Genomic DNA, 44312 nt, shown 5'->3' with positions numbered 1-44312 from the left:
AAAACTCTAAAACTCTAAAACTCTAAAACTCTAAAACTCTAAAACTCTAAAACTCTAAAACTCTAAAACTCTAAAACCCGTATCCCGAACCTCGAAACCCTTCCTCCAATCAAACCCCTGAAATAATTTCCGATTCTGAAACTTTATAAGTATTTTTACTGAACTTTTTAATTCAAATAAAAATGATCCAGTATTTAGATAATATCCAACACAAAGATTCAAAAAACTTTTTCCTGATTGCCGGTCCGTGCATCATTGAAGGGGAAGATATGGCGTTAAGAATTGCGGAAAAAGTAATTCAGATCACAGATAAATATAATATTCCTTATATTTTCAAAGGAAGCTTTAAAAAGGCCAACAGAAGCCGTGTAGATTCTTTTACAACTATTGGCGAGGAAAAATCTCTTGAAATTCTTAGAAAAGTAGGCGAGACCTTTAATATTCCTACCACAACGGATATCCACGAAAATGATCATGCGGCGCTGGCTGCACAATACGTGGATGTGTTACAGATTCCTGCATTTTTAGTACGCCAGACCGACCTTTTGGTAGCTGCGGCTGAAACCGGAAAATGTGTAACGTTGAAAAAAGGACAATTTCTTTCTCCGGAATCAATGAAATTTGCGGTTCAGAAAATTACAGATTCCAATAACCAGAAGGTAGCGATCATTGAAAGAGGAAATTCTTTCGGATATACGGATCTGATCGTAGATTACAGAGGTATTCCTACGATGAGAGCATATGCGCCGGTGATTTTGGATGTTACCCATTCATTACAGCAGCCTAACCAGAGTTCCGGGGTGACTGGTGGAAGACCAGACCTTATAGAAACAGTGGCAAAAGCAGGAATTGCGGTAGGAGCAGATGGACTTTTCATCGAAACGCATCCAACGCCGGAAACCGCTTTGTCAGACGGAGCCAACATGTTAAGATTGGATTTATTGGAAGATTTGTTACAAAAATTAACAAGAATCAGAGAATCAATTTTGTAATTGTTAAAAAATCCCTATTTTTAGAAATTCTTAAAACATTTCTTTTGAAAAAACTAGTTTTACCGTTGAGCCTTATGGTTCCTATGCTTATTTTCTCTCAAAATAGAAAAAGAGATACAGCAGATAAAGTAACCGATATTGAGGAAGTCGTTTTCCAGAAAAAAGTAGTCGGAAGAACGAACGACATTACCAATGTCAAGATTTCAGCAAAAGATGCTAAAAATGTAGCCTCTATAAGTGGAGGAATTGAAGGACTTCTTAAAACACTTCCTTCTGTAAACTCCAACACCGAGCTGTCTTCCCAATATATGGTGCGTGGTGGAAACTATGACGAAAACCTTATCTACATCAATGATATTGAGATCTACAGACCTTTCCTGATCAGAAACTCACAGCAGGAAGGGATGAGTATCATCAATCCTGATATGGTTTCTTCAGTGAACTTTTCAGCCGGAGGTTTTGAACCCAAATATGGCGACAAAATGTCTTCAGCCCTGAATATTTACTACCGTGAACCAGAAAAATTTGAACTTTCCGGAGAAGCGAGTTTAATCGGGGGAAGATTGACAACTGGTCTGGCTTCAAAAAATAAAAAACTGACCGCCTTATTTTCAGGGAGATACAGAAATACCAATCTTGTTCTGAATACCCTGAATGAGGATACGGATTTTAACCCTACGTATTGGGATTTCCAGTCATACATCAACTACCATTTCAGCGATAAATTCTCTATGTCCTTCATTGGGTATTATTCCAAGAACGACTATGAAATGGTTCCCAAGGCGAAGACTGTCACTTTCGGAAGCCTTCAGCAGCCTATTACCGTAAATATAGGATATAACGGCCAGGAGCAGGATATGTATAAAAATATGATGGGGACTTTATCAATGAATTATAAGCCGTCCGATAAATGGAAGCTTACATTGGATAGTTTCTCTTATCAGAACAGAGAAAAAGAGTATTATTCTATTGCTTCGGGCTATGAAATCCAGACTTTTGATCCTGTAACTCAATCACCCAATCCGTCTTTTGATGGGGGCGGACAGATAGAACATGCCAGAAACGATCTGTTTGTAAGGACGTATGGAACACAGTTCAGAGCCAAGTTTTCACCTAATATCAATACCGATATAGAAGTCGGTTTCAAATACGAAAAAGAGAACCTCAATGACAATACCAATGAATGGAAGTTGGTAGATGCTGCAGGATACAGTATTCCGTTACCTGTTGATGATCCGAGAACCGGAACTTCAGGAGATTTAAAGCTGTTCTATCATATTGCAGGTAGGAATAAAATAGAACCTTCAAGGCTTTCTGCCTATGCTCAGTATTCTCAGAAATTTTACTGGGGAGCGAGCAAAGTTTTTGTGAATGCCGGAGCCAGAGTTTCCAACTGGAGCTTTAACAAAGAAACTATCTTTTCTCCAAGAGTTCAGTTTGCGATCAAACCCGACTGGGATACGGATATGCTCTTCAAACTTTCCGGAGGGGTCTATTACCAGGCACCTTTCTACAAAGAGATCAAGGATTTGGACGGAAACTTTAATACGAATATAAAATCTCAGCGTTCCATGCAGGTCATTCTTGCCAACGACTATGAATTTTATATGTATGACAGACCGTTTAAGCTGACTACAGAAGCGTATTACAAGAAAATGGATGATCTGATTCCTTACTATATGGATAATGTGAGAATCCGCTATTCCGGTAAAAATAATGCATCAGGTTACGCGTACGGAATTGACACCAGATTATTCGGGGAATTTGTTCCTGGAGTAGATTCTTGGTTGTCTGCGAGTTATGCCAGAGTGTACGAAAATATTGATGGAAAAGGAAATATTCCAAGACCTACGGATCAGAGGTTCAAATTTGCGATGTTCTATCAGGATTATATGCCGAAATTCCCGTCAATGCGTGTGAATCTTACGTTGGTATATGCGATGGGACTTCCGAACGGAGCGCCAGTTTTCACGGATCCTTATCAGTACCAAAGAACGCTGCCTTCTTATAAAAGGGTAGATTTAGGGCTTTCAAAAGTATTTATCGATTCTAAAAACAAGAAAAACCGTTCTGGTTTCTGGGGTAATTTTGATGAATTGACTTTAGGGGTTCAGGTTTTCAATGCATTTAACATCAATAATACAGTAGCTAACCAATGGATCACAGATTACAATACAAGCTCAATGTATGCGGTGCCTGTACGTCTTACGGGACGTTTCTTCAATGTGAAACTGGAATTTAAATTATAGAAATTAGAAGCCAGATATTAGAAGTTAGCGATTAGTGGTATTTGAAATTAAGTAATTAGGAGCGTTAAAAGTTAAACAATGCGCTTAAAAATATCGGAGATATTTCTTAATTCCTCTTTAAAACTTAATAAACTCAATGTCTTAATGTTTAAAATAATACATTTAAAATAAAAAATCATCCATAAAAATCATCTGGATAAAAAATAAAGAAAAGCTTCTGAATCTTTCAGGAGCTTTTTCGTTGGGCAGAATTTTATAACAAGTATACACAATTTTATAACAGGGGTTTCACGGATATTTTTACCTTTGTCTTATCAATGAAAAAGATTCTCGCCATATTATTCTCTGTTTTCTACTTCGGGTTTTCTTCCGGAGCAGCGTTCAGCGTACATTTTTGTATGGAAGAACTTGTTTCCGTAAGCCAGAAAACCACGGATATCTGTGGTAAATGTGGGGTCAAAGAAAAAAAAGGATGTTGTAAGACTGAAATTAAGGTAGTAAAAGTAGATGATTCCCAAAAATCTGATCTGCTGATGATCGACTTTTTAAGTCAGATCGCTCCAACCCTTACACAGCAGGATTTTTTCTTTACCGACAGATCTTTTTCCGCTACGAAATTTACCCAAATAAGAATCAACGGACCACCCGAATACAGGCCGGTTCCCATTTATCTCAATCATTGTAATTTTAGAATTTAAGATCCGTCTGTTGTCTGGTATTGTTCAGATGATCATTCCTTCGCTGACAACACGGCTCAACGCATCATGCGTCTCAATTATTCTTTATTAAAAATTAATTCTAAAATTTAAAACAATGAAAAAGTATATCATTACAGCAGCCCTATCTTTATTTTCAGTTATTTCACTTTCCGCACAGTCTAAAAAAGACGCTCAGGTTTCAAAACTGTACCAGAACTATATTGCTATTAAAGCAGCTTTAGCTTCAGATGATGCAGATAAAACCTCAAAAGCAGCTGCAGAATTCATCAAAACAGCTTCAACGGTTGATTATAAATTGGTTTCGGAAGGGAATCTGAATATTCTGAGAAAAGATGCCACTGTTATTTCCGATGCAAGAAATATTTCTGCCCAAAGAGAAACATTTTCCAACCTTTCTGAAAATATGATTGGCTTAACAAAAGAGTTTAAACTTTCTGAAAAACCAGTTTATATACAGTACTGCCCAATGGCTGATTCAAGCTGGTTAAGCAACGAAAAACAGATCGCTAATCCTTACTACGGAAAATCTATGCTTTCTTGCGGAAGTGTAAAGTCAGAGATCAACTAATTATCGTATTTAGTTTTAAAATAACAAGTTGCATAGCCTAGGTTATATTTGACTTTAATCTTTGCAGCTTTTAAAAAGTTCGAAATATTATGAAAAAATTCATCTTGTTTCTGGTGCTTTTGTTCTCTGTTTTTACATTCGCTCAAACAACGAAAACCTATTATACATGTCCGATGCATGCCGAAGTAGTATCTTCAAAACCTGGAGACTGCCCGAAATGCAAAATGACACTGGTAAAGAAAACTGTTGTGATGAAACCAAAAGTTACGGCACAACCGGAACAGAAAGCAATACAGAAGCCAACAGAAACTAAAAATAAAGTTCAGGTTGAGAAAAAGACTAAAGCTAAGGTAAAGGTTAATACAACCCCCAAAGTTAAAACCTTGGTAAAATCTAATCCTCAGCCTAAAACCCAATCTCAATCTCAGTCTCATTCTATCTACAATTGTCCGATGCATCCTGAAGTCACTTCAGACAAGCCCGGGAAATGCCCGAAATGCGGAATGGAACTGGTAGAAAAAGAGAGCCATCAGCACGTTGCTACAGAAGAACCAAAAACGGAATCATCGGTATTCAAAAGAAATTCTGAAAATGGAAAAGTAACGTTTGGTGGAAAGACGGTGAGATATGACCTGTATGTAAAAGATACGATCGTCAATTTCACCGGGAAAAACCGAAGAGCGATTGCCATCAATGGAAAATTACAGTCTCCGACTCTATATTTCACGGAAGGAGATACAGCGGAAATCTATCTTCACAATATGCTGAAGGAAAATACAGGACTTCACTGGCATGGTGTAATCCTTCCCAATGAGCAGGATGGCGTTCCATACCTTACCACAAAGCCCGTAACACCAGGTGAAACACATTTATATAAATTTAGAGTATCACAAAACGGAACGTACTGGTATCATTCACATGAAGCATTACAGGAACAGATCGGAATGAATGGAATTCTGGTGTTCAATAAAAGAGAAGGTGAGCCTAAAATAGCTTATACAAAAGAAATTCCGGTGTTACTCGGAGACTGGAGTGATGAAGATCCGATTCAGATTGCAAGAAGGCTTCATATGGCCAATACAGATTGGTATGCGATTAAAAAGAATGCGGTACAAAGCTACTGGGAGGCCATTAAATCCGGAAATTTCGGGACAAAAGCTCTGAATGAGTGGAAAAGAATGGAGGCGATGGATGTAAGTGACGTTTACTACGATAAATTCCTGATCAACGGACTTCCAAGCTCTGATTATGCTAATCTGAAAGCCGGTGATAAAGTCAGGTTGAGAGTCGCCAACGGTGGATCATCCACTTATTTCTGGCTGAATTATGGAGGCGGAAAAATAAAAGTGATTGGAAATGACGGAAATGATGTGGTCCCGGTGGAAGTGGACCGTCTGATTATAGGGGTTTCTGAGACCTATGATATTGAAGTTACGATTCCCGAAAACAAAAGCTTTGAATTCCGTTCCACATCGGAAGACAGGGTAGGACATGCTTCACTTTGGCTGGGTTCCGGTGAAAAAGTAGAAGCACCAAATTTACCGAGATTATTGCTTTTTGAAGGAATGAAAATGATGAATGGTATGATGGAAATGAGCGGTAACATGAAGCCGATGAATATGACGATGGGCAATCAGATGATGGATATGAATGAAGTGATGTATCCTGAACTTTCCGAAAGCCAGCGAAAAATGACGATGAAGCACATGAATGAAATGATGGGGATTAAGACCAAGGAAGAAGACCATTCAAAGGTAGTTTCGGGACATGAAAATCATTCCGGGATGGATATGAAGGAAGAGAAAACGATCAAAAGGCTATCCTATAATATTTTAAAATCTCCTGAAAAGACGATTCTTTCGGATGAAAATGTAAGAGAACTGAAATTTACGCTGGAAGGAAATATGAATCAATACCTGTGGACGCTGGATAATAAAACGGTTACAGAAACAGATAAGATCCTAGTGAAAAAAGGGGAGATCCTGAGAATTACGATGTATAATAATTCAATGATGCGCCACCCGATGCACCTTCACGGCCATGATTTCAGACTGATCAATTCAAAAGGAGAATATTCCCCTTTGAAAAACGTAGTCGATATTATGCCGATGGAAACCAATACCATTGAATTTGCCGCCAACCAGGATGGCGACTGGTTTTTCCACTGTCATATTTTATATCATATGATGGCCGGAATGGGAAGGATATTCAGCTATGAAAATTCAAAACCGAATCCACAGCTGCCGAACAGAAAACTGGCCTGGAAAAATTTCCTGAAGGATAATAAAATGATCAGCTCTATGGGAATGCTGGATATTGCAAGCAATAAAGTGCATGCCGAAAGTATGACGATGTTCGGACCAAGATGGGCAAATCTGAATCAGTTTCACTCTAACTGGGATTTTGATCACTTTGAAGGAAATGTAAAAGTAGGAAGATTCTTAGGGAAATTCCAATGGGCACTTCCTTATGCAGGTTTTAGAATTCAGAAAAACCACGAGATTATGGAGCGACAGATGACAGAAGATATGGGCATGAAGTTCCGGGGCAAAAAGACATGGTTCGGACAGGAGAAAGCTTCAAAAAATCAATATGCCTTCATGGTCGGTGTGCAGTATCTTTTACCGATGTTGGTCACTGCGGATGCAAGTGTAGACCAGAACGGGAAAGTATTGCTGGAATTGAGCAGAGAAGATATTCCGATTTCCAGAAGAATAAGAGGAAATTTTACCCTCAACTCTGACGGAGAATTTTCAACAGGATTGAGATATATTCTACAAAAATGGGTGTCAGTATCCGGGAACTATGATAATGAAATGGGCTGGGGAGCCGGACTTACTTTAACCTACTAAAGAGAGGGCTGCCAGATAAATGGCAGCCTTTTTTATTCTGCTTATTTCAAACACAAGCAGCATAAATATCTTTGTCGGAATCGTGTTATTTGTGAAATCATTAGTGCTATTTGTGTTTAAAACTAAAAATAAAAAGCCGGTTCATGATTAAATGAACCGGCTCTCTTTATTTCACCACTGAATATAATCAGTAATTTTATCATTTTACTTCGCAGCTTTCGGTGCGGCTTCTTTTGCTTTTTCAGCTGGTTTATAGGTAACATTTTTGATATCAACCGTCATTTCCTTTAAACGCTTGGCTACCGCTTCCGGCATCTCTTTCTGGTATCTTCCTCCGATAACTTCTGAAAGAAATTTCTCCGTTTCAGCATACATTGCCATATTATTAACCGGTTTTCTGAATCCGTGTCCTTCATCATCTGCCAGAATATAATTTACTTTTTTCCCTTTTTCACGAAGAGCAATCACAATTTGGTCTGCTTCAGCTTGTTTTACTCTTGGATCATTTGCTCCCTGAATAATTAATAAAGGTTTTACAATTTTATCAACGCTAAATAACGGGCTTGCTTCCTTAATCAGCTTTTTACCTTCTTCCGTTTTCGGATCACCCACCATTCCATACAGGAAGGCACGTCCGGATTCCCAATAAGCGGGAACAGAATCCAATAGCGTAAAAATATTACTAGGTCCAACGATGTCCACTCCTCCGGCATACAGATCAGGGGTAAAAGCCAAACCTGCCAATGTTGCATAGCCACCGTAGCTTCCTCCCATAATGACTACTTTATTTTTGTCAGCAATTCCGTTGTCAATAAGGTATTTTACGCCCCAGGTCACATCATCCTGCATGAGTTTTCCCCATTGTAAATCGCCACCGTTTTTGAATTTTTTACCATAACCTCCGCTTGCTCTGAAGTTGGGCTGTAGTACGGCATAACCTCTATTAGCTAAAAATTGAACTGTTGAATTATAGCCCCAGTAATCTCTTGGCCCCTTTGGTCCGCCATGTACCAAAACAACGACAGGCAGATTTTTTCCCGTTGATCCTGTTGGCACCGTCAGATAAGCAGGAATTTCCAGGCCGTCACTGCTTTTGTAAGTGACAGGGGTCATGGAAGCTAAGTACTTTTCAACTTTTTTTAATTCGATTCTTGGGGTATACTGGAAAATCAGCTCTTTGGTTTTTGCATCGAAGAAATAAGCTTCGGAAGCATATTTGTCGCCCCAAACGGAGATTAGAAACTTCGAATAATCTTTTGTAGAGCTTGCAAAGTCAACTTCTCTTCCCGGGAATTTACTTTGTAGAAATTGATAATTAGCTTCCCATGTTTTGTCTTTCCAGTAGTTTTCAGTTTTATCTCCGGTATAGGATGTTGAAATGATTTTTCTTGTATTTCGGTCCATAAATAACCCTCCGAAATCAACTTTTCCTTTCGGATCGCTTTCGACTTTCGTTGTTTGTTTGGTTTTCGGATCCATCAGAAATAAAGTAGATTTGTCGAGATCACCCTTATCCGTTACCAGATAGAATTTTGAATTATCTTCATTCCAGTTGGCAATATAAGCGCCTTCCGTTACTAATGTCTCATAGATGGGGGTCAGTTTATCACCTTCTTTGTACAGGAATTGAGTGGTTCCTTTTTCGTCTGTTTTGGACAGAACTCTCAATTTTTCATCCCAGTCGAATTCATATCCTGTGATGCGGTCTTTATTTTCGTAAATCTTTTTCAGTTCACCGGTAGAAATTTTCAGTGAATACAGATCATGCCATGCTTTATCACGGTTGTTCAGCCCGATCATCATCAAATCAGGATCTTTTTTACTGACCATCTGAATCTGAGCGGTTACCTCATTAAGCGGCGTTAAATTTCTTGATTCAGGAACGCCTTTGGCTACGGTTGCGGTAGGATCTACTGCGAAAATATTCATATTTTCATCCCCGTTTTTGTCTTTTACGTATAAGATGTATTTTCCGTTTTCTGACCAGAAATATCCTGCCATAGGACGTTTGCTATCAGTTAATGGGCGGGCTTTATCAAAAGGTTCGTCCGCTTTTTTCACCCAGATATTCATGATCCCTTCGTATTGTTTCATAAAAGAGATCCATTTTCCATCCGGACTCAACTGTCCGCCTGAAATTTCAGGATTACCATAAAATAATTCTCTGTCCAGCAATGGAACTTCCTGCGCGTATGTTGTATGAGATCCTATCATTATGAGTAGTAAATAAAAGATTTTTTTCATTTTTTATTTAAATATATGAAAAAAACACTTATTGGTGAAATTTTAAATAAAAGTATGCTTTTGATTTAAGTTGTTGAAAATTATTAACTTAAATAAAAATTTTGTTTGTTTTTTTTAACAAAAGCAACATTGTTGCATTTATTTTATTTATTCAATTATTTTAAAATAGTGCGTATATAATCCCTTATTTAATAGAATTTGAAGAGTATAATTCTAAAAATAAAAATAAAGGTGTTTAAATGAAGTTCATCTTGATATCCTTGAAAACCTAATGATTCTTAATCGGTCAAAAATTCTGTTGATTTAATTTGTAATCAATTACATTTCAAGTTGAATGATCTTTTCTGCCAGCTTTTGATGGGTACTTTCCGGAATTAGTCGCATGAAAAAATTGCGTAATGTATTGCCTTTTTCCCACTGCGAAATCTTTCCTATTTTCCAGCTGGTATTGACAATATAATCTACTTTTTTCCTTCTGATCTTCTGAAAATCCTCGAAAACCCTGTTGAAATTCCTGCTGTTTTCCAATAATCTTCCGATGATATATGCGTCTTCAATAGCCTGACAAGCTCCCTGACCCATATTGGGAGTGGTCGCGTGAGCAGCATCTCCGATCAGACATAGGTTGTCGGAATACCAAGTTGGAATAGGAGAGAGGTCAATTATGTCATTAAGAATAATATTTTCTTTTAAGGTCGCATCAAGAATATTTAAAATAAGGGGATGAAATTCGCTGAAAATTTCAGAAAGAGTCGAATACCGGTTATGTTTTTGTTCATTGGCGACTGCATACCAATACACTTTTTTCTCTGAAATTTTCACAAAACCGAAGCGCCTTCCTTTTCCCCACATTTCAATGGCCTCCTGATTAAATTGTTCAGGTAAATCAAATTCTGCCAATCCACGCCAGCATTTCTGGCCTGCGTTTCTGATATTTCCGGTTTCTAGAATCTGGTTTCGGATCCTGGATCTGATGCCGTCGGCTCCAAAGACAATCTCGCTTTCTGCCTGAATCCCGTTTTCAAAATTTAAAACATAGTTCTCTTTCTTTTCGATTTTGCTTAAAGAATGATTGAGTTGAATATGTTTGTAACCCATGTTTTCTGCCAGGATTTTCTGCAGTTCAGCCCTGTGGATCGCTACATTACAGGAATTGTATTTCTTTTCAAGCACAAGAATACCGGTTTTTGTGATAGGTTTCAACGATTCATCCGTTATGGAAATTCCGTGAATTCTATTGCCTGCATTCTCAATTTTTTCTTTTAATCCTAATCTGTCAAAGATCTGCATGGCATTAACGGCCATCATAATTCCGGCTCCCACAGGTTTTATTTCCGGAGCTGACTCGTATATGGTAAAGTCAAGTTGTTGCTGTTTCAGAATATTTCCCAGAGCCAGTCCGCCGATTCCGGCTCCTATAATTGAAATGCTGTTCATGAGCAAAGGTTTTAATCTTGCTAAAAAGTTAAAATATAATTTTCAGATACTTTTTTAAATCCATACTTATTGAAAAAATGATGAGCTCCGGTATTATCAAGCCCACTTTCCAGCATTATAAAGCTGATTTTCCAGTTTTTAGATTCTTCTACAGCCTTTTTCAGAAGTGTACTTCCAAGCGATTGTCCTCGCAGAGAATGATCCAGAAGCATATCTTCCAGCACCGCATAGTTCTTAAACCCGCTGATTACATTAAAAACCAACATTCCGATGATTTTTCCTTCCTCATTTTCAGCAATCAGGATATTTAATTTTGAATTTTGATCAGCGTCAAAGCCGGAGTTGAATTGTGCCGTTAATATGGCTTTAAGGTCAGGATTCCAGTGGTTTGAATCTAAAGCCCGCCCGGAAATAATCTCGCCGTGGGAAATATAAGAGTCTGTCTTATGTTTGATGAAAAAATCAACCAATTCTTCGGTGCGGGTAGGTTCAGTAAGCCATTTTGTGGTGTAGTTCATTATTTTATTTCAATTTTTTTCAATTCGTCAAGAAGTTGATTCTGCTTTTTGATAAAGTTTTCCAGGCTATCCGTTTTCATGGGATGTGCATTCTGGTATTTTCCGATTTCAGGAAGTGTCTTTCTGATCTTAAAAGCGGTGTACAGATTATTGATGTCATCACCATTTTTATTCACTTTCGCGATCAATTCTTTTACTTTACTTATTTTCTGGTTGTAAGCTTCGTCGTTTACTTTAATCTCTTTTTCCAGTTGCTGCTTTAGAAGGGAATCCTTAATAGTACCGGCCTGCAGATAGGCATCGGAATAATAAGATTCAGATTTATGAAGTGTTTCTCCATAGATTTCCAAGACCTTTCCGTTTTCTTCATATAAATGGGTCAGTCTGTCGTCCAGAGCTTTCAGATTTTTATCATTTTTGATCAGTTCGAAATAAATTTTATCGATCATATTATCTTTACGATAACTTTTTAAAGAACCTGAAACAGAAGATTCTGCGTTATCGACGGCATTTTCCACAGCCGGAACATTTCCGGGTTTGTTTTCTTTACAGGAAAGCATGAATAAAGCCAAAGCGGAAGCGAAAAGTATTTTTTTCATATTTTTTTTTTGATTGGGTGTTCCTTATTAGTTGAAGATAGTCTAAAAATTGTTACAGCTTAATCTTAAAATTTGTATTTTCCTAATTTTCAGTCTTGTCTTTGAAAAATATTAACCTTTGCTGATTTAAATTTTAAATATAATATTACTGATTTTTTTTACCGTAAAGGTAGACAAGGAAATTAATAACGCTTTAGTTTTAAGATAAACAAAGGCGTTTCACTCATAAAAGTAATACAAGGTAAATTTATAGTATTTGATTTGCATCCTTGTCTATTGATCCTTACATTCTTAATAGACGATATAAAAAAACGGAGCCTGAAAACAGACTCCGCATACATTGTTTTTACGCTAAAAATTATTTACCTAGGTAAGATTTTAGGATCTTGCTTCTGGTATTATGTTTTAGTCTCTTAATTGCTTTTTCTTTAATCTGACGTACTCTCTCTCTTGTAAGATCGAAAGTTTCACCGATTTCTTCTAAAGTCATAGGATGTTTTCCGTTCAGTCCGAAGTATAATCTTACCAGATCAGCCTCTCTTGGAGTCAAAGTGTTCAATGCTCTCTCGATTTCAATCTGAAGAGATTCAAGCATCAAATCTTTGTCCGGGCTTGGAGATTCTCCTGAACGCAATACATCATAAAGATTAGAATCTTCACCTTCTACTAAAGGTGCATCCATAGACAGGTGTCTTCCGGAGTTTTTCATAGATTCTTTAATATCTTCCTCGCTCATGTCAAGAACTTCAGCCAATTCTTCCGGAGAAGGTGGTCTTTCATTTTCCTGTTCAAGGTGAGCGTATGCCTTATTAATTTTGTTGATGGAGCCGATTTTATTCAACGGAAGCCTTACAATTCTTGACTGCTCAGCTAATGCCTGTAAAATTGACTGACGAATCCACCATACCGCATAAGAGATAAATTTGAAACCTCTAGTTTCATCGTACCTTTTTGCTGCTTTCATCAATCCTAAGTTACCTTCATTAATCAAATCGGGTAAAGAAAGACCTTGATTTTGGTATTGCTTAGATACGGAAACTACGAAACGAAGGTTGGCCTTGATTAATTTCTCCAGTGCTGCTCTGTCGCCCGCACGTATTCTTTGTGCCAATTCTACTTCTTCGTCCGCAGTGATCAGTTCCACTTTACCAATTTCCTGCAAATACTTGTCTAATGAAGCAGTTTCCCTGTTGGTAACCTGCTTAGTGATTTTTAATTGTCTCATCTATTTTTATCCTCAAAAAAGAGTTACTATATATTATACGTATGAAGTGGTAAAAAGGTTACACCAGTTTTAATTATTTTTTAAATTTAGGGGTGGAAGGGTAGAATTAAGATGGGAGATGTCAGACATCAGATTTCAGACGGGGGTATGTAGGGATAAAGATGGGAAGGGAGTTTTTTTTAATCTTTATCTTAGCCTTAGCCTAAATCTCAGACTTAATAAAAAAAGCGAAACCGAAGTTCCGCTTATATTGTGAAGAATAAATAATTAAAAATTAAAAATTCTTTTTTATGGTTAGTACGATTAATAGTAATCAGCAACTAACAACCCTTAAAATAATTCGTTCAATACTTTTGCCAGTCTGAGACCTCCGTAAAGAAGCTGTCTTTCAAGCGTATCATTGAATTTGTACTGATAATCGTACGATAATTTTGAATCATTTGGAGTCTGTGCATAAATCTTGTTGGCGATTTTATGAGAATCATATAACCAGTCTTCCAGCGTTCCAGTCTGGATTTGTGCTACTTCTTCCTTAGATTTGATATCTAAAAGGTTAGCATATTCCGTGTAGCTGTATTTCTGTGAATCTACCAGCTTTCCGTCCCATACAGAATGAAGATTGGTTTTATCTCCGAAATAGGTGACATTGATTTTGTTTCCTCCAAGATCTTCCGCTCTACCTACGTGAAGAGGCTGTGCAAGGTCTCCCATAATATGAATAAGGAAGATTAGAGCAATTTTTCTGTCTTTTGCAGAGGTTTTTTCGTCTTTGATCTGGCTGGACAAAGTGTTCACCTGCGTGTAAAGACTTGGACCTGCCTGCATTTTAAGGTTCTGGTCAAACGTTTTAAAATCAGCCATTGGATCAACGTTTACATAATGCCATGATGAAGCCTGCTTCCATGCTCCGGTGGTGTCAGACTTGATAAAATCCGGCCAGTTGGCCCAGTACGCAAGGCGTTCTTTACCCATTATTTTTTTGATCTCTCTTCTTGCTTTGCCCGACAGATGGTTTTCTGCGATCTCTGCGATCACACGGTGCCCCGTTAATCCCCATGCATACGAATAAAGTGAAGATGAAATGAATGCTAAAATCAGAATTTTAGAATAAATACTTTTCATTATAAATAACATTTTACAAGCTGCAAAGATACGTCCCGGTTTCGGAACCTGAATCAATTATGATCAATTTCTTGCCTGTGAGATGTTAATAAAAATTAATCTAAATAAAAAAAGTATGGTATAAAATTCTCTAAATACTGAAAATCAAGCCTGTTTTATACTATAAATACCTATACGTCAATTATAACCTTTATTTTTTTAATATTGGCCCTTAAACCCTGTAAAGCGCAGTATTACCGTATTTTTACGGAATTTGTCATAGATAATTCCTTTTAATGCAGATAAATTAGTATTTTTAAAATAAAATTATTAGCAAATTATTTTTTCAAACTTATGAGATATATTATCTTTACAAGTCATAATCACAGGAAACACTATGTATGAGAATAATATTGTAGACATGTATTACAATAAACTGCAGACCGACTTCAAAGCTGAAGCTGTAGCGGTGAATCTTTTGAAATATCAGCGGGCGGTAAGTAATATATTTATAGAGCGGATCGGGATCAACGACCGTGCGTATCTCAAAGATATCAAAAGTATTTCGAGCAGTTATTTGGGATTTGATGAAGAAGTCTTCACCATTGAAACGTATAGAGAAGGCATTTATGACTATCTCCCGGAAGGGCTTTTCCATCCGCCGTCTTTGGGAGCTTCCCGAAAAAATGTAGATACCGTAGTCCGCGAGATCCGGAAGCAGAAGAGAGTAGAAGAGGATGCCCGGAAATTTTTCCGGCCTTTTGAGCTTGAGATTTTTTTTACAGAGATCAGTTCCCTGCTTAAGGAATCGGAGTTTGATATTTCAAGCAGCACAGACACGCTTTTGGATACGGTGAGTGAACTTTGGCCGCTTATTAAAATGCTTGATGAGCAGAGCGCCTATATTTTCATCTATATATTGCCGTTTTTTCACCAGATCAGAGGCGACAAGAGGTGGTTTGAAAGATGCATGACTGCTTTTCTGCAGGTACCGGTAGAAGTTACTTTTACACCTAATATTATTGATAAGATAGAAAGGAATGACGATTCTATGTTATTGGGGAATTCAAAGTTGGGAGTTACCTATATTCCAAGCGGAAGACATATGGACGGACAGCGGAACTGGGTGGTAAATATTGGCCCGATTCCTTATGAGGATATGAAAAAGTATATTCCCGGAAGCCCGTTCAGAAATGTACTGCAGGCTTTATATGATTATTTTCTTCCCGTAACGGTAGATGTGGAGGAGAATTTTATCACAGAGAAACTGGAATATTCATTCAGTCTGGAAGATGATGAAAGAAATGCCAGCCGTCTCGGATACTCTACATTCCTCTAAAATAATTTATTATATTTACAACGACCTACCAAGTATAAATTTGAAAAAAAACTAATGGAAATTTCTTCAGTAAAAGGTATTTTTTTAAGGTATATTTTAATGCCTTTAATCGCAGTAATCATGATGTTTATTCTGGGGATAATCAGAAGAAACAAGCCTGCTATCAAAATTAAGGTAATTATTATATACGTCCTCCTTTGCAGCTTATGCCTTGCATTGCCGGGGATTTTCGGTTTTGCAGGAAGTCTTTTTAATCCGTACTGGTACCTTATTGCCCAGATTTTCTATCTTATTTTTGGGATCATTCATGTCAATTTACTGCACAGATATTTCAGAAAGCATATTGATTCCGTAGGGATGAGTATCCTGTTTGAGTCGATACTTTCATTGACGTGTATTGCTTTCGGAGGGTTTTTATTTACATTAATATTCAATTGGATCAGCAAAGGAACGGGATATGCCGTAATGGCTGCCACAAGTATGGTCATCTTTGTCGTTCCGATGGTATTTTATTACTGCTATGTTCAGTTTATCAGCATTCCTTTTGATATTTATAAAACGTGGAGATATTCTCCGGATCAGAAACTTCCGGATTTTGAAGGGGCTGATTTTGACCGATTAATGGTACTGAATGTTGAATTGAGCAAAAACCTTGAAGATACCAACCGATTCAGGATCAAAGCTAAAACGCTGCCGACCGGAGTAACTTTCGGAGACTGGTTTTATAGAGTAGTGGACGATTATAACCATAAGAATCCCAACTCTATCATTAACCTTTCGGATATAGAAAAAGAACCTTATTACTGGATTTTTTACACCAAAAAATCGTTTTTCAGTTTTAGAAAATATATTGATTTCGACCAGGATATCTCTACGAACGGCATTTCAGAAAATGAAGTGGTAATCTGCAAAAGAGTGATCCAGCATGAGGAAGAAGGAGTATTGAAAAAATCATAATCACAGAAAATTTAAAAAGTATTACATATGATACAGCCTATTAAACATTTTGCGATCAATTGGGTAGATGGGATGAAAGTTTCCCAGAGACACCTTAATGATCAGGATAATTTTTTAATTGATACGATCAGAGATTCCAGTTCGCTTGGGATCAACATATATAATTACGGACTTCTGCCTATTTCAAACGAATTTACAGACAAAACCATCTTTGACGTCCATAATACCGCTACCAATGATGTACAGCTTGTGATCAAAAGATGCAGCGCTATTACCATGGCCGGTTATCGTATTGATTTAACGGATAGGAGAGTCAGTGTAAAATCTCTGGCCAGATCTATGAGTGAAGAGCAGGCAGATGGGGATTATTACATCCTGATCTCTGTGAATCCTTTTGATAAAGTGCCTTTCGGAGATATTGACCCGGAGGAAATTCCGCCCCGTCATCCAAGCGCACAGCCGAATCACCACATCGAGTTGCTTCCTGTCACTTCCCTGAACAGCAGCTATTCCGGAGGCAATTATCTGATCATCGGAAAAGTAGACCTGAAAGCCAATATCGCACAGGTAGATTCTAATTTTATTCCGCCGTGTACTTCTATTCAAAGTCATCCTGTTTTGCTGGATTATTATGGTAGCTATGCAAAATCCATAGGAAACCTGCAGCAGTACGCGTTTAAGATCATTCAAAAAGCTTCTCATAAAAACCAGAATACGGCTTTGGCACAGAATGTAAAGTTCCTGTGTACCACCATGGTAAATACTTTTGGAGATATGTATTTCCAGTTCAGAAATATTATTCCTTGGCAACCGCCTGTATTTTTGATAGAGAATTTTGCAAAATTAGCCCTTCATCTGTATAATTCTACCCAGCTTCTGGTACCTGCGGAACTGGAAGAAATGCTGAACTACAGCTTAGAATGGAGTGAAATTGCACCTCATACTTTATTGAATCAGCTTTCTATCGTAGCAGAAACCAATTATGATCACCACAATTGTGGAGAACCGTTATTGTACATCCAGCAAATGCTTCGCAGCTTAGAAATTATTTTCTCTAAACTGAGCGAGCTTGATTACATCGGTCAGAGAAAAGAAAACATCATTGTTAACGAACAGGAAGTTTCTTCAAACACCAATCCGAAGAGAGGTTGGAGCGTTTTAGATTAATGGAAACATTTAAAAATATAAATCCCGGAGATCAATTTTCGGGATTTTTTATGCGTAAAAACTAAATTAAAGCGGGAAATTATCAATCAATTTGAAAAATAAATAGAACATGGACCTACATACTATCAGACAGGATACCGTCGGCTGTGCAGATAAAATATTTTTAAACAGTGCCGGAGGGTCTTTGATGCCGGAAATTGTGGTTAAGACAATGATCGATCACATTTATCTAGAACAAGAATACGGAGCGTATGAAGCAGCTGACAGGAATGCAAAAAAGATCAATAAGTTTTATAAAGAAGCAGCTAAATTAATTAATGCTAAGCCGGAAAACATGGCTTTTACAGTAAGCTCTACCGATGCCTATGCTAAAGCTTTGTCCAGTATTCAATTTGTAAATGAAGATGTTATTATTACAACGAATGATGACTATATTTCCAATCAAATTGCTTTTTTTTCGCTGCAGAAAAAGCTGGGTATTAAGATTGTAAGAGTTAAAAATCATCCTGATCATGAACTGGATTTAGAAGATTTGGAAGATCTGGTTAAAAAGCATCATCCAAAACTTGTTGCAGTCACCCATATTCCAACAAATTCCGGGCTTATCCAGAATGTGGAAGGCGCCGGAGAAATCTGCCGCCGCTATGATGTGTTGTATCTTGTTGATGCCTGTCAGTCGGTAGGACAATTGGCGGTAGATGTTGATAAAATAGGCTGCGATTTTCTCACGGCTACAGGACGTAAATTTATGCGAGGACCCAGAGGAACCGGATTTCTATACGTTTCGGATAAGGTCTTAGAAAGAGAGCTTGCTCCGGTTTTTTTGGATATGAATGGCGCAGAATGGACAGAATTCGATGATTATAAACTCCTGAAAACCGCAAAAAGATTTGAGCATTGGGAAACTTCTATCAGTTCGATTTTAGGATTTACAGAAGCTGCAAAATACGCGAATAGAATTGGCCTTCAGAATATTGAAATTTATAATAGAAAATTAGCAGAAAAGCTAAGGATCGGCCTGCAGAACAATGGTTTAAGGACATTAGACGAAGGAAGGAATTTAGGAAGTAACGTTACTTTCTGTGCCTCTGACGGAAGCATCGACAGGATTTATAAAGTACTGAAAGAGAATAATGTCTATTTTTCCGTAAGCAATAAAAGCAATGCTCTGATTGATTTTACGTTAAAAAATATCAATAGCGCTATTCGTCTGTCGCCGCATTATTTTAATACTTCTGAGGAAATTGAGGAAGTTATTAAAATGCTTGAACTTTAGGATCTGGTGGCTTCGGGAGCCTCTGCCACCCAGTAATTGTTGAGATAGTAGAAATAGAATAATCGTTCATTTCATAGCTTAACCGGAGCATTGGTGGCAGAGGCTCCCGAAGCCACCAATGAACCTTATTTCTTCACTAATATCTTCTCCGTAGCTTTCCTGCTCAGAATTTCCTTATTATCCCCAATTTCTATGGTCATTGATTTATCAAAGTCTTCAATTTTAATAACCTTGATCTTCGTATTCAGGAGGAGTTTTCTTTCAGTTAAATAGCTCAGAAACCCGTCGTCGGAGAGTGTAACGGAAGCGAAAACTACAGTTTCTCCGGGTTTGCATGCGCTCAGTTTAAGAAGATCCTGCGAAATAATATTTCCGTCTTTGTCGGGAATAGGTTCTCCGTGCGGATCAAATTTAGGATAATCCAGGATTTCGTCCATTTTGTCAAAAAAGATCTGTGAATGGACGTGTTCCAGCTGTTCTGCAATCTCGTGGACATTTTCCCAGCCGAAATTCATTTTTTTCACTAGAAACATTTCGGTTAGCCTGTGTTTACGGACGACCAGTGCGGCTTCACGCTTTCCGCTTTCTGTAACTACCAGCGGCTTGTATGTTTCATAAATGACCCATTTTTTGTCGGCAAACTTCTTCATCATGTTATTCACACTCGGCATTTTTACGTTTAAAAATTTGCTGAGCTCATTGATCGTTACTTTCCCTTCATTGTCAACTAAATGAAACAAAGCCTTCAGATAATTTTCTTCTGTTAATGTTGTTCTCAAAATGTTAGATGATTTTCACTACAAATCTAACAAAATATTATGTAAAATCTGCTCTTGTTATTTTAACTTTTTTTAATTTTACTCTATGAAATTTTCTTTTAAAAACGACTATTCTGAGGGGTGTCACCCGAATATTCTACAAGCACTTGTACAAACTAATTTGAATCAGCAGGCCGGATATGGCGAAGATGAATATTCTGCTCAAGCCAAAAAACTGATTAAAGATAAAATTAAGAATCAGGATTCTGATGTTTATTTGGTTTCCGGAGGGACACAGGCGAACCTGATTGTGATTTCATCCATTCTGAGACCTTATCAATGTGTGATCTCCGCCGCGCCGGGCCATATTTTAAATAATGAAACCGGAGCTATTGAAGCAACAGGCCATAAAGTGTTAAGCATTGAAACTGAAGACGGTAAACTGAGACCTGCTGACATTATTCCGGTTCTGGAAAGTCACAGCAATGTTCCGCATCAGGTCATGCCGAAGTTGGTGTATATATCAAATTCTACGGAGTTGGGAACCATTTATTTAGCTCATGAACTGGAAGAGCTTTCAGTATTTTGCCGTCAGAATGGGCTTTATCTGTTTATGGATGGTGCCAGATTAGGACATGGACTTACCTCGGAAATCAGTGATCTGACCCTGGAAAGAGTAGCGGAACTGACGGATATATTTTATCTGGGCGGTACAAAAAACGGAGCAGTGATAGGAGAAGCTATCGTAATTAATAATAAAGATCTACAGCCGGATTTCGCCTTCAATATCAAGCAGAAAGGAGCTTTACTGGCTAAAGGACGTCTTTTGGGAATCCAGTTTATGGAGTTGATGAAAGACGATCTGTATTTTGATCTGGCGAAACATGCCAATATTCAGGCGATGAAGATCAAAAATGCAATGAAGGAAAGGGGCGTACAGTTTCTGTCTGATACCTACACCAACCAGATTTTCCCAATTATCAGCAATGAACTGATTGAAATTCTATCAGAACATTTTGAATTTTACGTCTGGAAAAAGATAGATGAACAATCTTCTGCGATCCGCCTTATTACCTCGTGGAATACGGGTGATGAAGCGGTAGAACGTTTTATAGAACTGATTCAAAAAGAACTTTAGTAAAAGATAATAAAAAGGTGGCTTCGAGTTTTTCTCAGCCACCTTTTTATCTTGCTTGACATTGATTATTGGTCTTCAGTCAGTATATTTTTAATTCCCGCAATGATCTCGCTTTCAAACTTTTTCACTTTCTGTTTTTTCATCATCATATAAATGCCGATCGGAAAACAGAAAATCAGGTAAAGGACCGCTGAGTCCAGGCAGGTTTCCGTGCTTACTTTTCCTATTTCAGGATTGGTAGTGATTTTCACGTTGCCGGTTAAGGTAAATCCGCTGGTTCTCACCTGAAGTGCTCCAAAACCGGTCTGAATTTTATATTGAGGAAAGGTTTTCTTTAAGCGCTCTATAAATTCACTTTTTGAAAATGGCTGAATTGAAAATGCTGCATAATACTACTTTATTGTTGTTTCTAATGAGCCACTTTTATAGCAAATACCATGCAGAATATTTCAAATAATGGAGAATAAATGATTTTTATATTATTTTAAAGCTTTCGTAACCACTTTGCAGTCTGCAGGCTCCAGTTTTTGTCCGTCTTTGTAGCTGATATTTTTTTCATCGGCATATTTAGACTGCCCGTCTTCTTCCTTGTGATCACCGATTCCTTCGGTTAAAGTATTGTCTTTCTGAATAAAGAAGATATCTCTCTTGCTTTTTGTCCCTTCAGCCTGAAATTCATACGTCAGTTTCAATGTGTCTCCGGATTTAAAGCCGGTTACATCTCCTTTTGAACTGTCTTTTTCATTGTTTTTGTAGGCTAGTTTGCCGGTAATGGTTCCCAGATTATCATCGATGGATGCAAAGACACTGTCTTTTCCTGTAACGGCCATATAACAGAATGATTTCGGTCCCAGTGTATCTACGACAGGTTCAATCACCGCGGCTGTGTCCGTTTTAGCTGCCGGAGCCGGAGTTTCCGTTTTTTTATTACAGTTAATAAGTAAAACCAATACTGAAGCCAGTAAGATTAATTTTTTCATACCCAATGTTGTTATATTAAATTCAAATTTCAATCTACTAAATTAGTAATAGTATTTAAATATGAAAGGAAATTAGATACAAATAGAAATGATTCGTCATAAAAATAATCTGTAATTTCTTCAAAATAAAAAGGAATGATCATTTTAATTAAAAGCTTTCTTTAAGTCTAAAACCAATTTGGGCACGAAAAATGATGATTATTAATCTTTTAATTTCATAGTTATGACACGATTATTTAAGATGGCCGTTTTGGGCTTTTTGACTTTTGCTTTACAGCTTTTCACAGCGCAAACTCCTCAGAATTATATTTACACTTCATCGGGAGACCTGAAAAACATTGAAAAAATGATTACCAGGAAAGATATAGGCGGAGTACAGATCGTGTATAACTGGAGAGCATTAGAAACCGCGAAAGATGTATATGATTTTTCACGAATTGAAAATGATCTGAACTATTTATCAGGTCTGAACAGAAAATTATTCATCCAGCTTCAGGACCGTTTCTTTGAGCCGGAAGCCAGATATGTCCCGGATTATATTTTAAACGAAAAAGAATATAACGGAGGTTTGGTTCCTCAATATGATAATCCAGGTGAAAATAAGCCTGTAGGAAATGGATGGGTAACGCAACAATGGAATCCTGCGGTTCAAGAGAGATATCAGAAATTGATAGGAGCACTGGCGAAAAATTTTGACGGAAAAATACAGGGAATCAATTTGCCTGAAACCTCCATAGATATTGATATGAAAAGGGATAAAACAGGCTTCAGCTGTGATAGATATTTTCAGGCTGAACTGGATAATTTACAGTACGCCAGAAACGCTTTTAAAACTTCTTATGTTTTGCAATATGTGAATTTTTTTCCGTGTGAATGGGAGAACGATCATAAATATATGTCGAGGTTATTTGAATTTGCCCATAAAAATAACATCGCGTTGGGCGGACCGGACATTGTTCCCAACAAAAATGCTCAGATGAAAAATTCTTATCCGTTTTTCAATCAATATAAAGGAAAACTGCCTTTAGTAGCTATGGCGGTGCAGGAACCGACTCTAACATATAAAAACCCAAAAACGAAGAAACCTTTTACCAAGGAAGAATTTGTGGACTATGCTGAACATTATTTGGGTGTGAATATTATTTTTTGGAGTGTGGAATCGCCCTGGCTCAAAAACGATTAGTTGGATTGGCCTCTCACAGATCGTATGGATATAAATATGTTTTTAAGCTCCCACAGATTAAACAGATTAAACAGATGTTTGTGCTTAATAAACTTAATAGCACTAAAAGAATCTGCATAATCAGCTTGATCTGCGAGAGAAAAAATTTAAACCATTAAGATTCTGTGTTAAGTTTTTAAGAATATTAAGTTTTAGCTTCGCTTTAAGATGTACAGCTTAAAAAATCATTTGATTTTTTCTTAACTAACCTTACAACTTTCATTGATCTTAATGTTAAAAGAAAGCGTGAAATAAAAATCTGCATAATCAGCTTGATCTGCGGGAGGAAAAATTTAAACCATTAAGATTCTGTGTTAAGTTTTTAAGAATATTAAGTTTTAGCTTCGCTTTAAGATGTACAACTTAAAAAATCATTTGATTTTTTCTTAACTCACCTTACATCCTTCATTGATCTTAATGTTTAAAAGAAAGCGTGAAATGAGAATCTATATAATCAGCGAGATTTGCGAGATCTTAAAATCAATATTTTAAAATGAAAGTTTTGAGGAATACGTTGAACTCGAAACCGATACCTCGCAACCCAAAAACTAAACTTTCAACATCCCTCTAAATCCCCTCGCCGCATAATAAGAATCTGCACCATTGTGATACATGAAAACCGTATTATACCTGCGGTCACAGAAGATAGCGCCTCCAAGTTCTCTGATGTTTGCAGGCGTTTTCACCCAGCTGGATGTTTTTAAATCAAATTTTCCCAGTTCTTGAAGTTGGCGGTATTGTTCTTCTGTCAGAAGTTCAATTCCCATTTCTGTGGCTTTATCAATGACATTGCTTTCGGGTTTGTTGGCTTTACGGGCTTCCCAGGATTGATAATCGTAGCAGAGGCTTCTGCGTTTCGGGCTTTCCGGGGAACAGTCGAAGAAGATGTATTCGTCTGTTTTTTTGTCGTAATCTACCACGTCAGGTTCGCCTTCTGTTTCTTCCATTTCGTTCAATGACCAGAGCTTTTCAGGAGCAGCTTCCAGCTTTGACTGTATCTTTTCCCAGTTCAGGCCTTTATGACGGTTCATATTTTTATCAAAACGGGTCTTTAAAACTTTTAAAAGTTCTCCGCTCTGTTCGGTTGTTAGTTTCTTTTTGCTCATATTAATTTGTTTAAGTGGTTGTTATTTAATTTTTTATACGGTCTTAATTAGATGCAGATGTTTTTCGGTCTGCCGGTCTGAAATACCACGAAATACCGACTAAAATCAGCAACAGTAGGGCCGGAAAAGTTCGTCCCAAAGTATCACCCACAATGATGTGAGAGACAAAGGCGCCCGACATGACGAAGAAAAATCCCGCGTATGCCCATTCTTTCAATAACGGACGTTTCGGGATCAATACTGCGATTACGCCCAGAATTTTCCAAACTCCGATGATCGTCATCAGGTAGGCTGGGTAGCCAAGAGTGGTGAAATTGGCGAGCTCATCTTTGTTTTTCATGAGCTGGACAATGGCAGTAGATACCATTCCCAATGCCATCCAGATTGTGAAAATCCAGTAAATGATTCTGTTTCTTTTTTGTGATTTGTTCTGTGTTTCCATAATAGTTTTTATTAAGTTAATCTTTCAGACCTTTTCCGGTAAGGATTTGAGGAATATATTTTTGAATTCTTTCTTCTCTTGTTTTGGATTGTTTTGCCGACGAAAAATGCAGCAAGTACGCTCTCTGTCTCCCGGGAGTAAGGGCTTCGAAAGCTTCTTTTAATTCAGAATTTTCATCCAGTTTACTTTGGAATTCTTCAGTCATTTCAAATTCCTTAGTCTTCTTCATCGGAACTTTTATCCCTGATTTTTCAGCTTCTACAGCTTCGTAAACGTAAGTTGGGATCACCTTTTCAAGATCAGTGATTTCTTTAAGTGTTGTAAAACGGATCTGCCGTGCTGCCTGAACATTTTCGGACTGTTGGATCAAAACATGATGGGTGTCATTGAGTAAAGCACCTTTAAAAAAGAGTAGGGCGCAGTATTCTTTAAATCCATGGATCAGAACGACATTTCTGCCGTGATAGGTATAGCATGGATTGCCCCATTTTAGTTCTTCTTCCAGCCCTGTTTCGAGAAGGATAGCTCTTAGCTTTTCAAATTCTTTCTGCCATTGATCGGCTTTATCGAAGAAAAAATCAACTTTTGGATTCATGGTGGTGTTGGGTTTGAGGGTTTGTGTGTTTGAGAGTATTAGAGTGGGAGGGTTTGAGGGGTTTTGAGTTTGAATATATTAGATTTTGGGGGATGATTTAAAACTGCGACCTTCTAACATCTAACATCTAACATCTAATTTCTATTTTCTAAAAATTTCTTCCAATCTGTTATGCGCCATATTAAGCCCTTGTGCAAAAGGCAATTTCAACATTTGGTCTCTGAAATCAACAGATTTGTAGATGGTTTGGATGGTAAGTTTACTGGTATGATCAGTCAGTTTTTCAAATTCCAAAAAATCAAGCTGAATAGGGAAAGGTGTATTTTCCATCTGGAAAGTTCTTGTGATTTTCTGCTCCGGAACAAATTCGTGGATGGTTCCATTGGCACGGAAAACGACATCACCCTGAGGATTGGATGTTTCAAACTGATAGCCGCCATGTGGTTTGTTTTCAAGCTTCAGAACTTTGGTGTTCATCCATTGTTCAACAATTTCAGCTTCGGTGTAGGCTTTGAAAAGCAATTCTACCGGAAGATCAAATTCCCTTGTGATAAATATTTCCTGTTTGCCGTCTTCGGCGTGGATTTTTGTTTTGAGTTCCATATTTTGAGTTTGAGGGTTTGAGGGTTTGAGAGTATTAGAGTGGGAGAGTTTCGGGGATAGCGTGTATAATATTACTCATTGCCCATTACTCATTACTTATCTTTTTCTGATAGGCTTTCATTACATTTTCCAGCTTGTTGAACCTGTCGTCCCACATTTGGCGGAAGGGTTCTATAAAATCGGCTATTTCTTTCATTTTATTGGGATTTAGGTGATAGATAATTTCACGGCCGTTCTGTTCAGATCTTAGGAGCTCACATTCTGTAAGGATCTGAAGGTGTTTGGAAACGGTAGGTCTGGCGGTATCGAAGTTGGAAGCGATGGCTCCGGCCGTCATGGATTGTGCGGCCACCAGCATCAGGATAGATCTTCTGGTAGGGTCTGCTATAGCCTGGAATACATCTCTTCTTAAATTCATTGTGTAGTTATTTGACTACAAATTTAAATGAAGTTATTTGACTACGCAAGTTTTTTTTGATAAATTGTTGATTTTAAATAGAAAAGCTCCTGAATAGTTGATTCGAGAGCTTATTGATGAAACCTATATCTTTATCTCTCGCAGATTAAACAGATTGAACAGATGTTTGCTTATACTTTTAATAATTTGATGTATTTCAATTAAAATATAATCTGTGTAATTTGTGTGATCTGCGGGAAACTATAAATATACGTCCTGATGAAGCGAAAGTTTAGCTGGCCGCCTTCGGCGGCCGAGCCTTCTCTTTAAATTTAAATATCTTTTCTTTCGTTAAGAATGCTCTGTTAAAATTCAGTGTTGTTATTTTATCTTTTTCATTGCAAATATTTCATTCTTTTTTTTGCCTTTGAGGGTGCCTGAGATTTCGGCAATTAGAGAATTCTTACTAATTTTTTTATAGGTAATGATTTGTGGGAAATCATTCTGTAGGTTTTCAAAGATAAGAGAGGTAGGATTTGAATCGGATGTTGAGACAAAATCAACGGGAACTTCATCATGCTGACCCTTTACGGATACCATATAATGTAGCTTTTTATCCTTTTCTACCAGCCTTACAAATTCAAACATAATGGTGTCTTTTTTATTCAGGAAGTAGCTTTTTCCCTGGAATTCGGTGTCGCTTTTTCTAGTCCAGGTTTCATAGAGGCTTCCTTTGGGCGTTTTGGTTTCCCAGGTACCGATGAGCCATTCCAGTTTTTGAAGTTCATTTGGTTGGATGGTCCAGGCAGAGAGAATAGCCAGTACGATGGCGGAGAGAATCAGTTTTGTTTTCATTGTCTTATATTTTGTTATGAAGACAAAGTTCAACATATGATTAAGGTTAAAATTGTAAAAATGCGACAAGGTTAATCTGTTCCGAAAAAAAGGAAAGACATTTTCAGATTTTCGCCATAAAATTCTTTCGGAGTCAATCCGGTAAATTCTTTGAAATCTTTTATAAAATGGGCCTGGTCATAGTATTCGGATTCATGTGCTAAGGCGGTAAGGGTTGTAAATTCCTTATTAAGCAAGAGTTTTAGTGTGGTTTGCAGTCTTATTGTTTTTGAAAGTTGCTTAGGACTTAAACCTATGGCAGAGGAAAACTTTCGTTCCAGCTGCCGACGGTTGATGTTGGTCTGCTTAGAAAGTTCACCGATTGAAATCTGACCATTAGCGGTAATAATGGTATCTATCGTAGATCGTACAATTTTGTCAATGGCATTGGCATCCAGTTTTCTGAGTAAAAATTCTTCAACAATCTGTATTTTTTCTTCAGTTGTTTTGGATGTCAGCATATTTTTCTCCAGCTCACTTCCATTTTCTCCGAAGAGTTGATCGAGCGGAACCGCTTTATCATCCATTTCTTTAATCGGAATCGTAGCAAATGGAATAAATCCTTCATACTGAAAACGGACAGAGAACATTCCTGTAGTCCCTGTGGATTCTATAACCAATGGTTTAGTCAGCTGGCCAAAAACACAGCTTCTGGGCTGAACTACCGCCTGGCCATCATCCATATACTGTTTGTAAAGATCGCCATAATGAAAGATCATTTCCATACAACCGTCTGGAACAATGGTTTGCTGTTGAGGAACTTCTTCCTCAGGGCCTTCCAAAGTCCAATAGCACTTGATAAGAGCGGAGAGTTCAGGACGTGGTTGGAAGGTTTGATAGTTCATTGTTAAATCATTTATTTTTCATCAATTAGCTTTAAAACTACTAAATAAAATTGGAGGTAAGGATATTTTATAACAGATCTCCAAATTGTGATTTACATTATTAAACAAAACGCAGAGAATATAAAATCTCTGCGCTTTGTTTGAATGAATGAATTATACTTTTTTCCGAATTGAAATCAGCGTCTGCAAAACAACCGATGTAATGATCAAGGAAATTCCTATATAGAATGCCGAACCAACTTCTTTGCTTTCCCCGAAAAATAGAAATGCCATAATGATCGCATAAACCGGTTCCAGATTGAACGTTAAATTCACGGTGAAGGCCGGAATTTTCTTTAAAACCTCTGCAAAGGTCACATATAATCCCACCGTGCAAAAAAGTGCTAAAACACCCAAATAAGCGGTGTTTTTTAAGTCAGGAACTATGCTATCTGCCGGGAAAATGAAGAGGTATATGGGCAAAATTGCTCCGAGGCCTAAAGTTCCGCCAATCATCTGATAAAAGTTGATGACTTTGGTGTCAAAATGCCTCACCAGCCGGTTATTATAAATGGTATAGAGCGCACCAAAAGCAGAAGAAATTACCCCTAAAATAATTCCAAGCTGATAAGAAGTATCAAAATGAAAGATCAGACTGATACCGAACAAAGTAAATATACTGAGAAGCAGCTCTGAGATTTTGAATTTCTCCTTATCAATTAAAGGTTTGAATACCGCGGTGAAAAAACTGGTCAGACAATAACAAACCACGCCGATTGAAATATTGGAGTATTTAATACTGGCATAGAAAAAAAGCCAGTGAAGCGTGATGAGCAGCCCAGCTTTCATTATACGGACTTTTTCCCGTGAAGAAATGCTATAGGGGATTCTCAGCAGTTTTAAAATAACAAATAAAATGATGGACGAAAAGAAAAGCCTGTACCAGACCAGTAATCCTTCATTAAGGGATATTAATTTTCCGAAAATGCCTGTAAAGCCGGCCAGTATCACGGCCAGATGCAATAATAAATATGATTTTTTCATTGAGAATGAACTGTAAAGATTTGTAATATTATTTTTTATCAGAATTTGAAGTACTGATATTTAAGCCGATAAAAATTTAACGGCATGAACAGACTTCAAATGAATTTGAAAATATTAAAATCCTGGAGGAGGCAAACAGCTCGCGTGGTTCATATTTATTGTATTGAGATCAAATATAGGTAAAAAGAGACTGAAACAAAATGATTAAGGCGTTAAAAATTATGTAATTTAGTAGAGAAAGGAATTTTACTTAGATGATATGGAATTACGAAGGGAAATTGAACCTGATTTTACTACTGCTGAAAAGCTTTACCCTGAGGTACTGCGGCTTATTTTAGAATATACAGATTACTGTGATGAGCATGGAGATGAAGATCATTCAGCCTATCAAAAACTTGAGAATACGCTGCATGAAATGACAGGGAAGGAGATGTCCGGATTTAATCTTTGGGAGTGGTGGGAAGAGGATGGAGCGGAGAATCTGGCCTTTGATATTGCTTTACCGGAACCTATTATCGTAGAAGACATCACAAAAACTGAACTTTCTGAGATCGTAAGGCGGTTGAAAACATTTGAAAACCCTTACACAGAGGGCTTTATAGCACAATTTTACAACTATGTATGCTTTGGAAATGGTTATTTTCATCAGTTTTTGAAGCTGAATTTCAAAAAGTATCATATAAAGCTGTTCCAGAGAAATAAGGATAAAAATGGGAATTATTTTGAGTACAGTCAGGAAGAAACAACGGAAAAGTTGCGGAATAACGGAAAATATTAATTTGATTTTAAACCTGTTATAATATCAATTTAACATAATGTATACGAAAATAGTAGAAAAACTAAATGCTTTAGGCGGAAATACAGATCATATCAGTGCAGACAAAACCTTTGCCGAAAACTGGCAAAGCATCCAATTCAGCGGTTATCTGTATGATAAAGAATGGGATGTGTACGGGATTGATGCATTTTACGAAAAGAATAAAGAGACGTACGTCGATCATAATGAAAAATTCTACGAAGATTTGATTGAGCATTATTTTTCAGAACATGAGCAAACGTATGGACAGGATTTTTATAAAGACTGGCTGTTTACGCCATTTAAAAAAGATTCAAAAGATGATGGTGAGCTTGACGGCTTTGTAGAAGAAGATGAGCTCAGGAAAACTGTACAGGGAACAGAAATGGATTTTATCTGTATTATTTATTCGTACGGATATCCTGATCATTATTTTGTATGCTTAACAGATCCGAATCCTATAAACCCAACGGTTTACAGTACAGATCATGAAGTTTATTTTCAGAAAATTGAGAATGAAGGAAGCCTGGAAGACTTTCTGGACAGGTATATGACAAAGGAAGCTTTTGTAGGCGTTGTCAAAGAGTATCTGGAAGAGAAATTCGGAAAGTAGTTGATATGGCTGTCTTTTTAAGGTAAGATTCTGTAGTTATATTTTGCCTATAATTTATATTATGTTAAATTTAATATTTTACCTGATTTATGATTATAAAATAAATAGCTTAAAAAGAAATTGAAAAAAAAGCTCTCAAAATGATATCTGCATGTGTAAACTAAATAAAATATTAGATAGGAATTCCCTACCTAATATTTATAATCTGCAAACATGTCTATCTTGTTGTTTGTTATATTTTTTTAACTATACTAACTTTAGATATGTTTTATCTATTTTTTGGAAGTATAGCCATGCGAATAGAATTTCCTGTAACGGAAGTTTCTACTTTAAAATGGTTTGATACTGGCTGAAAGTCATTCACCCGCCGAGTCTGAACGGTCATTTTGGAAGCCGTTTTGATGTTAGTTACCAAAGTGTGATTATTACCGACTCCTGCCCGGTATTTTATGATTGCTGGAGCCCCGATGGATTCTGGGAAGGTGACAATATTGTTTTGGCTTACAAGATGGGTTCCATCCAAATCTAGTGCTAGTACAGCACGTGAAGAAGAGCCTATACTTCCATAATACCAGAATCCCGTTTCCACATCGTAAATCAATTCCAAACTCGTACCCGGAAAAATATTATATTGTTCCTCTGCGTACATATTGACGCCAAAACTAACAGTTATAGGCATTGTTGTATTTGTCATATTGTAGATACTGAGCTTCCTTGGATATAGCTTTCGTATCAGTTTAATATCCTTTTCAGATATACCCTGAGGTCTTTGAATCAAACTACAGTTACTTTTGGACATATAAAGCGGTTTACTTTCCTGCTCTAGCCTGTCTTTTAACTCTATATTATTTCGAGGATAAGATCCATACATCATAATAGATGTAAAATCGAAGGGAAATGGATCTTCATAAGAAGGAACTTCGACAGATAATGCATTTATAAGTTGCGGAATATTATTTGGAAAATGCACACGGATATCATCGTAAGTACTTTTGGGAAATCGTATAAAATTGTTACGAATGCTTCGCTGGTGTTCATGTATCAAACCTAAAACATGTCCAAGTTCATGTTTGATACTTATCAGATCGCAGGTAGGGCTAAGTCTCATAGTCGTCGTGCCAGAATTATTCGTGATAGGAATACCCTGATCTGTCACACTACAGCCCTTATCAACACGCTTCATAATAAGACCAGAATAGCTTAGCATATCCTGATAAATAGCTTCACTGTATCCAATTTTGGGCAAGATACTGGACTTTGGATCGTCTACGTTAATGAATACTACAGCACCTGTTTTATTTTCCCAGTCTTCCATTGCAGTCCGAATCATTGTTCGTTCGGATGTGGTATAATCAGAGGGAAACCGATAGGGAATCAGCCCTCCTCCCCAAGGTATTATTGTAGAATTTTTCTGAGATGTAAAAAGCTCCTCCTGCCCAGAACAATCCAAAACCCCTTTCCGAAGATTTAATGCACTTGCTTTTACATTTTCCTCCTGTGAGGGAGAATATAGTTGCATACTTTCGTCTTGACAAGCCCCTAGCAGAAAAATGATACTGGAAATTGCAGCTAGCTTTTTTAATTGTTTTATCATAATTTTAGTTCAAAATGTTTTTTAATGTGGGTGTTGACCTTTTATCTGAATATTCGTAGTTACCAAATGAACATTTGTCCCATTTTTGGTTTGAAGCCTAAAAAATATCTTTACAGTTTCTGAATTTTTAAAATTTGTGATACAGAACCATTTTCTTTAATTTTCAGGTAATAGAAACCTGCTGCCAGGCCGGTAATATCTATCTGCATTTGTTTTCCTTGAGAATGCAGTTGTTTTATGAGTTTTCCACTCATGTCTACCAGATCAATCTCTGCGATGCCCCTATTCGATTTGTTTTGTATGGTGATGGTATTATTGGCAGGAACGGGACTTGCCGTCCAATTATTTTTTAAATTAGGGGTTTCATCTGTATCTAAATTGTTGGGTGTAGGATCATATATTTCGTAAATTTTATCAATCTTGTTGTTCACACTATTTGAGTTACTCGTGCTGACATAAATTTTTCCATTAGGTGCCGCTAACACATCCCTTATTCTTCCAAAACTTACCTGAGGTATATCCACTTCTGAAATGATAGTGTTTTGATTAGCATCGAATGTCAGCACATATATGGCCTGATTTTTCAATGAAGCCAGGAGTAATTTATTTTGCCATTGTGGGAAGAGCGAATGAGTATAAAAATCAATACCGCATACGGCAATCGTTGGGGTCCAGGATTTAGCAGGTTCATAAACATTGTTGGCGTTGCAGAAAGTAATCTCCGCCGGTAAATTACAATAGCCTTCGACATTGGGCCAGCCATAGTTCCTGCCAGCTTCTATGATGTTAATCTCGTCATCGTTACTGGGACCGTGTTCACTGCTAACGAGTTTAGTCCCCATCATAGTTAGCCCTTGTGGATTACGGTGACCATAGCTCCATACCGCAGAGCCAGGGATAGGATTGTCGCTGGGGATCGTACCATCCAGGTTGTAGCGGAGAATTTTACCGTTCAGTGATGATGTATTTTGAGGAAGACTTTGATCTGCTGCATCACCTGTAGTCATATACAGCATATTATTGTTAATGAGCAAACGGCTGCCATTATGGATGACGGCGGCATCTATAAAATCTACTATTAATCTTTTATAGGTAAGTGCATCTGTAGTCGCGTTATATTCGTACACCACTAATTTTTCCCGGTAGTCGTTCCCGTTGGCCAAATAATTGTAAGAGCAAAATACTTCAGGGGTGTTAGGAAAATCAGGATGCAGAGCCAAACCAAGCATTCCCCCTTCACCGTTATTGATGGACACGTTTTGTTCAAAGATAAGCTGCTTTATTGCACCGGTAACCGGGTTGAGTCTCGAAATTGAACCATGCCTTTGTGTAAACCAAATAGTACCATCTGGTGCACTAACCATTTCCCAGGGAATGTATAATCCACTTTTAACTTCTCTTACAGAATAATCGTTTGCTTGTGCAAAAAGTTGAACATTAATAAATACAGCAATAGCGAGAGTATAAATTTTTATCATCATTTTAAATATTTATCATTCAAATTTAGAAAAAAAAGTATACAAATTGGATTCTTTTTATTTATTTAAATGCTGATTAACAGAGTGTTATGTGATTTATTCTACCGATTTTTTGAAAGCATGAATTTTAAATTATAAAAAAATTATTCTCTTGTATTTAATTCATTTGTTTTCAGTTTTATTTTAATTTAAATTTTTTACTCATTTTCGATTATCCTGAAAAATGATCTGGATTGGTATTTTTCGGCGCTGTTTTCGGAATACATCACGCTATAACCATCGGAAGTTTAAAGATTAAAGTTTAACAATTGTGGCTACTACTCTATTTTACATTTGTTTTCTCAATATAAAGTATATCTATACTGTTATCTTCAAAACAATGGATAGTGATAGGCATGTTAACGTACATTTCATGATAAGGAAGACTGGGTTTTATGACAGTCGTTATAGACCACGAATCTATGAATCTGTATTCTGTCTGGATGTTGTATTTAAATCCTTTATTGGTCCAGTTTTTAGAGATGGACAAAATAACGGTATCAACAACCAGTTTATCTTCCCGCTTTAGATTTTTAAAAGAATTTTTATAAAAAGGAATCACAAACCGAATAAGCAGAAATGTACAAAAAAAGATCATAGCAATGCAAAAATAAGTACCTCCGTCAGTGGTACCGCTTATTATATCCTGAATGGCGGCGTAACCCATGAGTATGAAAGCCGGAAGAAGAATAGGGATGAAAATCAATCCCATAATCACTCTTGTTTTTAGGACAAACTTTAGTTTTTTCTTTTCTTCGGCGGTAAGGGGCTCTTTTCTGATGTGTGTAAGCATGATGGATACGGTTACTTTTGTTTTTTGAGATGAATGATTTTATTAACTCTCATGGGATGATAAAGGTATTCTACCACAGTTCCTTCAACTGGCTGGTTGTGTTCTTTTAAATAATCCAGGACATTGCCATTAGGATCTGCCTGATTTAATTTAGCGATACCTATCAGTTTGCCGTTAGCATCATAACTTTCTACTACTTTGGCCATAAAATAAGTCTCCTGTCGAATCCCATACCTCATACCATCATAAATAATTTCCGCGAATAATTCATCTTCCTGCCTGATCAAAATGACGTCATAATCTGGAGAGCCTTCAGGATCACCTTTATAATAATACATATCTGAGACCATCTGTTTGCCATTGATATAAAAAGCAGTTCCTTTTTTTCTGCCGGTCTCATCAAAGGAATGAACTTTACCATTCAGAACTCCGCTTTTAAGTTCCGCAGATTCTATCAGGCGCCCGTTTTCTGCATAAAATTTAGCCACACCATCAAACTTTCTCTCCGTTTTAGAATTGGATAAGGCTTCAAAATAAAGCTTTCCGGATTTGTAATAATCTTTAAATAAATACTTTTTCCCAACGGGCTTAGGCACCGGTGTATAGTAGACCATTTCCTTTTTGGATACAGGCTGCCAGTTTTCGTCGAAATAAATAACCCCTGTCTGATCAGGAAAACTTCCCAGATAAAACAGTTTGAACAGGATTAAAAAAGGAATTGTAGGCATCGTGAATTCAGGTTATTGATTGTATTCCAGCACATCCGCAATCAGAAAAGAATTTCCGGAAGGAATTACTTTGATATCTCTTTTATAATTAATCTTAGCTTCCGTATCTGTAATAACGGTTTCAAATAGATAAGCATTGCCGGTCTTCTTTATGAAAACACATTGCGTCACTTCGATGAACCCATAATACGCATTGGAAACCAGATAGCCTTTACCTACGCCTGCATATTGAACGTTAAAATCTTTAGCCCATTTCTTTTCGAAAGCTTTCCGCGTCATACCGCCATCCATACCTGTTTCTGCTGCATCATCTTTATAAGCCATATATTGAGTGGTATAGATTTGTTTATGTTTTCCCTCTGCCTCTTCATTGGTATTTTCTGCCATGCCGTTGGCTTTATTTAAAGTATTGGCAACGGTGCGAGTGATCCAGATTTTAGCTTTTTCAGTTTCTTTAGCTTCTTTAGTTGTATTTTGCTGAGCAGCAGGCTTATTATCTGTTATCTTTTTTTGTGCATGAGCATGATTAAGTGCGCTTAATGATAGAACGATAGCTGTGATGATAATTTTGTTCATCTTTTTAGGTTGATTTATTGTGATGCAATGTAGTGATTATGGAGGAATTTATACTTGATCAGTAATCAATACAGTACCACCTTTTTCCGTCACTTTGTATGGTGATTCTGTCACCCGGGCCTTTGGTTCCGGCAGCGCTGTTTCCAAGTACATAGACCTGTGTAGAGGATAATACTGAACCATCATCATCCTTTGCATAAATAACAGGTTGGCTTAAGGTTAAACCATATTCTTTAAAAGCGGTGAAATCACTATTCCATTCGCCATGACCGTTGGTTCCGCCGTTCAGAGAGGTGATCTTGTAGATACGTCCTTTGCAGCTAGCCGGATCTGGTATCGTAAAAGTGACATGACTCGCTTCGTCTTTTGATATCCCGGTAAAAATGACAGAATAATCTCTGTCGGTAAGAGTATAGTTAGTGTCTGTAGTGACTACAGGCATTGATAATGATCCGTTTACCTGTAAAACACTGTTCGGAATTGTAGTGCCAATGCCCAGATTTCCGCCTGGAGTCAGGACAACATCATTGGCCTGTTGCACAAGTGTAGGAAGACTGTTTGCATTGTTATCTTTCCCTCCATCGATGTGAAATGCACCCTGAGGGTTTTGAGTATTGATTCCTATTTGTGCATGTGTAGCAAAGCATACTGATAAAAAGAATGCTGTTAATAATTTGTTTTTCATAATTTTTGAACGCCCATTTTGTTTTTTTCTATAAAAAGAAGACAAAGAACTGTCTTAATTGGCAGTTTGGGCTTGACAAAAATCAAGAATTTGTAAAAAGAATATTTTGCCCGGCGTTCCGGATTTGAAATACTTACTGATATTCAATAATTTGCATAAAAAAACCGCCCTTTTCAGAGCGGTATACTTTTTTAATTTTAATGGCTTGTCTTAGCAAGTAGATCCACAAGAAAGGATCTGGATGTGTACAACACCGTTTACAACGCACTGTACCTGGCATAATGTATTCCCTACAAGAACACCTACACCGTTTACAGCACCTCCTACTGTACTGGTAACGCCACCTACAACGCCACCTACGATAGTACCTACACCACCTACTACTCCGCCAACTACTCCACCTAGTCCTCCGATAACACCTCCGATGTTATCAAAGATTCCGTCACCTGAAATAGTTTTCAATTCGTTTCTGTTCAATTTTTTAAAATTTTTCATGAGTATAATTTTATATTGTTATTACATCACTAAGATAAGAATAATTACAATATGTTTATATTATTTCGAAAAAAATAATTAAATATATTTATAAATTAATATTTGATTAATATAAATGGTATTTGATGAATATATCATTATTTGAATTATCTTTCTTATTTTCATGAAAATGAACAATTTACATGTATGGGCATTAATATGAAAAGTACATAAATAATAAAAAGCCAAAAAGCCAAAAAAGCCCATTAATAAAGGGTTTTAGCTATGGTAAGCCCTATATTACGAATTGATACGAAATGTACATTAAATACCATTTAATTACTGTTTAAATGTTCTTTAATTACGATTTACAGCCCCTAATGGGGCTTTTCTCGTTTATATAGGTGTATCAATTACCTTATTTCAGCAAATAGCCGTAAAACAAAGGATTTGAGACCCTAGAAATGTTCTTTAAATAAGCCAAAACTTAGCTAATAACACAAAGAAAAGAGCCCTGTAATAGTAGCCCAAAATAGGCGATTTTTTTAAATGGGTGTACCAATGGATGTACTAATGCATGTACTTTTTTATATGTAAAATACGCAGTAACCTATATCAAAACATACTATAAAAGGTACAAAAACAATGTTTTACTGTAGAATAACAACCCAAAACAGCCGTGAAAAAGCTTATACGTAAATGTATATTATTGATTATCAATAATATATGAATTTAATTTTCTTTACAGCTACTTTTCCAGCTTGTTTTTGGGCATTAGATTGAATAATTGCTGAAAGTTAGCTTCTAGGTCATCAATTCTTTTAAACAGATTTGAAGGGTCCGGGAATTCAAATTTAAAAGCCCCTTTAAGCTCCCATACTTCCTTTATGTACCTTGGATCAATGCTTATATTGGGGTAATCTGCTCTATCCAAAGTATCAGATTTACAGATCAGGTTATTATATTTTTTAATTCTATTCAGACAACGTTTAATGATTAGCCCATCTTCAAATTTATCACCATCGTCATACACTATTATGTAGATACGACCGTCTTTGATATTTTCAACCCAATTTTCGACCCATTCACCAACGGCAATACTTTTATTGGGTAATGTTTGGTTCATTGATTCTCCTTTAACCTCAAACATTCTGAAAATACCATTGTTTAAGTTTGGAAGTCTGTATGTTGGTAGATTTTGAATAAATTCAGGTTTATGATAACCTGTCAAATATCCTGCACGCGCTTTTACAGGTACTAAAACAACATTATCTTTTTGGTTACTGTCAATTGTGACCACCTGCGGAACTTTATGCTCAAATGAGGTCGTAATATCAATGTCTTTATAGTTATTAATCTTCGTTTGCCTTTCTATCGAACCTGATCCAGTAAAAAGAAAGTTCCCGTCAATCCATTCACATTTTGTGAATATCAGCTGATAGTCTAACATATTCCTTTTACGCCAATTGGCTAAGGTATTAGGTTTTATATCTAAAAAATCAGCAAGTTCCTTGTCCTTTTCAAAGCCAAGTCGCGTTTTTATCTTGTCGATAATCAATGAGTTATCTACTTCAATTCCCATTTTGTGAATTTTTATTTGGATTTGTTCACATTTTGTGTATATATTTGTTCACATAATTTGAACAAAGAAGCACATGGACAAAAGTAATCAAATTAGGAAGAAGTGCAATACGGGAATCCTTAAAAAAATTGCTGACAAGTATTCTGTATCAACTCGATATGTAAGATACTGTCTTACCGGGGAAAGAAAAGGCGAAACACCTGACAAGATTGTTGCCGATTATAAAGCAACTGAATCTGCACTAAACAAGATTTTAGAAAATTAATAAAATCCAATAGATATGAAAAAAGTACTACACGCAATCTTTTGCAAGATCACTTACGATTCTAACCCGGTTGAAGATGTTAGAACTCGCGAAAAACAAATTGCAACCTGTTACCAAATCTTTGGGATCACTTGCAAAATTGTCTACAAACCACTCTTAGGATAAATAAACATGATCAAAGAAACTCCATACGAATTTTATAATGACAAATTAGGTATCAAGATTAAATACTTGATCTCTGATTGCAATAAACATGAGCATAGCTTGTGTCTATTGTCTTATAGAGCATTTAAAAAACGTATGGATTCTTTGACTAGCGGAGAAAAGCAATTAAGACGTGCTTCTATAGGTTATGAAGCATTAGTTGATTTCCGTAGTTTATCTCAGGAATGGCAGGATCTTATTACCGTTACTTTCGGAAATCCTCCTGAAAAAGTAAAGGAAAATTTTTTTGCCAAACACTATTTCACAGATAATGAAGCTTTATCGTTTTTCAAAACACATCGTTACGGAGAAAGAAACGAAAAATACCTTGATGATGAAACCGTTTTGCTATATACCTATAATGCAAGTATTTTAAATACAGTTCTAAAACTTAAAGCAGACCGCAAAGGGATGAAAAAAGCTTTAGGCTCGACAACAATGGACATTTGGGATTCTTTAAGCCGTGATGTTAACTCCTTCACCCTAGTACACCATAATTTACCAAAAAATAAAGATGCTTTACGTAGGAAAACAAATGAGTATCAAAAAAACGGCTTTACTTCGTTGATCTCTGGAAAATTACAAAACAATAACGCTCGTAAAGTTGCTACTGACGAACAAACAGCCCTAATTGACGAGTTATTATCAAAACACAACAATTTCGATAATGAAATTATCTGCACAATGTATAATGCAGTCGCAAAGCAGTTGAACTGGAAAAACATTACATCCGGCACAATAGCAAACCGCAAAAAAGAAAGGGATTTGGTCGTGTTCGCTGGAAGAAATGGAGTTTCTGCATTAAGGAATACAATTCTAATGCAGAATAAGAGACGTAAACCATCTGCACCGCTTTTATTTTGGACACTGGATGGATGGGACGTAGAATTACTATATCAAAAAACCGACACTAACAAAAATGGGCACTCAGTGACCACTTATAACAACAGATTAAATGCTGTAATAGTTTTAGACCCTTATAATTATCACATTGTAGGCTATGCAATCGGAACCCATGAAACCCCGGAGCTGATAAAGTCAGCATTGCAAAATGCACAAAATCACATTTGCAAATTATTCGGAGATTACTATAAACCTTACCAAATTCAAACTGATAATTACGGAAGAGGCGCATTAAAGCCAACTTATGAAAGTGTTTGTACTGTCTATACTCCTGCACAAGTTAAGAACGCAAAATCAAAAGTTATTGAACCATGGTTTTCAAGATTTAATAACAAGTATTGCAAGATGCAGTCTAATTGGTCCGGTTACAATGTAACCACTGGTAGTAAAAATCAGCCAAATGCGGAATTCTTAAATAAAATCAAACATTCATTCCCTGATTTAAAAGGGTGTATCAGGCAAATTGAAAATATGATTGAAGCTGACAGGAAAGAAACGCTTATTGATTTTATGAACGGCTTTGATAAGATACCTCAGGAGTTCCTTTCTACCATGTCAAAAGAATATTTCTTAGATGCTTTAGGGAACACTACAGGATATACAAATAAACTACAGCCGGACGGTGTGACACCTACAATTTTGGGAGAAGAAAAATGTTACGACAGTTTTGACCTTAATTTCCGAATGCTGTCCCACATAAACTGGACTGTCAAATTTGACCCTCATAATCTCAACAATGTTCTTGCTGTTTCGGAAGATGGAAAACATAAGTTCTTACTACAAGAAAAATATATGCCATCAATGGCACTTGCAGATAGAATGACAGAGGATTCAGCACAACTGAAAAAAGTTAAGGACTTCAATAAATACGCAGAAGACTATATCATTGAAGAGCGAGCAAAAAATGCCAATGTATTACAAAACTTATTTGAAGACCGCCCGGAACTAAATGACACCCTTGCAAAAATGCTTCTTACTGATAGTTTGGGCCAACACAAAAACCAAAAATCAAAAGAACGCCTGCAGATCGAAGTACAAACAGAAAAGGTCAACAGAAAAATAAAGAAACAAGAAGAAACTATAAATAATAATAGTTGGCTACAAGAACAAAACGAATATTTAAATAATAAACTCAACCTCGAAAAATACTTACAAGATGAATAAGCAAACTAAAGAAAATATCTTAACAAATTTTGAATTTTACTTAGATGAAAAGGATTTATCAGCAAATGAATTCGCTGATTTATCAGGAGTGCCTGCAAATTACCTGTCTCTTATGCGTGCCGGAAAATATACTGTTCCAGCTGGCGGAGGCAAGGAAGTTGAAATTGGCGAAAAATATTTTTTAAAAATAGCTGATACAATTGGCTTCGCAGTAAAAAAAGCTTACTGGAAAACAATCATTACCCCGCAAATGAAGCAAATATTGGCAACCTTGGAAGATGCAAAAGAATTCGGGTATACCAATATTATTATCGGTGAAACTGGATGTGGAAAAACTTGGATTTCTGATTTGTTTGTTGCGCAAGACCCGCGAGCATCTTTCAAAGTTACCGTAGGTTCAACCGACACTATAAATGATCTTTTAGATAAGATATGTGAAGTGTTAAAACTGCCTCTGAATCATTCTAAATCTAAGAAGATCACATCAATAATCAAGGCACTTAAAACAAAGCGTGAAAACGGCTTAAAACCAGCTTTAATTTTAGACGAGGCTGAATATATGAAGCAGGCAACCCTGTGTAACACTAAAGAGCTTCATGATCATTTAAACAAGCATTGTGCTTTAGTCCTTATCGGAACTGATCAGCTGGAGGCGAAATTGGATAAACTGAGAAAGAAAAACCGTGATGGGGTTCCGCAGTTTTATCGTCGCATAAAGTTCGGGATCAGACGTCTTATCAATATTGATACTTCATTCAAAGATTTTCTGACTGAACTTGATGTTCAAGACAAAGATTTAGTAAAGTTCCTACAGCAGAACTGCGAGAATTACGGAGAACTACATGACGTTTTAGTACCTGCAATGAGAGAGGCTGACAGATTACAGGAGCCGTTGACATTGAATTTAGTAAGAAGGGCCTTAAACATTGCCACGGTCTGATGAAACAGGTTTATTCAGTACAGAGGTTAAAGCAAATCAAGGTTGAAAGATTAAAACTTAGTTACGAATTTGAAGAAGCATTTGGAACACCGCAAAGCCGGGGTATTTGGTTTTTATGGGGTAACTCAGGAAGCGGAAAATCAAGTTTTGTAATGCAGTTGGCCAAAGAACTTGCAAGGGATGATAAAACATTTTATAACCTCTTAGAAGAAAGTCCTGATGATGATTCCTTCTTACAAAGAGTTGAATTATTTGAAATGGACCAGGTGGAAAAGAATTTTGGAGTTCAGAGTTTTGATTACACAGAACTTAATGAGTATTTAGATAAAAAAGGCTCTCCAAAATACACAATAATTGATTCTGCTAAATACTTCTTTCAAACCTTTGAGCAGGTTTTAGAATTAGAAAAGAAGTACTGCAACAAAAAACACAATAAAACATTCATAATTACTGGCCATGCAGATGGCAAGAACCCAAGAACGGAACTTGAAAAAAGTATAATGTACCACGCCTATATGAAATTACACGTTGATGCTTACGCAGTACACTGTAAAGGCCGGAGCATCGGAAGAAATGGCGGACACTTTATCATTTGGCCAGAGAAATATGAAGAACTAAATGGAAAACAAAACTAATATGGAAATAACAGCAATTGACTTAATAAATACACTGACGATAGACAGCATTTTTGGTGTTTTGTCATGGTATGAAAGAACTGCAATACATCAGTATTTAAACAATAAGATTTCCCCGGAAGATATGCCGGAAAAAGTCACAGTGTTAGCATCTGTTGTAAAGGAAAACAACATTGTCCCGCCACAAATGAAATATGGCCAAGATAGGTTAAAGTATTATTTACAGGAGTACAGGGAATACGAATTTTTAGACCTTCCAAATGAATGGCTACAAATCGAAGAATATGCAAAGTATTACCCTGAATTAACACAGAAAATAAAAGAAATAACAAATAAGAATTTCAATAATAAAAATAACACATTATGAATGCAATAGATATCAATACACTATCACCTGAGCAAAAGAAAAGCTTAGAAAACCAGCTGAAAGCAGACAAAAGAGAAGCTAAAGCAAAAAGAGCCAATGACCTGACGGCCTTTAAAGATTTATCAGAATCCTACATTGAAAAGCACATTGATTCTTTAGTACATCACCACGAAATAACAGGAATGATGATTGAGAAGCTTTGGAATGATTTTAAACCGCTTCGTGATCTGAAAGCGGGCGTGTATGGAGTTAAAATAAATGATCAGGACAGCTACACTGTAAGCTCAAAAGATGGCTCTTCAAGTATTACAGTTGGCTACAATGTGACAATCGGTTTTGATGGTACAGAAAGCGCAGGAGTAGAAAAAATAAAGGAGTTTTTAAAATCTCTTTCCAGTGACGCAGATAATGTGAAAAAATTGTCAGCTGCTGTCAATACATTCTTAAAGCCAAATGTAAAAACAGGAATGCTGAACCCTTCAAAAATCATTGAACTATCAAAGCTTAAATCTGAATTCAATGACGATCGCTTTGATGAAGGTCTTGAAATTATTATGAGCGCGCAACAACGTCGTCAAAATAGTATGTATGTAAGCGGTTGGAAGTTCGTAATAATTGATGGTTTGTCAAAGAAACTGGAATTCAGATTTACAATATAACATCCCAAACGGTTTTATATGGCGGTTCGATTCCGCCATTGGGAGCAACAAAGAATTGATATGGAAAATTTAAGCCAATACAGTGTAATATATAGTAATAAAATGGGAATGGGATATATAATACCTGATCCCATTGATATTAACTCGTTTATTAATCGTATTCCGGTTAAAATTGGAAACGAAACAATACAGCCACAAGCTAAAACAACTTTGATAGGATATTTTGATATAAGTCCTGCAATGTACATAGGAATGTTAGAAAATGAAATGATATTTTATTTGGGAGATACATCTGATTTATTTGAACGAAAACAGTATTTCATCGCAATTGTCAAAGTCTCAGAGACTCGAATTTTCTCAATGTTTTCCCATAACGCAGGCCGTGATTTCAATCTTGTTAATAATAAATGGAAATAAAAAATTAAGATATGAACCCAAAAGAAGAATTAAAAGTATTATTTGCCCACAGACCAAATTTAGAAGTGGCAATGGAGGTTTTCGGTTTTTCAGGAAGAAGGACTACTATTATTGATGACCTCACAGAAGAGGAAGCTTCAATGCTTCTGTCGAT

General features: G+C 36.7%; 46 protein-coding genes (1 of these 46 only partly in view). 21 read left to right on the top strand and 25 right to left on the bottom strand.

Features of this window, described 5'->3' with window-relative positions:
- Positions 1-182 precede the first annotated feature (182 nt).
- From kdsA to N0B48_RS19135, 5 genes are all read left to right on the top strand, one after another.
- Positions 183-992, top strand: a complete 810-nt coding sequence (gene kdsA, locus N0B48_RS19155; RefSeq protein ID WP_259840567.1) for a 3-deoxy-8-phosphooctulonate synthase — start codon at positions 183-185, stop codon at positions 990-992.
- A 74-nt stretch (positions 993-1066) separates the two neighbouring features.
- Positions 1067-3241 carry a TonB-dependent receptor plug domain-containing protein gene (locus N0B48_RS19150; RefSeq protein ID WP_371830625.1) on the top strand — a complete coding sequence of 725 codons (2175 nt, stop codon included), beginning with the start codon at positions 1067-1069 and terminating at the stop codon, positions 3239-3241.
- Between the two features lie 317 nt (positions 3242-3558).
- Positions 3559-3939, top strand: a complete 381-nt coding sequence (locus tag N0B48_RS19145) for an HYC_CC_PP family protein (protein ID WP_259840565.1) — start codon at positions 3559-3561, stop codon at positions 3937-3939.
- Positions 3940-4054: 115 nt separating this feature from the next.
- Positions 4055-4528: a DUF3347 domain-containing protein gene (locus tag N0B48_RS19140; RefSeq protein ID WP_259840564.1), complete on the top strand. Its 474-nt coding sequence runs from the start codon at positions 4055-4057 to the stop codon at positions 4526-4528.
- Positions 4529-4617: 89 nt separating this feature from the next.
- A complete protein-coding gene (locus N0B48_RS19135; RefSeq protein WP_259840563.1) occupies positions 4618-7380 on the top strand; it encodes a multicopper oxidase domain-containing protein in 2763 nt (920 codons plus the stop codon).
- 204 nt (positions 7381-7584) lie between these two features.
- On the opposite strand, the gene N0B48_RS19130 is transcribed toward N0B48_RS19135, so the two are convergent.
- The 6 genes from N0B48_RS19130 to N0B48_RS19105 all read right to left on the bottom strand — a co-directional run bounded on the left by N0B48_RS19130 (position 7585) and on the right by N0B48_RS19105 (position 14525).
- Positions 7585-9624: a S9 family peptidase gene (locus tag N0B48_RS19130; RefSeq protein WP_259840562.1), complete on the bottom strand. Its 2040-nt coding sequence runs from the start codon at positions 9622-9624 to the stop codon at positions 7585-7587.
- Between the two features lie 318 nt (positions 9625-9942).
- Complete coding sequence (locus tag N0B48_RS19125) at positions 9943-11061, bottom strand: FAD-dependent monooxygenase (protein WP_259840561.1); 1119 nt, start codon at positions 11059-11061, stop codon at positions 9943-9945.
- A gap of 20 nt (positions 11062-11081) precedes the next feature.
- The gene (locus N0B48_RS19120) at positions 11082-11579 is read right to left on the bottom strand and encodes a GNAT family N-acetyltransferase (RefSeq protein ID WP_259840560.1); all 498 of its coding nucleotides are present in this window, start codon (positions 11577-11579) and stop codon (positions 11082-11084) included.
- Complete coding sequence (locus N0B48_RS19115) at positions 11579-12178, bottom strand: hypothetical protein (protein WP_259840559.1); 600 nt, start codon at positions 12176-12178, stop codon at positions 11579-11581. The genes N0B48_RS19120 and N0B48_RS19115 overlap by 1 nt, the downstream gene beginning before the upstream one ends.
- A gap of 358 nt (positions 12179-12536) precedes the next feature.
- Entirely contained in the window at positions 12537-13403 is an 867-nt protein-coding gene (locus tag N0B48_RS19110; protein WP_002979276.1) for a sigma-70 family RNA polymerase sigma factor, read from the bottom strand.
- A gap of 330 nt (positions 13404-13733) precedes the next feature.
- Positions 13734-14525: a S1/P1 nuclease gene (locus N0B48_RS19105; protein ID WP_223607788.1), complete on the bottom strand. Its 792-nt coding sequence runs from the start codon at positions 14523-14525 to the stop codon at positions 13734-13736.
- A 400-nt stretch (positions 14526-14925) separates the two neighbouring features.
- Between N0B48_RS19105 and N0B48_RS19100 the strand changes: the two genes are divergently transcribed.
- The 4 genes from N0B48_RS19100 (at position 14926) to N0B48_RS19085 (ending at position 19243) form a co-directional block, all read left to right on the top strand.
- Positions 14926-15843, top strand: coding sequence for a type VI secretion system baseplate subunit TssG (locus tag N0B48_RS19100; RefSeq protein WP_259840558.1), 918 nt, complete (start codon positions 14926-14928; stop codon positions 15841-15843).
- A gap of 54 nt (positions 15844-15897) precedes the next feature.
- A complete protein-coding gene (locus tag N0B48_RS19095) occupies positions 15898-16800 on the top strand; it encodes a TssN family type VI secretion system protein (RefSeq protein WP_259840557.1) in 903 nt (300 codons plus the stop codon).
- Positions 16801-16827: 27 nt separating this feature from the next.
- Complete coding sequence (locus N0B48_RS19090; RefSeq protein ID WP_259840556.1) at positions 16828-17967, top strand: hypothetical protein; 1140 nt, start codon at positions 16828-16830, stop codon at positions 17965-17967.
- A gap of 109 nt (positions 17968-18076) precedes the next feature.
- Positions 18077-19243, top strand: a complete 1167-nt coding sequence (locus N0B48_RS19085; RefSeq protein WP_259840555.1) for an aminotransferase class V-fold PLP-dependent enzyme — start codon at positions 18077-18079, stop codon at positions 19241-19243.
- Between the two features lie 125 nt (positions 19244-19368).
- Here the strand turns inward: N0B48_RS19085 and N0B48_RS19080 are convergent, their stop codons facing one another.
- The gene (locus tag N0B48_RS19080) at positions 19369-20022 is read right to left on the bottom strand and encodes a metal-dependent transcriptional regulator (RefSeq protein WP_259840554.1); all 654 of its coding nucleotides are present in this window, start codon (positions 20020-20022) and stop codon (positions 19369-19371) included.
- An 85-nt stretch (positions 20023-20107) separates the two neighbouring features.
- Between N0B48_RS19080 and N0B48_RS19075 the strand changes: the two genes are divergently transcribed.
- A complete protein-coding gene (locus N0B48_RS19075; RefSeq protein WP_259840553.1) occupies positions 20108-21139 on the top strand; it encodes a threonine aldolase family protein in 1032 nt (343 codons plus the stop codon).
- A gap of 65 nt (positions 21140-21204) precedes the next feature.
- Here N0B48_RS19075 and N0B48_RS19070 read toward each other — a convergent pair whose 3' ends face one another.
- On the bottom strand, positions 21205-21390 hold the full coding sequence (locus tag N0B48_RS19070) for a hypothetical protein (protein ID WP_259840552.1): 186 nt from the start codon (positions 21388-21390) through the stop codon (positions 21205-21207).
- A 228-nt stretch (positions 21391-21618) separates the two neighbouring features.
- Positions 21619-22119: a hypothetical protein gene (locus tag N0B48_RS19065; RefSeq protein ID WP_259840551.1), complete on the bottom strand. Its 501-nt coding sequence runs from the start codon at positions 22117-22119 to the stop codon at positions 21619-21621.
- Positions 22120-22342: 223 nt separating this feature from the next.
- Between N0B48_RS19065 and N0B48_RS19060 the strand changes: the two genes are divergently transcribed.
- Positions 22343-23302 carry a hypothetical protein gene (locus tag N0B48_RS19060; RefSeq protein ID WP_259840550.1) on the top strand — a complete coding sequence of 320 codons (960 nt, stop codon included), beginning with the start codon at positions 22343-22345 and terminating at the stop codon, positions 23300-23302.
- A 587-nt stretch (positions 23303-23889) separates the two neighbouring features.
- Here N0B48_RS19060 and N0B48_RS19055 read toward each other — a convergent pair.
- The 8 genes from N0B48_RS19055 to N0B48_RS19020 form a co-directional block, all read right to left on the bottom strand.
- Complete coding sequence (locus N0B48_RS19055; protein WP_259840549.1) at positions 23890-24447, bottom strand: DUF4256 domain-containing protein; 558 nt, start codon at positions 24445-24447, stop codon at positions 23890-23892.
- Between the two features lie 43 nt (positions 24448-24490).
- The gene (locus N0B48_RS19050; RefSeq protein ID WP_259840548.1) at positions 24491-24889 is read right to left on the bottom strand and encodes a DoxX family protein; all 399 of its coding nucleotides are present in this window, start codon (positions 24887-24889) and stop codon (positions 24491-24493) included.
- Between the two features lie 16 nt (positions 24890-24905).
- Positions 24906-25484: a YdeI/OmpD-associated family protein gene (locus N0B48_RS19045; protein ID WP_259840547.1), complete on the bottom strand. Its 579-nt coding sequence runs from the start codon at positions 25482-25484 to the stop codon at positions 24906-24908.
- Between the two features lie 141 nt (positions 25485-25625).
- Positions 25626-26087 carry an SRPBCC family protein gene (locus N0B48_RS19040; protein WP_259840546.1) on the bottom strand — a complete coding sequence of 154 codons (462 nt, stop codon included), beginning with the start codon at positions 26085-26087 and terminating at the stop codon, positions 25626-25628.
- A gap of 85 nt (positions 26088-26172) precedes the next feature.
- A complete protein-coding gene (locus N0B48_RS19035) occupies positions 26173-26505 on the bottom strand; it encodes an ArsR/SmtB family transcription factor (RefSeq protein ID WP_259840545.1) in 333 nt (110 codons plus the stop codon).
- Between the two features lie 360 nt (positions 26506-26865).
- Positions 26866-27339, bottom strand: a complete 474-nt coding sequence (locus N0B48_RS19030; RefSeq protein WP_259840544.1) for a DUF6265 family protein — start codon at positions 27337-27339, stop codon at positions 26866-26868.
- Between the two features lie 71 nt (positions 27340-27410).
- Positions 27411-28223, bottom strand: a complete 813-nt coding sequence (locus tag N0B48_RS19025; RefSeq protein ID WP_259840543.1) for a DUF6597 domain-containing transcriptional factor — start codon at positions 28221-28223, stop codon at positions 27411-27413.
- Positions 28224-28376: 153 nt separating this feature from the next.
- Positions 28377-29246 (bottom strand): DMT family transporter, encoded by an 870-nt coding sequence (locus N0B48_RS19020; protein WP_259840542.1) that lies wholly within the window; start codon positions 29244-29246, stop codon positions 28377-28379.
- A gap of 259 nt (positions 29247-29505) precedes the next feature.
- On the opposite strand from N0B48_RS19020, the gene N0B48_RS19015 reads away from it, so the two are divergent.
- Both N0B48_RS19015 and N0B48_RS19010 read left to right on the top strand, forming a co-directional pair.
- Positions 29506-30024, top strand: coding sequence for a hypothetical protein (locus N0B48_RS19015; protein ID WP_259840541.1), 519 nt, complete (start codon positions 29506-29508; stop codon positions 30022-30024).
- A gap of 37 nt (positions 30025-30061) precedes the next feature.
- The gene (locus N0B48_RS19010) at positions 30062-30655 is read left to right on the top strand and encodes a hypothetical protein (RefSeq protein ID WP_259840540.1); all 594 of its coding nucleotides are present in this window, start codon (positions 30062-30064) and stop codon (positions 30653-30655) included.
- Positions 30656-30923: 268 nt separating this feature from the next.
- Here N0B48_RS19010 and N0B48_RS19005 read toward each other — a convergent pair whose 3' ends face one another.
- The 8 genes from N0B48_RS19005 to N0B48_RS18970 form a co-directional block, all read right to left on the bottom strand.
- A complete protein-coding gene (locus tag N0B48_RS19005) occupies positions 30924-32249 on the bottom strand; it encodes a M12 family metallopeptidase (RefSeq protein ID WP_259840539.1) in 1326 nt (441 codons plus the stop codon).
- 110 nt (positions 32250-32359) lie between these two features.
- Complete coding sequence (locus N0B48_RS19000) at positions 32360-33730, bottom strand: PQQ-dependent sugar dehydrogenase (RefSeq protein ID WP_259840538.1); 1371 nt, start codon at positions 33728-33730, stop codon at positions 32360-32362.
- A gap of 319 nt (positions 33731-34049) precedes the next feature.
- Positions 34050-34559 (bottom strand): hypothetical protein, encoded by a 510-nt coding sequence (locus tag N0B48_RS18995; protein WP_259840537.1) that lies wholly within the window; start codon positions 34557-34559, stop codon positions 34050-34052.
- Positions 34560-34570: 11 nt separating this feature from the next.
- A complete protein-coding gene (locus N0B48_RS18990) occupies positions 34571-35287 on the bottom strand; it encodes a toxin-antitoxin system YwqK family antitoxin (RefSeq protein WP_259840536.1) in 717 nt (238 codons plus the stop codon).
- A 12-nt stretch (positions 35288-35299) separates the two neighbouring features.
- Complete coding sequence (locus tag N0B48_RS18985; RefSeq protein WP_259840535.1) at positions 35300-35863, bottom strand: hypothetical protein; 564 nt, start codon at positions 35861-35863, stop codon at positions 35300-35302.
- Between the two features lie 58 nt (positions 35864-35921).
- Positions 35922-36548: a hypothetical protein gene (locus N0B48_RS18980; RefSeq protein ID WP_259840534.1), complete on the bottom strand. Its 627-nt coding sequence runs from the start codon at positions 36546-36548 to the stop codon at positions 35922-35924.
- Positions 36549-36758: 210 nt separating this feature from the next.
- On the bottom strand, positions 36759-37043 hold the full coding sequence (locus N0B48_RS18975; protein ID WP_259840533.1) for a bacteriocin-like protein: 285 nt from the start codon (positions 37041-37043) through the stop codon (positions 36759-36761).
- Between the two features lie 727 nt (positions 37044-37770).
- Positions 37771-38604 (bottom strand): LexA family transcriptional regulator, encoded by an 834-nt coding sequence (locus tag N0B48_RS18970; RefSeq protein ID WP_259840532.1) that lies wholly within the window; start codon positions 38602-38604, stop codon positions 37771-37773.
- A gap of 73 nt (positions 38605-38677) precedes the next feature.
- On the opposite strand from N0B48_RS18970, the gene N0B48_RS18965 reads away from it, so the two are divergent.
- The 8 genes from N0B48_RS18965 to N0B48_RS18930 form a co-directional block, all read left to right on the top strand.
- Entirely contained in the window at positions 38678-38869 is a 192-nt protein-coding gene (locus N0B48_RS18965; protein WP_259840531.1) for a hypothetical protein, read from the top strand.
- Positions 38870-39040: 171 nt separating this feature from the next.
- Positions 39041-41140: a hypothetical protein gene (locus N0B48_RS18960; RefSeq protein WP_259840530.1), complete on the top strand. Its 2100-nt coding sequence runs from the start codon at positions 39041-39043 to the stop codon at positions 41138-41140.
- The gene (locus tag N0B48_RS18955; RefSeq protein WP_259840529.1) at positions 41133-42080 is read left to right on the top strand and encodes an AAA family ATPase; all 948 of its coding nucleotides are present in this window, start codon (positions 41133-41135) and stop codon (positions 42078-42080) included. The genes N0B48_RS18960 and N0B48_RS18955 overlap by 8 nt, the downstream gene beginning before the upstream one ends.
- The gene (locus tag N0B48_RS18950) at positions 42080-42715 is read left to right on the top strand and encodes a P-loop NTPase family protein (protein WP_259840528.1); all 636 of its coding nucleotides are present in this window, start codon (positions 42080-42082) and stop codon (positions 42713-42715) included. The genes N0B48_RS18955 and N0B48_RS18950 overlap by 1 nt, the downstream gene beginning before the upstream one ends.
- A gap of 1 nt (position 42716) precedes the next feature.
- Positions 42717-43082 carry a hypothetical protein gene (locus N0B48_RS18945; RefSeq protein ID WP_259840527.1) on the top strand — a complete coding sequence of 122 codons (366 nt, stop codon included), beginning with the start codon at positions 42717-42719 and terminating at the stop codon, positions 43080-43082.
- Complete coding sequence (locus tag N0B48_RS18940) at positions 43079-43741, top strand: DUF3164 family protein (protein WP_259840526.1); 663 nt, start codon at positions 43079-43081, stop codon at positions 43739-43741. The genes N0B48_RS18945 and N0B48_RS18940 overlap by 4 nt, the downstream gene beginning before the upstream one ends.
- Before the next feature lie 60 nt (positions 43742-43801).
- Positions 43802-44158, top strand: coding sequence for a hypothetical protein (locus tag N0B48_RS18935; RefSeq protein ID WP_259840525.1), 357 nt, complete (start codon positions 43802-43804; stop codon positions 44156-44158).
- Positions 44159-44169: 11 nt separating this feature from the next.
- On the top strand, positions 44170-44312 hold the start of the coding sequence (locus N0B48_RS18930) for a hypothetical protein (protein WP_259840524.1). The gene runs 319 nt beyond the window's last position; 143 of the gene's 462 nt are visible here — the first part of the coding sequence; it begins with the start codon at positions 44170-44172; its stop codon lies beyond the right edge, outside the window.

Origin of the sequence: Chryseobacterium herbae, assembly GCF_025154075.1 — a bacterium.
GTDB classification, from domain to species: Bacteria; Bacteroidota; Bacteroidia; order Flavobacteriales; family Weeksellaceae; genus Chryseobacterium; species Chryseobacterium herbae.
Note: the sequence above shows the minus strand (reverse complement) of the source record. Positions and strands in the feature narration are given on the sequence as shown.

Coding starts and splice junctions, on each gene's coding strand:
- N0B48_RS19110 (WP_002979276.1), bottom strand. CDS start 13,403: ATGAGACAATTAAAAATCACTAAGCAGGTTACCAACAGGGAAACTGCT.
- N0B48_RS19015 (WP_259840541.1), top strand. CDS start 29,506: ATGGAATTACGAAGGGAAATTGAACCTGATTTTACTACTGCTGAAAAG.
- N0B48_RS19020 (WP_259840542.1), bottom strand. CDS start 29,246: ATGAAAAAATCATATTTATTATTGCATCTGGCCGTGATACTGGCCGGC.
- N0B48_RS19120 (WP_259840560.1), bottom strand. CDS start 11,579: ATGAACTACACCACAAAATGGCTTACTGAACCTACCCGCACCGAAGAA.
- N0B48_RS19060 (WP_259840550.1), top strand. CDS start 22,343: ATGACACGATTATTTAAGATGGCCGTTTTGGGCTTTTTGACTTTTGCT.
- N0B48_RS19000 (WP_259840538.1), bottom strand. CDS start 33,730: ATGATGATAAAAATTTATACTCTCGCTATTGCTGTATTTATTAATGTT.
- N0B48_RS19090 (WP_259840556.1), top strand. CDS start 16,828: ATGATACAGCCTATTAAACATTTTGCGATCAATTGGGTAGATGGGATG.
- N0B48_RS18940 (WP_259840526.1), top strand. CDS start 43,079: ATGAATGCAATAGATATCAATACACTATCACCTGAGCAAAAGAAAAGC.
- N0B48_RS19030 (WP_259840544.1), bottom strand. CDS start 27,339: ATGAAAACAAAACTGATTCTCTCCGCCATCGTACTGGCTATTCTCTCT.
- N0B48_RS18985 (WP_259840535.1), bottom strand. CDS start 35,863: ATGAACAAAATTATCATCACAGCTATCGTTCTATCATTAAGCGCACTT.
- N0B48_RS19140 (WP_259840564.1), top strand. CDS start 4,055: ATGAAAAAGTATATCATTACAGCAGCCCTATCTTTATTTTCAGTTATT.
- N0B48_RS19095 (WP_259840557.1), top strand. CDS start 15,898: ATGGAAATTTCTTCAGTAAAAGGTATTTTTTTAAGGTATATTTTAATG.
- N0B48_RS19055 (WP_259840549.1), bottom strand. CDS start 24,447: ATGAGCAAAAAGAAACTAACAACCGAACAGAGCGGAGAACTTTTAAAA.
- N0B48_RS18995 (WP_259840537.1), bottom strand. CDS start 34,559: ATGCTTACACACATCAGAAAAGAGCCCCTTACCGCCGAAGAAAAGAAA.
- N0B48_RS18950 (WP_259840528.1), top strand. CDS start 42,080: ATGAAACAGGTTTATTCAGTACAGAGGTTAAAGCAAATCAAGGTTGAA.
- N0B48_RS19085 (WP_259840555.1), top strand. CDS start 18,077: ATGGACCTACATACTATCAGACAGGATACCGTCGGCTGTGCAGATAAA.
- N0B48_RS19035 (WP_259840545.1), bottom strand. CDS start 26,505: ATGAATTTAAGAAGAGATGTATTCCAGGCTATAGCAGACCCTACCAGA.
- N0B48_RS19025 (WP_259840543.1), bottom strand. CDS start 28,223: ATGAACTATCAAACCTTCCAACCACGTCCTGAACTCTCCGCTCTTATC.
- N0B48_RS18990 (WP_259840536.1), bottom strand. CDS start 35,287: ATGCCTACAATTCCTTTTTTAATCCTGTTCAAACTGTTTTATCTGGGA.
- N0B48_RS18980 (WP_259840534.1), bottom strand. CDS start 36,548: ATGAAAAACAAATTATTAACAGCATTCTTTTTATCAGTATGCTTTGCT.
- N0B48_RS19040 (WP_259840546.1), bottom strand. CDS start 26,087: ATGGAACTCAAAACAAAAATCCACGCCGAAGACGGCAAACAGGAAATA.
- N0B48_RS19005 (WP_259840539.1), bottom strand. CDS start 32,249: ATGATAAAACAATTAAAAAAGCTAGCTGCAATTTCCAGTATCATTTTT.
- N0B48_RS19115 (WP_259840559.1), bottom strand. CDS start 12,178: ATGAAAAAAATACTTTTCGCTTCCGCTTTGGCTTTATTCATGCTTTCC.
- N0B48_RS19145 (WP_259840565.1), top strand. CDS start 3,559: ATGAAAAAGATTCTCGCCATATTATTCTCTGTTTTCTACTTCGGGTTT.
- N0B48_RS18975 (WP_259840533.1), bottom strand. CDS start 37,043: ATGAAAAATTTTAAAAAATTGAACAGAAACGAATTGAAAACTATTTCA.
- N0B48_RS19105 (WP_223607788.1), bottom strand. CDS start 14,525: ATGAAAAGTATTTATTCTAAAATTCTGATTTTAGCATTCATTTCATCT.
- N0B48_RS18960 (WP_259840530.1), top strand. CDS start 39,041: ATGATCAAAGAAACTCCATACGAATTTTATAATGACAAATTAGGTATC.
- N0B48_RS19045 (WP_259840547.1), bottom strand. CDS start 25,484: ATGAATCCAAAAGTTGATTTTTTCTTCGATAAAGCCGATCAATGGCAG.
- N0B48_RS19100 (WP_259840558.1), top strand. CDS start 14,926: ATGTATTACAATAAACTGCAGACCGACTTCAAAGCTGAAGCTGTAGCG.
- N0B48_RS19075 (WP_259840553.1), top strand. CDS start 20,108: ATGAAATTTTCTTTTAAAAACGACTATTCTGAGGGGTGTCACCCGAAT.
- N0B48_RS18935 (WP_259840525.1), top strand. CDS start 43,802: ATGGAAAATTTAAGCCAATACAGTGTAATATATAGTAATAAAATGGGA.
- N0B48_RS19010 (WP_259840540.1), top strand. CDS start 30,062: ATGTATACGAAAATAGTAGAAAAACTAAATGCTTTAGGCGGAAATACA.
- N0B48_RS18945 (WP_259840527.1), top strand. CDS start 42,717: ATGGAAATAACAGCAATTGACTTAATAAATACACTGACGATAGACAGC.
- kdsA (WP_259840567.1), top strand. CDS start 183: ATGATCCAGTATTTAGATAATATCCAACACAAAGATTCAAAAAACTTT.
- N0B48_RS19050 (WP_259840548.1), bottom strand. CDS start 24,889: ATGGAAACACAGAACAAATCACAAAAAAGAAACAGAATCATTTACTGG.
- N0B48_RS18965 (WP_259840531.1), top strand. CDS start 38,678: ATGGACAAAAGTAATCAAATTAGGAAGAAGTGCAATACGGGAATCCTT.
- N0B48_RS19135 (WP_259840563.1), top strand. CDS start 4,618: ATGAAAAAATTCATCTTGTTTCTGGTGCTTTTGTTCTCTGTTTTTACA.
- N0B48_RS18955 (WP_259840529.1), top strand. CDS start 41,133: ATGAATAAGCAAACTAAAGAAAATATCTTAACAAATTTTGAATTTTAC.
- N0B48_RS19125 (WP_259840561.1), bottom strand. CDS start 11,061: ATGAACAGCATTTCAATTATAGGAGCCGGAATCGGCGGACTGGCTCTG.
- N0B48_RS19065 (WP_259840551.1), bottom strand. CDS start 22,119: ATGAAAAAATTAATCTTACTGGCTTCAGTATTGGTTTTACTTATTAAC.
- N0B48_RS19150 (WP_371830625.1), top strand. CDS start 1,067: ATGGTTCCTATGCTTATTTTCTCTCAAAATAGAAAAAGAGATACAGCA.
- N0B48_RS18970 (WP_259840532.1), bottom strand. CDS start 38,604: ATGGGAATTGAAGTAGATAACTCATTGATTATCGACAAGATAAAAACG.
- N0B48_RS19130 (WP_259840562.1), bottom strand. CDS start 9,624: ATGAAAAAAATCTTTTATTTACTACTCATAATGATAGGATCTCATACA.